Origin of the sequence: Arthrobacter sp. MYb23 (assembly GCF_002979775.1) — a bacterium.
Lineage (GTDB): Bacteria > Actinomycetota > Actinomycetes > Actinomycetales > Micrococcaceae > Arthrobacter.
Genome location: NZ_PCPR01000032.1, coordinates 1 through 47,408 on the forward strand (window position 1 = coordinate 1; position 47,408 = coordinate 47,408).

General features: G+C 63.3%; 28 protein-coding genes. 21 read left to right on the top strand and 7 right to left on the bottom strand.

The genetic code is table 11. The features are described from left to right. From CQ020_RS21895 to CQ020_RS21915, 5 genes are all read right to left on the bottom strand, one after another. The coding region (locus CQ020_RS21895; protein WP_258142157.1) for a YbjQ family protein at positions 1-490 on the bottom strand (490 nt) is incomplete at its 3' end. 92 nt (positions 491-582) lie between these two features. Then, entirely contained in the window at positions 583-2,016 is a 1,434-nt protein-coding gene (locus CQ020_RS21900; protein ID WP_105693980.1) for a dicarboxylate/amino acid:cation symporter, read from the bottom strand. 610 nt (positions 2,017-2,626) lie between these two features. Next, the gene (locus CQ020_RS21905) at positions 2,627-4,309 is read right to left on the bottom strand and encodes a DUF885 domain-containing protein (protein WP_105693981.1); all 1,683 of its coding nucleotides are present in this window, start codon (positions 4,307-4,309) and stop codon (positions 2,627-2,629) included. A gap of 66 nt (positions 4,310-4,375) precedes the next feature. Beyond that, entirely contained in the window at positions 4,376-4,621 is a 246-nt protein-coding gene (locus tag CQ020_RS21910) for an acyl-CoA carboxylase epsilon subunit (RefSeq protein WP_105693982.1), read from the bottom strand. Beyond that, positions 4,618-6,201: an acyl-CoA carboxylase subunit beta gene (locus CQ020_RS21915; RefSeq protein ID WP_105693983.1), complete on the bottom strand. Its 1,584-nt coding sequence runs from the start codon at positions 6,199-6,201 to the stop codon at positions 4,618-4,620. Before CQ020_RS21915 ends, CQ020_RS21910 begins: the two co-directional genes overlap by 4 nt. Positions 6,202-6,418: 217 nt before the next feature. Between CQ020_RS21915 and CQ020_RS21920 the strand changes: the two genes are divergently transcribed. From CQ020_RS21920 to CQ020_RS21990, 15 genes are all read left to right on the top strand, one after another. Next, the gene (locus CQ020_RS21920) at positions 6,419-7,309 is read left to right on the top strand and encodes an NAD(P)-dependent oxidoreductase (RefSeq protein WP_105693984.1); all 891 of its coding nucleotides are present in this window, start codon (positions 6,419-6,421) and stop codon (positions 7,307-7,309) included. 80 nt (positions 7,310-7,389) lie between these two features. After that, a complete protein-coding gene (locus CQ020_RS21925; RefSeq protein ID WP_105693985.1) occupies positions 7,390-8,328 on the top strand; it encodes a biotin--[acetyl-CoA-carboxylase] ligase in 939 nt (312 codons plus the stop codon). Then, entirely contained in the window at positions 8,321-8,914 is a 594-nt protein-coding gene (locus CQ020_RS21930) for a PH domain-containing protein (protein ID WP_105693986.1), read from the top strand. Before CQ020_RS21925 ends, CQ020_RS21930 begins: the two co-directional genes overlap by 8 nt. Next, positions 8,904-10,082 carry an adenylate/guanylate cyclase domain-containing protein gene (locus CQ020_RS21935; protein ID WP_105693987.1) on the top strand — a complete coding sequence of 393 codons (1,179 nt, stop codon included), beginning with the start codon at positions 8,904-8,906 and terminating at the stop codon, positions 10,080-10,082. Before CQ020_RS21930 ends, CQ020_RS21935 begins: the two co-directional genes overlap by 11 nt. A gap of 286 nt (positions 10,083-10,368) precedes the next feature. Further along, positions 10,369-16,503, top strand: coding sequence for an Ig-like domain-containing protein (locus CQ020_RS21940; protein WP_105694000.1), 6,135 nt, complete (start codon positions 10,369-10,371; stop codon positions 16,501-16,503). Between the two features lie 250 nt (positions 16,504-16,753). Next, positions 16,754-22,840, top strand: a complete 6,087-nt coding sequence (locus CQ020_RS21945) for an Ig-like domain-containing protein (protein ID WP_105693988.1) — start codon at positions 16,754-16,756, stop codon at positions 22,838-22,840. A 67-nt stretch (positions 22,841-22,907) separates the two neighbouring features. Next, entirely contained in the window at positions 22,908-23,879 is a 972-nt protein-coding gene (locus tag CQ020_RS21950) for a MoxR family ATPase (protein WP_024820204.1), read from the top strand. Positions 23,880-23,965: 86 nt separating this feature from the next. Next, positions 23,966-25,387 (top strand): DUF58 domain-containing protein, encoded by a 1,422-nt coding sequence (locus CQ020_RS21955; protein ID WP_105693989.1) that lies wholly within the window; start codon positions 23,966-23,968, stop codon positions 25,385-25,387. After that, complete coding sequence (locus CQ020_RS21960) at positions 25,384-27,897, top strand: transglutaminase domain-containing protein (protein WP_105693990.1); 2,514 nt, start codon at positions 25,384-25,386, stop codon at positions 27,895-27,897. Before CQ020_RS21955 ends, CQ020_RS21960 begins: the two co-directional genes overlap by 4 nt. Beyond that, on the top strand, positions 27,887-29,530 hold the full coding sequence (locus CQ020_RS21965) for an RDD family protein (protein ID WP_105568085.1): 1,644 nt from the start codon (positions 27,887-27,889) through the stop codon (positions 29,528-29,530). The genes CQ020_RS21960 and CQ020_RS21965 overlap by 11 nt, the downstream gene beginning before the upstream one ends. After that, positions 29,527-30,471, top strand: a complete 945-nt coding sequence (locus tag CQ020_RS21970; protein WP_105693991.1) for a PP2C family serine/threonine-protein phosphatase — start codon at positions 29,527-29,529, stop codon at positions 30,469-30,471. Before CQ020_RS21965 ends, CQ020_RS21970 begins: the two co-directional genes overlap by 4 nt. Then, positions 30,458-32,521 (top strand): FHA domain-containing protein, encoded by a 2,064-nt coding sequence (locus tag CQ020_RS21975; RefSeq protein WP_105693992.1) that lies wholly within the window; start codon positions 30,458-30,460, stop codon positions 32,519-32,521. The genes CQ020_RS21970 and CQ020_RS21975 overlap by 14 nt, the downstream gene beginning before the upstream one ends. Continuing rightward, on the top strand, positions 32,518-34,344 hold the full coding sequence (locus CQ020_RS21980; RefSeq protein WP_105693993.1) for a serine/threonine-protein kinase: 1,827 nt from the start codon (positions 32,518-32,520) through the stop codon (positions 34,342-34,344). The genes CQ020_RS21975 and CQ020_RS21980 overlap by 4 nt, the downstream gene beginning before the upstream one ends. Positions 34,345-34,389: 45 nt before the next feature. After that, the gene (locus tag CQ020_RS21985; RefSeq protein WP_024820211.1) at positions 34,390-35,094 is read left to right on the top strand and encodes a hypothetical protein; all 705 of its coding nucleotides are present in this window, start codon (positions 34,390-34,392) and stop codon (positions 35,092-35,094) included. After that, complete coding sequence (locus CQ020_RS21990) at positions 35,091-39,545, top strand: FtsK/SpoIIIE domain-containing protein (RefSeq protein ID WP_105693994.1); 4,455 nt, start codon at positions 35,091-35,093, stop codon at positions 39,543-39,545. The genes CQ020_RS21985 and CQ020_RS21990 overlap by 4 nt, the downstream gene beginning before the upstream one ends. Positions 39,546-39,820: 275 nt before the next feature. Here CQ020_RS21990 and CQ020_RS21995 read toward each other — a convergent pair whose 3' ends face one another. Continuing rightward, positions 39,821-40,027, bottom strand: coding sequence for a hypothetical protein (locus CQ020_RS21995; RefSeq protein WP_146116678.1), 207 nt, complete (start codon positions 40,025-40,027; stop codon positions 39,821-39,823). Between the two features lie 4 nt (positions 40,028-40,031). Between CQ020_RS21995 and CQ020_RS24275 the strand changes: the two genes are divergently transcribed. The 4 genes from CQ020_RS24275 to CQ020_RS22010 are packed head-to-tail and all read left to right on the top strand — an operon-like array spanning position 40,032 to position 44,624. Next, complete coding sequence (locus tag CQ020_RS24275) at positions 40,032-40,193, top strand: hypothetical protein (protein ID WP_181151993.1); 162 nt, start codon at positions 40,032-40,034, stop codon at positions 40,191-40,193. A 39-nt stretch (positions 40,194-40,232) separates the two neighbouring features. Continuing rightward, the gene (gene ligA, locus CQ020_RS22000) at positions 40,233-42,569 is read left to right on the top strand and encodes an NAD-dependent DNA ligase LigA (RefSeq protein WP_105693996.1); all 2,337 of its coding nucleotides are present in this window, start codon (positions 40,233-40,235) and stop codon (positions 42,567-42,569) included. Further along, complete coding sequence (locus tag CQ020_RS22005; RefSeq protein ID WP_105693997.1) at positions 42,566-43,390, top strand: inositol monophosphatase family protein; 825 nt, start codon at positions 42,566-42,568, stop codon at positions 43,388-43,390. The genes ligA and CQ020_RS22005 overlap by 4 nt, the downstream gene beginning before the upstream one ends. A gap of 25 nt (positions 43,391-43,415) precedes the next feature. Next, on the top strand, positions 43,416-44,624 hold the full coding sequence (locus tag CQ020_RS22010) for an AAA family ATPase (protein WP_105693998.1): 1,209 nt from the start codon (positions 43,416-43,418) through the stop codon (positions 44,622-44,624). 51 nt (positions 44,625-44,675) lie between these two features. On the opposite strand, the gene CQ020_RS22015 is transcribed toward CQ020_RS22010, so the two are convergent. Then, a complete protein-coding gene (locus CQ020_RS22015; protein ID WP_105694001.1) occupies positions 44,676-46,043 on the bottom strand; it encodes an LLM class flavin-dependent oxidoreductase in 1,368 nt (455 codons plus the stop codon). A 298-nt stretch (positions 46,044-46,341) separates the two neighbouring features. On the opposite strand from CQ020_RS22015, the gene CQ020_RS22020 reads away from it, so the two are divergent. Continuing rightward, positions 46,342-46,854 (top strand): GNAT family N-acetyltransferase, encoded by a 513-nt coding sequence (locus CQ020_RS22020; protein WP_105693999.1) that lies wholly within the window; start codon positions 46,342-46,344, stop codon positions 46,852-46,854. Positions 46,855-46,912: 58 nt separating this feature from the next. Next, entirely contained in the window at positions 46,913-47,293 is a 381-nt protein-coding gene (locus CQ020_RS22025) for a RidA family protein (protein WP_024820219.1), read from the top strand. Positions 47,294-47,408: the final 115 nt, after the last annotated feature.

Here is a 47,408-nt window from a genome sequence, read left to right on the forward strand (position 1 = left end):
GTGGGGAGAACTGCTGCGGCTGCTCGGGCTGCTGTGGCTGTGCCGGCTGCTGCGGTTGGGCCGGCTGCGCGGGCTGCTGCGGTTGGGCCGGCTGTTGTGGTTGCGCCGGCTGCTGAGCGGCCGTCTTGGTCAGGTAAACCGACTGTCCCGTCGCTCCGTGCTCGCCCTCACCCAGCGGCAAGACGTACACGGCGGTGCCGTAGGCGCACACTTCGGTCCAGTTGGTGCCCATTTCAGAGGTGTCGAAGCGCATGGCCACAATGGCGTTCGCTCCACGCTGCTGCGCTTCGTTGACCATGCGGGCCATGACTTCCTGGCGGCTTTCATACAGTGCCTTGGTCATTTCGGGCAGCTCGCCGCCGCCCAGGGAGCGGAAGCCGGCCAGCATCTGGGAGCCGATATCGCGTGAACGGACAGTGAGGCCCATGACTTCGCCGAAGACGGCGTCGATCCGGTGGCCAGGGATTTCGTTGGAGGTGACGATCAACATGGTCAGAGCCTATCCAGAGTTGGCCCCTTAATCGGGGAAATCCCCCGGGGAGAACTCCCCGGGGGATTTGCGCCTGTTCACAAGAGCGGGCCTCAGGCCTTTGAATCAGCCAGTTCGCGCTCGTTGCTTTCTGCTGCTGCCTTGTCGGCTGCGAACTCATCCGCGAACGCGGCACCGTTGCGGGGTGCGTTGTAGAGGGACTCGTCCAGGATGCCCTGACGCTTGGCCACGATGGCCGGGACGAGCGCTTGGCCCGCCACGTTGACGGCGGTGCGGCCCATGTCCAGGATGGGGTCGATGGCCAGCAGGAGGCCGACGCCGGCAAGCGGCAGTCCCAGCGTGGACAGCGTCAGCGTGAGCATGACGACGGCGCCGGTGGTACCTGCTGTGGCAGCGGAACCGAGGACGGAGACCAGAACGATCAGCAGGTACTGGCTGAAGTCCAGGTTGATGCCGAAGAACTGTGCCACGAAGATCGCTGCGATGGCCGGGTAGATTGCTGCGCAACCGTCCATTTTGGTGGTGGCGCCCAGGGGCACGGCGAAGGAAGCGTAGCCGGAGGGGACGCCCAGGTTCCGTTCAGTGACGCGCTGCGTGAGCGGCAGCGTGCCGATTGAGGAACGGGACACGAACGCCAGCTGCACGGCCGGCCAGACACCGGAGAAGTACTGCTTGACGGACAAACCGTGGACGCGGACCAGGATCGGGTACAGGACGAAGAGGACCAGTGCCAGGCCAAGGTAGATGGCGGCAGTGAACTTGCCCAGGGAGCCGATGGTGTCCCAGCCGTAGATAGCCACAGCATTACCGATGAGGCCGATGGTGCCCAGCGGTGCGATGCGGATGATCCACCACAGGACCTTCTGGATGACTGCCAGTGCTGAAGCGTTGAACGTCAGGAAGGCTTCGGCCTGCTTGCCCACTTTGAGGGCTGCAACGCCGATTGCGATGGCGATCACCAGGATCTGCAGCACATTGAAGTTGACGGCGGTGCTGACGGTGGTGGCAGCGTTGGCGCTTTCAGTGACGGTGGAGCTGGCGCCAAGACCCAGGAAGTTCTTGGGGAACAGGCCGATCAGGAAAGCCCACCAGTCGCCGGTCTTGCCCGCGTACTTCGCTTCTTCCGTGATGCCGGTTGCTGCACCGGGCTGCAGGAGCACGCCCAGGCCGATGCCGATCAGCACCGAGACCAGAGAAGTGATGGCGAACCACAGCAGGGTGTTCCATGCCAGGCGCGCGGCGTTGGAGACCTGACGCAGGTTCGCGATGGAGCTCACCACGGCGGTGAAAATCAAAGGAACGACGGCGGTCTGCAGCAACGAGACGTAGCTGGAGCCAATCGTCTGGAGCGTAGCGCCTAGGCCGTTAGGGGCAGACTTGGTGCTGCCCGTGTACTTGGCGATGAGGCCGAGGACCAGGCCGATGATGAGGGCTGCGATGATCTGGACGCCGAAGGAACCGGCCCACTTGGGGAGCCGGAAGCCGGACTTGCCAGCTGCTGGGGAAGTGTTGGTTGAGGTGCTCACCGGAACACGTTAGGTGCATCGCAAATAACATAGCGAACGAACGTTGAGAAATGTTACGTCGCCCCCTGTGCTGCTCTCGATCGTGAGCCGCTCATTTGCGGGCCCGGCGCGGTTTTTTGTGAAGTTATTCCCGGAAACAGTGTGGCGATGATCTCTGGCCAAGGTGCTGACCCCCGCGCCCTTTTCCGCCGATCGCGCCCGTAACCTCTGGTGCGGAATGGGGAAACGGGTGCGATCCCGGGGCAGAAGGGGTGCGGAATGGGGGAACGGGTGCGAACCTGGCGCTGAAGGGGTGCGCGCGGCGGGAGCGGGTGCGGTCGTGCGTTGTGAGTGTGTGGGCAGGTTTTGCCCTGACAACCCGTGGCGGCGCCGTCGTCGTTTTGGGCAGCGCGCCCCTTTCCGCCGATCGCGCCCGTAACCTCTGGTGCGGAATGGGGGAAGGGGTGCGATCCCGGCGCCGAAGGGTTGCGCGCGGCGGGAGCGGGTGCGCACCCCGCAGGGCAGAGATTGTTAAAGGGGCCAAAGGCCGGGCATTTCGGCAGTGTGCGTCAAAGCGACGAAGGAGCAGCACGCCGAGGATGCCCGGCCTCTGGCCGGCAGCACAGGAAAACTAGCCCAGCAACGCCCGGCGCAGCACATCCAGACCTACGGAACCGATGTTCAACGCCTTGCTGTGGAACGACTTCAAATCGAAGCCTTCACGGGATTCCAGCTCTGCACGGATCTGCTCCCACAAACGCTGCCCCACCTTGTAGGACGGTGCTTGCCCCGGCCAGCCAAGGTAGCGGGTGAATTCGAATTGGAGCTGGCCTTCGCTGATGTCGAGGTTGGCCTTGAGGAAGTCGAAGCCCTTCTCCGGTGTCCAGGTGCCAGTGCCCCAGCGTTCGGGGACGGGCAGTTCAAGGTGGACGCCGATGTCGAACACGACGCGGGCTGCCCGCATGCGCTGGCCGTCCAGCATGCCCATGTGGTCACCCGGGTCCCTAAGGTAGCCCAGTTCCAGCATGAGCTGCTCGGCGTAGAGCGCCCAGCCTTCGCCGTGGCCGGATACCCAGCAGACGTTCCGGCGCCAGTTGTTGAGGAGTTCGCGCCGGTACGTTGCCGTGGCTACTTGGAGGTGGTGGCCGGGGACGCCTTCATGGAAGACCGTGGTGGTTTCTGACCAGGTGGTGAAGGTGTCTTCGCCTGCCGGGACGGACCACCACATGCGGCCGGGACGGGAGAAATCGTCAGAGGGGCCGGTGTAGTAGATGCCGCCCTCGTCGGTGGGGGCGATCATGCACTCAAGGGTCTTCATGACATCCGGGATGTCGAAGTGGACGTCTGCCAGCTCAGAGACGGCGCGGTCGGAGAGTTCCTGCATCCAGGCCTTGAGGGCGTCGGTGCCGTTGATCTGGCGCGCGGGATCGTTATTGAGGATGCTCTTGGCTTCCTCGATCGATGCTCCGGGCTTGATCTGGCCGGCAACCTTCTCTTGCTCGCTAATGAGCCGCTCGAGCTCCTGAACGCCCCAGGCATAGGTTTCTTCCAGATCGACTTCGGCGCCGATAAAGGAGCGGGAAGCCAGGGCATAGCGTTCGCGGCCCACGGCGTCCTTTTCCGGGGCTGCGGGGAGGAGTTCGTCCCGAAGGAAGTCTCCCAGGATGCTGTACGCCGAACGTGCGGCCGCAGTCCCGGCGTCGAGCTTTGACTGAACCTCAACCGGCAACGGCGAGCCGCCCACGGCCGCCGTCGATGCCATTTTGGCGAAGAAGCCGTCCTCGGCGGCGTACCGGCCGGTCTGTTCGATGACGATCCGTACCTGGCGCGCGGCGGCTACTTTGCCGGCCGCGGCAGCCGATCGAAGTGACACAATGTAGCCCTCAATCGCGCCCGGAACGTTGGCAGCACGGCCTGCGATGTGCTCCCAGTGTTCAACCGTGTCCGTGGGCATGAGGTCGAAGATGGCGCGGATGTCCTGCGCCGGGGAGGCAATGTTGTTGAGGTCGGCCGCATCCCAGCCTGACTCGTGGATCTCCAGGTCCAGCCCGAGCCGCTCGCGCATGGCGTCCAAGGTGACGGCGTCCACGTCATCGGAAGGCTCAAGTCCCGCCAAAGCGTCCAAGGCCAGTTTGGTTGCCTCCGCATGGGAATCAAGACCGGCAGGCGAGTAGTCCTGGTATTCGGTTTCGTGTCCCGGCAAGCCCAGCGTGGTGGCGAAGCCGGGATCGAGTTCGATCAGCTTTTCTGTGTATGCGTCAGCGACGGCATCGATGGCGGACTTCGGGCGTACGGGGGTGTTTGCAGTAGTCACCCACAGAGCCTAGCCGCGACACCGCCTACGTGAAAGGGTTGTTGAACTTTTCTACGAAGGTGGGAATTAACCCCGGCTGCGCTTCCAAGCACCAGGACCCGGCGTGGGGTCAAGGCGCAGTTGCTGGCGGCGCACCCAGTGCCGGACGTTTGGCTTGGACGGCACCGCTTCCTGCTGGCCGCCGAGGGAAACCACGACGGCGGCAAGCGCCGCGAGCTCTTCGGCCGTCGGTTCGCCCTTGACCACCGAGAACAGGGGGGCGGCCGGTTCCTGGTCAGGCGCCGCGTCGGCGCGATGCTTGGGTGCGCTCACAGCGGGATGTTTCCGTGCTTCTTGGTGGGCAAGCTCGCACGCTTGTCGCGGAGGGCGCGGAGCCCGCGGATGATCTGCAGGCGGGTATCCGACGGTGCAATGACAGCGTCAACATAACCCAGCTGGGCTGCCTGGTACGGGTTGAGGAGCTCTTCCTCGTAGCCCTGGATGATCTCGGCGCGCTTGGCTTCGACGTCACCTCCGGCTTCGGCGACGGCAGCGAGATCGCGACGGTACAGGATATTGACGGCGCCCTGGGCACCCATGACGCCAATCTGGGCGGTGGGCCACGCGAGGTTCAAGTCTGCGCCCAACTTTTTGGAGCCCATCACGATGTACGCGCCACCATAGGCCTTGCGGGTGATGACCGTGAGCTTAGGGACTGTTGCTTCGGCGTAGGCGTAGAGGAGCTTGGCGCCGCGGCGGATGATCCCTTGGAACTCCTGGTCCTTGCCCGGCAGGAAGCCGGGGACGTCCACCAGCGTGATGATCGGAACGTTGAAAGCGTCGCAATGACGGACGAAGCGGGCGGCCTTCTCGGAGGCCGAGATGTCCAGTGTTCCCGCGAACTGCATGGGCTGGTTGGCCACGATACCCACGGTGTGTCCCTCAACGCGGCCGTAGCCGATCATCACGTTGGGGGCGTACAAAGACTGCATTTCGAGGAAGTGTGCGTCGTCCACAATCTGCTCGATGACCTTGCGCATGTCGTACGGCTGGTTAGCGGAATCGGGGATCAACCCGTCCAGGGCGAGGTCGTCGTCGTTAAGCTCAAGCTCCTGGTCGTGCTCCACCACCGGGGCCTCGGACAGGTTGTTGGAGGGGAGGAAGTCCAGGAGTTCGCGGACGAATTCGATCGCGTCGGCTTCGTCGGAAGCGAGGTAGGTGGAGGTTCCGGTGGTGGCATTGTGCTGCCGGGCGCCACCGAGGGTTTCCATGTCCACGTCTTCGCCGGTGACGGTCTTGATGACGTCAGGCCCGGTGATGAACATGTGGGAGGTCTTGTCCACCATGACCACGTAGTCGGTCAGGGCGGGGGAGTAGGCGGCGCCACCGGCGCACGGGCCCATGATGAGGGAGATCTGGGGGACCACGCCTGATGCGTGGACGTTGTTGCGGAAGATGTCCGCGAACATGGCCAACGAGGCCACGCCTTCCTGGATTCGTGCGCCGCCGCCGTCGTTGATGCCCACAACCGGGCAACCGTTGCGCAGGGCGAATTCCTGGACCTTGACGATCTTTTCGCCGTTGACCTGGCTCAGCGAGCCACCATAGACGCTGAAGTCCTGGCTGTAGATGGCGATCAGGCGGCCATCCACTGTGCCGTATCCGGAGACAACACCGTCGCCGAGCGGCTTCTTCTTCTCCATGCCGAAGGCCGTGGAGCGGTGGACTGCAAGGGCGTCGAACTCCACGAAGGACCCCGGGTCAACCAGGAGGTCGATGCGTTCGCGGGCTGTGTTCTTGCCGCGCGCGTGCTGCTTCTCAATCGCTTCCGGGCCGGAAGGCTGCTCTGCACGGGCCTGGCGGTCGCGGAAGTCGGCAATCTTTCCCGCTGTCGTTGTCAGATCGTGGCTCATCAAGTGTCTCCGGCTCTGTAGCTGATATTCGCTGGCGCAATCCCGGGTACGGACAAGAAGCTGACTTAAGTAGCTTCCGTACAAAGAACAGGCCCCGCAGGCCAGTCTAGTGACGCCTTTGCCGCGAACCGCTGTAGAAACCCTACAATTTTCCGCGTCCAAGCCAAAGCCATCACTATGTTACCCGCCAGTAACATAGTTGGGTTAGAGTGTCTGCATGACTTCAAGCAACGGCGCTTCCTCCGCCTCCACAGAGGGTCAAACGCAACGCACCAGCCCCTACGTGGCCACAGCTTCGCTCAAGGGCAGGACCATCCTCATGTCCGGCGGCAGCCGGGGGATCGGCCTGGCCATCGCCACCCGGGCAGCCCGCGATGGCGCCAATATTGTGATCATGGCGAAGACCGGCGATCCTCATCCCAAACTCGAGGGCACCGTTTTTACTGCCGCGGAACAGCTGGTGGAAGCAGGGGGTCAGGCGCTGCCGCTCGTGGGGGACGTCCGCAATGATGACGACGTCGCCGCAGCAGTCGCCGCCGCCGTCGAGCGTTTCGGGGGAATTGACGTAGTTGTCAACAACGCCTCTGCGATCGATCTGTCCCGCACCGACGCAGTGGATATGAAGCGCTACGACCTCATGCAGGACATCAACGTCCGCGGTACTTTCCTGCTCTCCAAGCTGGCCCTGCCAGCACTGCGGGAATCAAGCCATGGCCACATCCTTACCCTGTCCCCGCCCCTGAACCTGGACCCCAAATGGGCCGGGATGCACCTTGCCTACACCATGGCCAAGTACGGCATGAGCCTCACCACCCTGGGACTCGCCGAAGAGCTGAAGAACGACGGCGTCTCCGTCAACTCACTCTGGCCCTGCACCCTGATCGACACCGCCGCGATCCGCAACATGCCCGGTGGGCAGCAGATAGTGCAGGCGGCACGCGGACCGGAAATCATGGCCGATGCCGCCCACGCCGTGCTGACGGGTGCGGGCTCCACCGGGAACTTCTACACGGACGAGGAAGTGCTGAGCGCTGCCGGAGTGCAGGACTTCACTCCCTATAGCCTCGGCGCGCCCGAAGACCGTTTGGTGCCGGACATCTTCCTCTGAGTAAATTCTCTGGGCGGATTCCCAGACGCATTTCAGTGCAGCCATCATCCGGGGACGCTGCAACTGGATAGGATTCAGCTATGGACGCCCAACAGCCAGACAGCAGCGAACCCCAGCTCCACACCGCCGGTCAGGAGCAGCAAACTCCGGGCCGCGAAGCTCTGGACCGTGAAGCCTTGCTGCAACCGGAGTTCCTGTCGGCCACGGGCATCTCCCAGTTGAACATTGTCCAGTCCACGGGCTCCACCAACCAGGACCTCGTGCGCGCTGTGACGGTAGAGCCCAAAAAGTGGGCTGACCTTTCCGTCTTGACCGCCGAACATCAGACAGCCGCGCGTGGACGGCTTGACCGCCATTGGGAATCACCCGAGAAGTCGGCGGTGTCGGTCTCCATGGTGCTGCGGCCGGTCACGGCTGAGGGCATGCCGGTCCCGACGCAGAGCTACTCCTGGCTTTCGCTGCTTGCAGCTGTGGCGCTGCGGGAGGCCCTGCAGGAAACGGCAGGCATCACCGCTGAGATCAAGTGGCCCAATGACGTCCTGGTCAACGGGCGGAAGGTTGCGGGCATCCTGGCGCAGATGACTCCTTTGGGCGATGGCTCCGTTCCAGCGGTCATCTTGGGCGTTGGACTCAACGTGTCCTTGGCCGAGGAGGAACTTCCGGTTCCCACAGCCACGTCGCTTGCCTTGGAAGGGGCAACGACGACGGACCGCACCGCGCTGCTGAAGAGCTACCTGTCACGCTTTGCACGGCTGTACCGCAGCTTCTGCAACTCCGAAGGGGACCCTGCCGCCGGTTTGGTGGGTGGTCCCTCACTGCATAAGCGCGTTGAGTCGGCCATGGTGACGTTGGGCCGCGAGGTGCGGGCGCACTTGCCAGGGGATCACGAACTGGTGGGGCATGCCTCGCGCTTGGACGAGCACGGCTCGTTGCTGGTGGTGGACCACGGTGGCAGGGAACACGTTGTGACAGCCGGCGATGTGGTGCATTTGCGCGCCACAGAGAGCGGTTATGCGTAAAGAGTTACTCCCGGGGGAGCAGGTCATCACGATCACGCGCCAACAGGCCCGCTCACTCTTCTTTCCGGTGCTGGCCTTCATCGCGGTTCCTGCCGCTGCAGGCTTTGCGTGTGCTTGGATCGTCAGGGAAAACCCGCAGCGGCTCGCACCATTCATCACGGCGGAATGGACGCCCTGGCTCATGGGTGCAGTGCTTGTCCTCGCGGCATGGTTCCTTGCCGGGTACAGCCTGAAGCGGGTGGTGCGGTGGCGTTCGGTCAAGTACATCCTGACCAGCAGGCGTGTACTTGCCAGAAACGGAATGTTTCGGCGCAATGATTGGCAGGTATCGCTGATGGCCATCCGGCATGTGGGCGTCCATCAGAGCATGCTCCAACGGACATTGCACTCAGGGAATATATCCTTGGATACCGGGCACTCCGGGACAGCGGTCCTGAGCGATGTTCCTGAAGTGGGAAAGTTCCGTGGTTTCATTCTTGACGCCATGGACGAACTCCCGCAAGGTGAAGTTTTTGAGGGTGAAGTACTGAAGGATTTTGAAGAATTGCCGTGGGAGTTGAGAGAAGGTGGAAGAGATGAGCGTTGAGGATCAGCCGTCCGGCGAGGACCTGGACCAGGAGTTCGACGCCGTACCGGAGCCTTCCGTGGACGAGGACACTGAGGCCGGGCCTGCTCCGGCATCGGTGCCCACTGGTCCGCCCACTGGTGTGATGTCCGCGGAGCGCCTGGCTATCAAGGCGCTCGAGGCGAAGCTCCTTGGCGGAGAACGCAAGCTCCGGCGTCGTGAAGTTGCGGCTGGTGCGGGCGTCTCCATCCTGTCCGCACGGAAAATCTGGCGCGCGCTGGGATTCCCGAACTTTGGGGACGAGGATGTTGCGTTCACTGAACGCGACCAAGATGCTTTGTCCAGCATTCTGGATCTGGTCCGGGCAGGGCTCCTGACTGAGGAAGCGGCTATTTCCGTGACCCGGTCCATCGGGCAAATGACGGACCGCATGGTGGTCTGGCAGATCGAGGCTTTGGTTGAGGACATGGTGTCCGAGCAGGGCATCCCTGATGCCGTGGCCCGCAAGCAACTGGTGGGACAGCTCCCTGCGCTGGTGGATTCCCTCGAAGAAATCCTGGTGTACTCCTACCGCCGCCAGCTCAACGCAGGCGTCCAACGCCTTGCAGTTCGGGCCGAAGCCGGGTTGCAGGCCAGCGAGGAAGGCCGGGAGGGTGACGAAGACGATTCGCCGTTGCCTTTGGCCCGGGCCGTGGGCTTCGCTGACCTTGTCTCCTACACCAGCCTGTCCCGGCGTATGAACGAGAAAACGCTCGCCCAACTGGTGCAGCGTTTTGAAAACAAGTGCGCCGAAATCATTTCAGTGGGCGGCGGTCGGCTGGTCAAAACCGTGGGCGACGAAGTCCTGTACATCGCTGAAACCCCGGCAGCCGGAGCCGAAATTTCCTTGGCCTTGGCACAGGCCTTCACTGAAGACGAGATCCTCCCGCAATGCCGTGTCTCCATGGTGTGGGGACGCATCCTGTCCCGGCTTGGCGATATCTACGGACCTACAGTCAACCTTGCTGCACGGCTCACCACGCTGGCGCAGCCCGGAACGGTCCTCGTGGACGCTATGACCGCCGCTGCCTTGGGCCAGGACGATCGCTTCGTCCTGGTTCCCCAGAAGTCGGAGAACGTCCGTGGCTTCGGTGAGATCCATCCCGTGATGCTTGCCCGCGGCCGGGGCAGGGGACTGGTGCTGGACTAGGCAAGCTGCTGACCTGCTGACAGCCCGTCCGGGCCGCACGCTCTCTCACGTCCCTCGGGCTTCAGCCGATCGCTCTCTCACTTTCTTCACGAAAGTGAGAGAGCGATCGGCCTTAATGGCTGTTATATGAGAGAGCGTTGGGAATATCTGCGGGTCCTGAGAACTGCGTCACGACTTAGCAAAACGTTGGATTAACCCGGTAGTCTTAGCGTTGTTTGTGTCGTGAACTGCCGTGGGGTGCGGCGTCGGCGGCTTGGTGCTGCCTGAATTTTGTGGGGGAATGTGGATGGCTCTGCCTGACGGGTCCGGAAACCGCCGTGCCAGGAATCGCCGGCGGAAGGTCATGGCGGCAACCGCATTTTCTGTTGCTGCCGCGGTCCTGGTGACTGGTGCCATCCTCTACCCGGGGTTCAAGACCACCGAAGTGGACCTCAATGATGGCGGCGTTTGGGTCGTCAGCAAATCCAAGAATGCCGCCGGAAGGCTCAACTACCCCTCCAAGTCCTTGGACGGTGCGGTGACCCCGGCGAGCAAGGATTTTGACGTCCTCCAGCAGGCCGGCGACGTCTTCATTGATGACCCCGAGGGCGCCACCATCAACCCCGTCAGCGCTGCGAACATGCGTTTGGGCGGAGACCAAAAGTTACCGGGCTCGGCGGATGTGAGTTTCGGCCACAAAGTGCTGGCAGTCACGGACCCCTCCAAAGGCAAGGTCTGGGCATTGTCCGCCGGATCCGTGGGCGGGTTCAGCGATGAGTCCGAACCACTGTTCGAGCAATCTCCCGGAATTGTTTCTGTTGTAGGCGTGGACGACACCATTCACACCGTTGACCCCGAGTCCGGCAGCGTCACCGCAACGAAGGTGGACGCCAACGGCAAATCAGTGGATTCGCAGGTCCGCACGGACGAGGCGCTTAAGGGCGCAGGGGACCTGCAGTTGACGACGGTGGGCGACAAAGCAGTGGTCCTCAACGAGGCCACGGGAAATATCGTTCTCCCGGGCGGCGCAACCGTTCACCTGGACGACGCCCGCGACGCCAAGCTGCAGCAAGCGGGGCCGGCCGCGGACTTCGTGGCCATCGCCACTACCAAGGCACTCCTCCTTCAGCCGTTGGACGGTGGAACAGCAAAGACCGTCCGAGCCGACGGGGAAGGCGTTCCCGCAGCGCCCGTGCAGTTGGGAACATGCACTTACGCTGCGTGGTCCGGTGCCAACAAGTACATCCGCGAATGCAGCAATGAGGCTGACAACCGCCGCGCCGACGTTCCCAAGGCGAGTGCATCGCCGTCGTACGTTTTCCGGGTCAACCGCGATCTTGTGGTTCTGAACGACGTCAATTCCGGCAACGTCTGGATGGTCAACCAGAACATGCAGTTGGTCAACAACTGGGATGACGTCATCCCGCCCCAGCAAACATCGGACGACGCCGACAAGGACTCTGCGGACGAAGTCCAGCAGACGGTCCTCCCGGACCGAAGCAAACCAAATACGCCTCCGGTGGCCAAGCCCGACGCCTTTGGAGTGCGTGCCGGAAAGACGACCCTCCTGCCGGTCTTGGACAACGACGCCGATTCCGACGGCGATGTCCTGACGGTTGCCGCCGACCAAACCGTGAAATCCGGTGCCTTGGCTCCTGTTTACGGCGGGACGGGTTTTCAGATTTCCGTCCCAGCGGAGCAAACCGGGGCGGAGACGTTCAAATACTCTGTGGATGACGGCCGTGGCGGAACCGCAGCGGCGAACGTAGACCTCCGGATTGTCCCGCCCGGTGAAAACAACGCTCCCCAGCAGAAGCCCAACAGAAACAACGCCCTGGTGGTGCAAGCGGGGAAGATCGCCAACCAGTACATCCTCAATGACTGGCTTGATCCCGACGGAGACGACATCTTCGCGGTTGCCGCCATCAGCAGCGATCCCGCCGATCAAGTGCGCATCAGGCCGGACGGGCTGCTGACATTCCAGGACTCCGGAGCCGGGCCAGGAAAGAAGACCATTGCCGTGACGGTCTCCGACGGCACTCTCACCACTGAGGGGCGAATCAGCGTGGACGTTCGCGCACCCGGGGCCTTGCCGCCCATTGCGAACGCCGATCACGTGGTTGCCGTGGCGGGCCAGGATACGGTAATCGCCCCACTTAAGAACGACACTGATCCACAAGGCGGCACGCTCCGGCTGGCACAGGCCCAGCCGGATGAACAGTCCACGGCTGTGATCGGTCCGGACCAGCAAACGTTCACTTTCAACTCGACGTCCACCGGCCCCCACTACGTCACTTATATGGTCACCAATGGCCCGGCCAGTGCGCAGCAGCTGGTGCGCGTCGACGTCGTGTCCGGCAACAATGACGGCGCTCCCGTTGCAGTTAGGGACATTGCGCTTCTGCCCAGCGGTGGCAGCACCGTGGTGGATGTGCTTGGCAATGATTCGGACCCGGCCGGAGGCGTGCTGGTTGTCCAGTCCGTCACTGCCGAGGACGGCCTGCCGGTCACGGTAGCGGTTTTGGACCATTCGGTGGTCAAGGTCACGGACATTCGCGCCACCGGCCAACTGTCTCTGAAATACACCATTTCCAATGGCAAAGCGTCCGCCACCGGAGATATCTCGGTACAGGTAGTACCGGCGCCCAGCAAGCTGCAGGCACCGCAGGCCAAGCCGGACGAAGTGTCGGTCCGCGTCGGAGACGTGGTCACCATACCTGTCCTGGACAACGATTCGGACCCCAATGGCGGAGAGCTGACCCTCGACCCCGAGCTGGCGCAACAGCCCGACGCCGCTGACGGCAGGATGTTCATCGCGGGCAATACCCTGCGCTTCATCGCCGGCGAGATTCCCAAGACCGTCTATGCCATCTACAAGGTCAGCAACGCATCCGGCCAGACCGACTCTCAACAAGTCACCATCCGCATTCGGGCACGGGACGACGCAACTAATACCCGCCCGGAGCCCCGGAACCTCACGGCACGGGTGGTAGCCGGAATGACCGTCAAGATCCCCGTTCCCCTGGATGGCATTGACGCTGACGGCGACTCGGTCCAACTCATCGGAGTGGACAAAGCGCCTGCCCTCGGTACTGCCGTGGTGCGGGACGGCTACATGGAGTTCACCGCTGCCGCCACCTCCGCAGGCACTGACACGTTCAGTTACAGGGTGCGGGATCGGATCGGAGCCGAGAACACCGGCACGGTCATTGTGGGCATTGCACCCGCAGAGGCCAATAACCAAAAGCCGATTGCCGTTGACGATGCCATTGAGGTCCGTCCAGGGCGCCGGATCGCCGTGGATGCCCTGAAGAACGACTCGGACCCGGATGGCGATCCCCTTGCTTTGGTGAATTCCTTCGAAGCAAACCCGGAACTGCAGGTTGAAGCGTCCTCCGGAAAAATCCTCCTGACCGCGCCGGGCGTCACTGGAAATGAAAGCATCAGCTATCGGATCCAGGACGATAAAAAGGCTGAAGCCAGCGCTGTGGTCAGGGTTCAAACGAGCCCGACGGCGGCCCTCCACGTTCCCATTGCGGTAGATGATCGCATCACGCTGGCTGAGACGCTGGGCAAGACCGCCGTCGACGTTCCGGTGTTGAAGAACGACTCCGACCCCGACGGCGTAGCCGAAGATCTGACCATCACCTTGCCCGATGCGAATCCGAACGCACGGGTGGGGACCGCTGGAAACGTTGTGGTGACTCTAACTCCCCAGGACCAGTTGATCCCTTACACCGTGACGGACATGGACGGGCAGTCGGCCACCGCAGTGATGTGGATACCCGGCCAAGGCCTGCAGTACCCCACCCTTGCCAAGACCGATCCCGTGGAAGTCATGTCCGGCAAGGAAATCACGCTTTCGCTCCAGGAATATGTCCGTGTGCGGGAAGGCCGCCAACCCCGGCTCACCGTGGCGGACAAGATCCGCGTCCAGGGAGCCGATCCCAACAACGTCATTGCCGGCGACGGAAATGCCCTGAGATATGCGGCGCAGACAGACTATGTTGGTCCGGGATCCGTCACCTTCGAGGTGACTGATGGGTCCGGTCCGGACGATTCCCAAGGCTTGAAGTCCACGTTGACCATCATTACCAAGGTGATCCCGGACCCCAACGCCAACCACATCCCCACCTTCAGCGGCGCTTCCATCGAAGCGCCCAAGGGTGAAACAACCGAGCTGGAACTGGCGAATCTCGCCAAGGACGTGGACGAGCGGGACCAGGGAAACCTGAAGTTCGAGCTCGATGGACAGCAGGCCGCAGGCTTCCAAGCCAAGGTGGAAGGAACGGTCCTCAAAGTCACCCCGGACCTCTCTGTCACCCCGGGTGCCGTGGGTACCTTCCCGTTGAAGGTTACAGACGGCAGGTCTGACGCTGTCCGGGCAACGGTCACGGCCACCGTGGTCTCGTCCAACAGGCCCAAACCTGCCGCCAACGACGACTCGGTGGAGAAAGCGAACGCCGGACGCTCCGAGACCATCAACGTGCTGGCAAACGACTTCAACCCGTTCAATGACTCGCCGCTGACCATCGAGAGCGCGGCAGTGGAGACGGGTTCCGCCGCTGGCCAGCCGACGGTCTCGGGTGACTCGATCACGGTCACTCCGGCGGACGGATTCAAGGGCGTCATGGTGGTTCGGTACACGGTGCTGGACAAGACCAAAGACCCCTCCCGGCAGGCAGTAGGGCGTGTCCGGATCACTGTCCGGGACAAGCCCGACGCCCCGTCCGCACCTGTAGCAACCGATGTCCGCAGCCGCACCGCTGTGCTCAAGTGGGCGCCGCCGTCGGACAATGGCGCAGCCATCACCAAATACACAGTCAAGGCCGCCGGCTTTGAACAGGTGTGTCCCACAACCACCTGCACGTTGTCCGGGCTGACCAACAATGTGAAGTACGTTTTCACCGTGTTCGCCACCAACGAGGTAGGGGACTCTCCGGCGTCCATCGCCTCCAACGAGATCCGGCCGGATGAGAAGCCGTCGCCGCCGGACGCCCCCGCGGTTAAAGCCGGTGACAAGAACATGGCCATCACCTGGACCCCAGCCAAGACCGAGGGCTCTCCGGTAAAGCACTACAACTTGGAGATTTCTCCGCCGCCGGCCAACGGCATTGCCGTCAAGAACGAGGTCACCGGCCTGAGCTATACCTGGCCGGGACTGACTAATGGCGTGAAGTACAAGGTCCGTGCCCAGGCCGTCAACGAGCTCGGCCCGTCCGACTGGGGCATGTACTCCCTGGAGGACAACCCTGCTGGACTTCCCGCAGCTCCGGCCGCACCAACTACCGCTGTGGTGGATTCCGTGGGAAAAAGCAATCAAATCCGTGCGGACTGGAGCGAGCCGGATATCAACGGTGACCCCATCAAGATGTACTACGTCACCATGAGTGGCGGAAACGGCGTCCCTCAGACCCAAACAATCGCGGGGAACGTGCGCTCTGCGGTCTTCACGGCCCAGAACGACGAAACCGCCTACACTTTTACGGTTCAGGCGGAGAACAAAGCAGGCAAGGGAGGCGTTAGTGCCCCCTCCGCACCTCGACGCGCTACGGGAACCCTGATGATGGTCCAAAACGTTTCGGCCACCCCCGCCAACACCGGGGGAGCGGGCAGGGCCGTCACCATCAACTTCTCGGTTCTGGACCAGACACAACGCAACGGATCTACCCAAAGCGAAGTCAGTTATCGCTACATCGCCAGTACCGGGCAGTCGGGTCCCATCACGCCTGGTCAGACGGTCAGCGGCTTTACCAACGGGCAGGCAACCTCCATCACTGTCACCGCAGTGTCTTCGGTGGCGCCAAGTTCCAGTGCCAGTGCACCGGCAACCGCCACTCCGTATGGTGCGCCCGGTACGCCGTCGGCTTCAGGCTCAAACGGCGGGCAAAACCAGACCACGTTGACGCTGAATTGGTCCTCGCCGTCCACAAGCAGCAATGACGTGGCGGTCACCAAGATCAGGATCACCGGCGGCGGAACAGATACCGGGTGGATCAACGAATCCGCGTCCGGCAGCCGCGTGGTCAACACCGGGGGCTACAACCAGCCGCGCACCATCGAGGTCCAGACGTTCAATTCCGTTGGCACAGGCGGTGGCGTTGCTTCAGCGAGTGCACAGAGCGGGCCCCAGAAGACGTCGTGGGACGCGACCCTGCCTCCAGGCAGCTACCGTACCTGCACGGATACCGCACCCTCAGGCCAAACTTCGTGGGATCCAAATACCCCGGGCCACCGCTGCGACGGAAAGGTCAATGGTGCGCCATGGCAATATGAATTCAACGGCGGATTCACGGTCAACTGCTACGTCAACCGCAGCACCCCGTATTTGAACTACGCTGCCTGGTACCGCCTGACCAGCGGCCCCAACGCGGGCCGCTTCATCGCCCAGGGCAACACCACCCTGGGTGACCCCGGACCCCACCAAATCCCCCAATGTTGAGGCATGTGAAGCCGGGGCGCCGGGCAGTTGTCCCCATCGCGCCCCGGGCCACGGAGACAGTACGCTGTCAAAGCCAATGGATAGCCCGATCTCGGGTTTCCTTGGTTGACCGCAGGTCGCGTGGGATAGTCTTAGGGACTGAAAATTCCGCCGCCGTACGGGGGAACTGCGGAATGTACGGCTGCCGGCATCTGCCGGTTGGCCTGGAAGCCACTGGGGAGCGGCTGGACACAAAGGGAATTTTGGGGCTGTGAGAAATTTCTTCGGCAAGCTGGGGCTGAAAAAGCGTCACAACAAGAAACTAATAGCGGGAACTGCTGTCACCGCAGCGGGCGCGCTGCTGATTACCGGGGCGATTCTGTACCCGGGATTCAAGACCACCGAGGTGGACTTGAACGACGGCGGCGTATGGGTGGTGAGCAAAACCAAGAATGCCGTGGGCCGGTTGAACTATCCGTCCCGCGTCCTTGATGGTGCCGTGACCCCGGCGACCACTACCTTCGATGTGCTGCAGCATGACGGCAACGTCTTTGTGGACGATGAGTCCGGCTCCACCATCAACCAAGTCTCGGCCGCGAACCTGAAGCTGGGCGGCGACAAGCAGCTCCCGTCGTCGTCGCAAGTCAGCTATGGCTCCACCGTGCTCTCCGTGACCGATCCCGCCCGCGGCAAAGTCTGGGCGTTGTCTCCCTCCACCGTTAACGGCTTCGACGAAGAAGGAACCGAGCCGATTCTTACCGGCTCCCCGGGGATGGTGTCGGCAGTGGGATCCGACAACCGGATCTACACGGCCGACCCCGGCAAGGGCGAAATCACTGTCACCACCGTGGATGCCAACGGTGAACGGACCGATTCCCAGATCACCAAGGTGGACGAACTCAAGGGTGCCGGTGATCTTCAACTGGCAGTGGTGGGCGATAAGCCGGTGGTTTTGGACGCCGCTTCCGGTAACCTCTTCCTCCCGGGCGGCCGGAAGCTCCAACTGGCGGATGCCCGCGAAGCAAAGCTGCAGCAGAACAGCGAAGAGAGCAATTACGTTGCCATTGCCACTCAGAAGGCCCTGCTGAAACAGCCCCTTGACGGGTCCACGGCAGCAACTGTCAGTGCTGACGGCGAAGGCGTCCCCGCCGCGCCAGTTCAGGTCAGCAAATGTGTGCACTCGGCCTGGTCCGGCGCCAACAAGTACGTCCGCGACTGCGACAACGACGCCGACGACAAGAAGAATGACGTCCCCAAAGCAAGCGCCTCGCCCAGCTACGTTTTCCGGGTGAACCGGGACCTGGTGGTCCTCAACGACGTCAACTCCGGCAGCGTGTGGCTGGTCAACCAGAACATGCAGCTGGTGAACAACTGGGACGAGGTTGTCCCGCCCAAAAACCAGTCCGATGACCAGGACCAGGAGTCCGCGGACAACAACACCATCAACGTCCTCCCGGACCGCACCAAGCCCAACCGTCCGCCGGAAACCAAACCGGACGAGTTCGGTGTCCGCCCCGGCCGCACCTCCATTCTGAGCGTGCTGGATAACGACTCAGACCCCGACGGCGATGTCCTCACCGCGTCCGTGGGCGCTAATGGTCCGAAGATGGGCGCGCTGGAAAACATCTACGGAGGCTCTGCCTTCCAGATCAAGGTCCCGGCTGATGCCAAACCGGGAACGGAAGTCTTTGACTATAACGCCGCCGATGGCCGTGACTTGTCCGCAGGCGGGAAGGTCACCCTGCGGGTTGTAGCTCCTGAAGAGAACAAACCGCCGTTCTTCAAACGAGGCGAGCCCACCACCATGCTGGTGGAACAGGGCAAGTCCGTCAGCCAGAACATTCTGACTGACTGGATGGACCCTGACGGCGATGACCTCGTCCTGCTGGACGCGAAGTCTGACAACGACCAAGACCAGGTGAAGGTTCGCCGCGACGGCCTGCTGACGTACCAGGATTCCGGTGCAGCACCGGGCAAGAAGAACGTCACCATCACCGTGTGGGACGGCCGGGCCACCACCACCGGCCGCATCGTGGTGAACGTGCAGCCACCGGGTGCCCTCGCGCCTGTGGTCAACGCTGACCACGTCACTGCCGTGGTGGGCCAGGATCTGGTCATCGCGCCGTTGAAAAACGATGTGGACCCCAATGGTGGAGCCCTTCGTGTGGCTCACGTTGAGGCCGCCGGCCCCGCTGAGCTGGGCCCGGTTACCGACGGCGGAACCTTTACCTTCCGGAGCGCCACCCCTGGCCCGATCTACCTGACATACATCGCCAGCAACGGTCCCCAGAGCAGCCAGGGACTGATCCGCGTGGACGTGGAGTCCGGGAAGGATCCCGGAGCCCCCGTTGCGGTCCATGACGTGGCACTGCTCCCCGTGGGCGGCAGCGTTCTGGTTGATCCGTTGGCCAACGACTCCGATCCTTCCGGCGGCGTGCTGGTCCTTCAGTCCGTCACCGTGCCCGACGGCTCGTCCGCCTCGGTGAGCGTGATCGACCACAGTGTCCTTCGCGTCACGGACGTCCTCGGCGCCAAAGAACCCTTCGTCTTCAGCTACACCATGTCCAACGGCCGCGCCTCGGCCACAGGGACAGTGGGCGTGGTCCCGGTGCCGGCTCCCGCCGTCGTCGAGGCTCCCCAGCCCAAACCCGACGAAGTCAACGTCCGCGTGAACGACGTCGTGACCATCCCGGTCCTGGACAATGACACCCACCCGCAGGGTGAAGAACTGTCCGTTGACCCGGTACTGGCGCAGAGCATTCCGGAAGAGGACGGCAAAGCGTTCATTTCCGAGAAGACCCTTCGCTTCATCGCTGGCCCCACGCCAAAAACCGTGCGCGCCATTTACAACGCGGTGGATCCGCAGGGCCAGAAGAGCGCCGCAGCGGTCACCATCCACATCCTTCCGCTGGAAGGAACCCAGAACTCGCGTCCGCAGCCGCAGAACCTCACGGCACGCGTCGTGGCCGGCGGCACCGTCCGGATTCCGGTCCCGTTGGACGGCATAGACCCCGACGGCGACTCGGTGCAGCTCACCGGCATCGACAGCACACCCACCATGGGTACTGCGACGACGGGCAGCAGCTTCATCGACTTCGTCGCCGCCGGTGATGGCGCGGGCACGGATTCTTTCCGGTACAAGGTGATCGACCGCCAGGGTGCGGTCAACACCGGAACGGTGACGGTGGGCGTTGCGCCGCGCGGCGAGGACAATCAGAAACCCGCTCCCGTGGATGACGAGGTCAAGGTCCGTCCGGGCCGCCAGATCGCCATCGACGCGATTGCCAACGACACCGACCCCGATGGCGACCTCATCCGTATCCTGACGGACAGCATCGAGGCTGATGCCGGACTTGATGCCAAGGTCAGCCAGACCAGCGGCCGGATCCTGGTGACAGCTCCGGCAGCGGAGGGCACCGTCAACGTCCGTTACTCGGTGGCTGATGACCGCGATGCGGTGGGTCAGGCCAGTATCCGCGTGGTGGTCCAGAATGACCTGCCCTTGCAGGCGCCGATTGCCCGCGACGACCGCGTGACTTCGGCGCAGACACTCGGCAAGACGGCTGTGGACGTTCCTGTTCTGAAGAACGATGAGGATCCGGACGGCGTGGGGGAGAACCTCAAGGTCGCTACCGGTTTGGACACCGCACGTCCCGGCCCTGAAGGCAACGTCATTGTTGACCTCACCGAGCAGCCGCAACTGGTGCCCTACACCGTGGAGGACGTGGATGGCCAGAAGTCCACGGCCATCATCTGGGTTCCCGGGATTGGCCAGCAGGTTCCCACGCTCGCCAAGGACGAGGTGGTGGAACTGGTCTCAGGCCAGTCCGTCACGGTGAACCTCTCCGAGTGGGTCAAGGTCCGGGAAGGACGCTCACCGCGCCTTACCCAGACTGACCGCATCAAGCTCATTGGTTCTGACGGCAGCGATCCCATAGCCAACGGTGGTACTGCGTTGAAGTACACCGCCGGAGCGGAATACGTGGGCCCCGGCTCCATCAGCTTTGAAGTCACTGACGGAACAGGTCCGGATGACCCCAACGGCCTCAAATCGACGCTGAGCATCCGCACTAAAGTGCTGCCCGACCCCAACAAGAACAACCCTCCCGTCCTCCTGGGCAGTGACGTGGAAGTTCCCAAGGGTGACTCTGCCAGCCTGGATCTGGAGAAGCTGACGTCGGATCCGGACTCGGATGACGTGCAGAACATGAGCTACGAGCTGGTGGGCGATGCCCAGGGCGGCTTCAGGGTGAATGTGGACGGCAAGACGCTCAAGGTCTCCGCGGACGATTCCGTGCAGATCGGGCAAACCGGCACCGTCCAGGTGAAGGCAAAGGACCGGCGCGGACTCGAAGCCGTGGCCACCTACAAGCTGTCATTGTCGGCCTCCAACAGGCCCAAACCCGTGGCCAACGACGACGCTGAGCCGGATGCCCAATCCGGCAAGCCAGTGACCGTCAACGTGTTGGCAAATGATTCCAATCCGTTCCCGGACACTGCGCTGAAGATCGTCTCAGCCATCACCGAAACGGGCCAGGGAACGGCTGACGTCGGGGGAGACAGTGTCACCGTCACCCCTGCCGGCGGATTCACAGGAACCATGGTGGTGGCCTACACGGTGCAGGATAAGACCGGCGAGATTTCCCGGTACGCTACTGCCCGCATCCGTCTGACCGTCAAGGACAAGCCGGCCGCGCCCACCACGCCTTTGGCCCAAAGCGTGGGGGACCAGACCGCGTTGCTGACGTGGAACGCGCCACCTGATCGCGGCTCACCCATCACCAAGTACACGGTGTACGGGGAGAATGGCTTCACGCAGGACTGCCCCGCAAATACGTGTACATTGACCGGGCTGACCAACAACGTGAAGTACCACTTCGCCGTCACGGCAACCAACGCGATCGACGAGTCCGAGCGCTCTCCGGTGTCCGCCGAGGTCCGTCCGGACGTCAAGCCGGACACCCCGGTGGCCCCGACGCTGAAGTTCGGCGACAAGCAGCTCTCCGTAGCGTGGGTTCCGCCCGCGAGCAAGGGCTCGCCCATCAAGTCCTACGATCTTGAGATCTCGCCTGCTCCTGCCGGCCAGAACCCGCAGATCCAGAACCTCACAGGCAACAGCCATGTGTGGACCGGTCTGACCAACGGCGTGGCCTACAAGGTGCGCGTCCTGGCACGGAACGACGCCAAGGAACCGTCCGAATGGAGCACGTACTCCGCAGCCGAGGTTCCTGCTGGCGTGCCGGCAACTCCTGCGGCTCCTTCAGTCGCGGGTGCCGGATCCGTGGGTACGCAGAGCCAGTTGCAGGTCAGCTGGGCAGCACCGAACAACAACGGTGACGCTGTGTCCGCCTACACGTTGACCACCTACATGGGCGGCGCTGTTGTAGGTACCCAATCCGTGGCGGCGACCTCGCAGAATGTCACCGTGGCGAACTCCGAAGCGGACTATACGTTTACGGTCTCGGCTACCAACAAGGCCGGCGTCAGTGGTGTCAGCCAACAGTCGGCCCCCATCCGTGCTGCCGGTAAGCCCGGGATGGTGGGAAGTGGTTCCGTGACGGCAACGGGAGCGAGCGGGCAGCTGCAAGTCGCCTTTACTCCGCTGACCGCCGCGGAGCGTAACGGTTCACAGGACAACGAAATCACCTACCGTTGGCAGACCGCCTACGGCTCGGGCGCGATTGCCCGCGGAGGTGGAACCATCGGTGGGCAGCCAAACGGAACAGACGTGGTGGTCAACATCATCGCCACGTCGGTGAAGAACGGCGTGGCCGGCGACGCGAAAGCAATCGGCACGGGCAATCCGTATGCTCCGCCTAACGCACCGAATCTCTCTGGCGGAAAGTCAGCCAAGGGCGACGGCCAGGTGCACTGGAACTGGAACCCACCGAACATGAACGGCCGCGCCCTTGACCACTACGAGGTCAATCTCGACGGCGGTGGCTGGACCAGCGTGGGCAAGGCAACAAGCTTCGACGCCGCAGGTGGCGGGTGGGACAAGACGAGGAAACTCAACGTCCGGGCCTTCACCATAGTGGCTGGTGCACCGAGCGGCCAGGTCAACGCGACAAGCGGCGACGACCCCACGCCGCCACCTCCGCCGGCGCCATCGCAGATCCAGGCTCACAACAGCACTTGCCCGGGTAAGCCCGGTCAAACGGACTCGTACAACCCGAGCGGGCCCACATGTGGAGTCGGCTGGGTGGAAAACAGCTGGGGCTGGATTGATGTCACCTGCAGGGATGACATCTACAACAACGGGACGCCCTGGTACAAGCTCAACGGCTCACCCAAGAGCGGTTGGTTCGTGAAGTCAACCACGGTAAACATCCGCAACGGCGTGCCGCCACCCTGCTGAGCCATCGCCGGATTACAAGCAACAACGTCAACCCAACACCTCCATACCCAAGGAACAGGATCTACCGATGACCATGACAAACGAGCAGGCCGCCTGGTTTGCAGAGACGTTCGAGAAGCTCGTTGCCAACGTGGGCAAGGCCGTGTTGGGCAAGGAACACGTCATCCGGCTGACCTTCACCGCGATGATGGCCGAAGGTCACGTCTTGTTTGAAGACGCGCCTGGCACGGGTAAGACCTCCCTGGCCAGAGCCTTGGCTGCCACGGTCCAGGGTTCGCATAACCGTATTCAGTTCACGCCTGACCTTCTGCCTTCTGACGTGACGGGTGTGACCATTTACGATCAGAAGACCCAGAAGTTCGAGTTCCACAAGGGCCCGGTGTTCAACAACATCGTCCTGGCTGACGAAATCAACCGTGCCTCTCCGAAGACGCAGTCCGCGTTGCTGGAGGTCATGGAGGAATCCCGCGTGACCGTGGACGGCACCACGTACGAGGCAGGCCGCCCGTTCATGGTCCTGGCCACCCAGAACCCCATTGAGCAGGCAGGCACCTACCGCCTGCCCGAGGCCCAGCTGGACCGCTTCCTCATCAAGACCTCCATTGGCTATCCGGACCACGCTTCCACCGTCCGGCTGCTGGGCGGGGCCAACCTGAAGGATCGCTCGAAGGACCTTACGCCGTTGATCACCACCCAGGCCGTGGCTGATATGGCGGACCTGGCAGCCACAACCCACGTGGACACTGCGGTGCTGGAGTACATTTCGCGCCTTTGCGAAGAGACCCGCAGCGCCGGCGAAACCCGTCTGGGTGTTTCCGTCCGTGGCGCTCTGGCCATGGTCCGGGCTGCGAAGGTGTGGGCAGCCAGCCAGGGCCGCAACTTCGTGCTGCCGGATGACATCAAGGAACTCGCTCCCGTGGTGTGGACGCACCGTCTGGTGATGGACCCTGAAGCGGAATTCTCCGGGGCAACGCCCGAGGTGGTGCTCAGCCGCGTCCTGGCCGACGTCGCCGCACCGCAGCAACGCGCCAGCGCGTAAGTCGGCTCCGGCACACCATAAGCGCTTAGCGCCGCGTCTCCCCACTCCCCGCTCCATCGCACCCCAGCTCAAGCAAAGGCCCCCATATGTCCTCCAGCACACCCCTGAACAGGGCTGCTGATTCGCTCAAACGCGCTACGTCTGCGCTTGGCGATAAGATGCGTTCCCTGCGCGGCTCTGGCAGCGAGCCGGGGAAGCGTCCCGGCCAGTCGAACAAGCGTGGCCAGTCGCGCAAGCCCGGCCAGCCCAGCAAGCTCCATCCGGCCGCTGTCTGGGCCGAAGCTGCCGGAACCGCAGGTGATTTCCTCTCGCCAGCGTGGAGCAGAGTCCGGGCTGTGTGGCTGAAGTTCGTCTGGCCCGTCCTCGCTGTGGTGAGCCTGCTGGGCTGGGTAGTGTTGGCTGCCTCAATCGGGCTCTGGTGGGCGGGGCAGGCGTGGGGTTGGCAGGAAGCCAAGTCGGCCGCGATGGTGGCATTCCTGTTGTTCCTCCTGGCCATCGGCTTCATTGTGGGACGCTCGGCGTATGGTGTGGTCCTGGACCTTGCCCGCACCCGGGTAGCGGTGGGGGACGATGCTGTGGGCAGCATTGCCGTGTCCAATGTTTCCACCAGGCCGTTGTTGCCTGCAGCGTTGGAGCTCCCGGTGGGCTCGAATACTGCTGTGTTCCATTTGCCCCGTATGAAGCCTGCGCAGGTTCATGAGGATCTTTTCACCATTCCCACGGCCCGGCGTGCAGTGATCGTGGTGGGTCCGGTCCGGTCTGTGCGCGCCGACCCCCTTCACTTGCTGCGCCGTCGCGTCATGTGGACTGATCCGGTGGACCTGTTCGTGCATCCTCGCACCGTTTCCTTGGGTAGTTCCGCGGCAGGTTTTATCCGCGACCTTGAGGGCATGCCTACTACGGAACTCTCCAGTGCGGATGTGTCCTTCCACGCCTTGCGCGATTACGTCCCGGGCGACGATCGACGCCACATCCACTGGAAGACCACTGCCCGCACCAACAAACTCATGGTCCGCCAGTTCGAGGAAACCCGACGCGCGCACCTTGCCATCTCTTTGTCCATCAACACAGATGAGTACGACTCCGAGGCGGAGTTCGAGATGGCCATCTCCGTGGCCGCATCAATCGGACGCCAAGCGATCAGTGAACAACGTGACCTGGACGTCCTGACCCAGAAGGGGCCGCTCCGCTGCGAGACGGGCCGTAACATGCTGGACGACATGACCCGGGTTGTCGGGGCACCCATGCGGAAGACCGCCGTAGACCTCGCACGGAACCTGTCAGACGCCGTCCCGAATGCCTCCGTGGTGTTCTTCGTCGTAGGCAGCCACGTGACGGCAACCCAGCTGCGCACCTGCGCTGCCTCCGTTCCTCCCGGCGTGCGGAGCCTGGCCGTGCGGGTTCAACCCGGCGCGGCGCCGTCGAGGGCTAACATCGCGGACTTGACAGTCCTGACCGTCGGTGACTTGGACGATCTCGCCATTGTTCTTCGAAAGGCGGCAGCATGAGCACCGCGCCCAATCTTCGTCCCCGCGCAAAAGAAACCCGGGCAACCAAGGGCGCCCGCATCGCCCAAGGGTCCAGGTCCGCGACCAGGGCCAAGGGCGGATCCATCTTCAGCGACGGCCGGCCGTTGTGGCATTTTGCCGTTGACTGCGGTGCGCTGCTGGTGCTGCTGTTCCTTGGCGTCCTCGGGTTCACGCTGAGCTTCGGGGGAGACGCCCATTACCTCATTGCAGGTCTGGGCGGCGTGCTGCTGGGGTTGGGGATCGCAGTCCTCAACGCGCACCTCCGCTTGGGGCTGCTGATCACCACTGCGGTGACGTTCGGTGCCTACATGGTCTTCGGATCGGCGCTTGCAGTGCCGGACTCGGCAGTTTTGGGATTCCTGCCCAGCCTTGACTCCTTGCGCACGTTGCTGCTGGGCATCGTCTTTGCCTGGAAGGACATGCTGACTGTCGGCGTTCCCGTGGGGACCGCGAACGGCATGCTCATTGTGCCGTTCCTGAGCTCGCTGGTGACGGCGCTGGCCGCGGGTCTGCTCACCTGGCGTCTGAAGAGCCCGTACTGGCCGTTGCTTCCTGTGTTGGTCTTGTTCGTCACCGGCATCGCCTTCAGTACCAGCGCGGGCTTCCTCAACGTGGAGCGCGGCGTCTCTCTGACCATTGTGTCAATTGTGTGGGCGACCTTCCGCCGCGACGTACTCCGCCGGAACAGCACCAAAGCCGTTTCGGCCAACAGGCCAAATTCCGACGCCGCCACAGCCCGGCGCGGACAGCTCCGTCGCCTGGGTACTGCTGCAGCCGTGATCGCCGTTGCGGTGGGCGTCACCGCCATCGCCTCGCCCTTGGTCACGGCCAGCGATGACCGCAAGGTTCTCCGCAACACGATCGTTCCGCCTTTCGACCCCCGGGATTACATCACCCCGCTGGCGAGTTTCCGCAGCTTCGTCAAGGACGAGAAGGACAGCACGCTCTTCACGGTCAAGGGCTTGCCGAAGGATGCCCGCGTCCGGCTGGCTGCGCTGGATGCCTTCAACGGCCTGAACTACACCATGGACCCCAACAGTTCCGGCAACTTCAGCAAGGTGGGGGACGCCCGTTCGCTGAACACGCTGGCAGACTCCGGGAGCCCGGTGCAGGGCACCAACTACACGCTGGACATCACCGTGGAGGACTATCAGGGCTACTTTGTACCGGGTGGCCGGCACACCACAGGTATGAGTTTTGCAGACACGTCCGGCGCAGCTTCGGGGCTCTACTTCAACGCCGGCACGGACACTGCCGTCACCACCAAGGGTCTGTCCAAGGGCGAGAACTACACCGTGCAGGTATCGGACCCCGGGACGCTGGAGCACGGACAGCTCACACAGTACGACTTCGCGAAGCTCACACTGCCCGAGGCGGAGGAAGTGCCGCCGATCGTGGCATCACAGGCGAACCAGCTTTCGGAGGATGCACCCACGGCCATCGACCGCGTGCGGCAGATCGAGGCGCACTTCCAGAAAAGCGGTGCTTTCAGCAACGGCCTGGTAGCTGAGGGACAGCTTCCCAGCCTTCCCGGCCACAGCGCGGCGCGCGTCCGCAACATGCTTTCAGCCAAGCAAATGCTTGGCGACGACGAACAATACGCCGTGTCCATGTCCCTCATGCTCCGCCATCTTGGCATTCCGTCCCGCGTGGTCATGGGGTTCTATCCGGACCCCAAGAGCCCCGAGAACGGCGCCGGCGACATCAAGATCACGGGCAAGGACGTCCACGCCTGGGTTGAAGTGGCGTTCGACCGCGTGGGATGGGTTGCCTTTGATCCCACCCCGCCCAAGGACAATGTGCCCATCCCGCCGGACCCGGAAAACAAGTCCAAACCCAAGCCGCAGGTGCTGCAGCCGCCGCCCCCGCCGCAGGAGCCCGCGGACCTGCCGCCGGACTCCACCCCGGATGCCCTGGATGCAGACGAGAAGAAGAACAACCCGTGGCTTTTCTGGGGTCCGCTGCTCGCGGCCATTGGCATGGCACTGATTCCCTTGGGGATCCTCGCCTTGCCGCTGCTGCTGATTCTCCTGCTGAAATCACGACGCCGGAAGGCCCGTTTCCGTGATGGCCACCCGGCCCAGCGGGTTGGCGCTGGTTGGAACGAAGTGTTGAGCCTGGTCACCGATATGGGTGCCTCGATCGACACCAAGTCCACCAGGCGCGAATCGGCCTCGGTCATTGCTGACGCGTTTCCCACTACCGGGACCACCACCACCCTGCTGGCCCACCGGGCCGACGCCGCTGTGTTCGGCGCGGGCCAGCCCAGTGAGGACCAGGTCAAGGAGTACTGGGAGATCGTTGATACATCGTTGACGGACATCACGGGAAGCGTCGGTTTCTGGAAACGGCAGCAGGCACGGTTCTCGCCGCGCTCGTTGCTCTCAGATGGCCGCGCGGCCCTGCGTCGCCGGCAACAGCGCACCACTGAACCTGCGAAGCGCCGCTTCACGTTGCCGTTCAAGAAGGACACCACCGATGAGCAATGAGACAGAACTTTGCTCGGCTTGCCGGCATCCGGTTCGCCCGGGCGCGACGTTCTGCACGCAGTGCGGTTCACCCCTGAATAACCGTGGTGCCCGCAAGGAAGGCAACATCAACCATGCCCAGAAGGCGGCGTTGGAGTTCGCCAACCGGCATGGTTTCTCCGATCCCGGTAGTATCTCGGTAGTGTCGGCTCCGGCGTCGCCGATGCAGCACGGAGCAAAGACCACGCCGGACCGTATGCCTGGGCCAGGGGGAGGGACCACAATGACCACCAAGCTCGAATTGGCGCCCGCTTCTGCCGGAAAACGCCTGGGCGCAGCTGTGCTGGACTGGCTGGGACCCTTTGCCGTGCTTGCCACCACCTTCGCTATTGGTATTGCCGGCATCACGCAGACCCGCAGGAACGGCTTCATCGTCTATGACACGGGCCTGCTGGTTCTCCTGGGAAGCATCGGTCTTGGCGTGACAGTGGTGTACACCTTTGTCATTCTTGGGCTGGAGGCGAAGTCCGGTAACACCATCGGAAACCAGCTCATGGGCATCCGCAGCGCGGATTCTGATGGTTATGCGCCGGGCGCTGGTGTTGTTTTTATTCGTGGAATTCTCACCGGCGGCCTCTTGCTGCTGGGGTCCATTGTTGCCGTCATCTTGTCGGCACTCGGATTGATCGGCCTGGTCCTCTGGATCGCCTTGCCGCTGATGTTCCTTGGTGTTGTGTGGGCTGTCCTTGTGGTCATCTCCAACGCCTGGGACAAGAACGGCAAGCTGCGGGGCTGGCAGGACAAAGCGGCAAAGTCGTTGGTCTTTGATGTCAATGCGGGCCGCAATCCGGTGACCACCGGAGGCATTCAAGGTCCGTACAGTTTCGCCCCCATGGATCTCCCGCCGGTTCAACCCGTAGCTTCCCCGGTCCCGTCAGGACCGGCGTCGGGTCCCCGGCCCAACGGCAGCGCGCCGACTGCCCCTGCCCAGGCCGCCCCGGCCCACACCGCGCCGGCCACTGCAGCACAGGCACCTCCAGCACAGGCATCTCCCATGCACACCACTCCTGCGACGCCGGCCGTGCAGCCCTCCCATGATCCGAACCAATGGCGCCCGCCGTCGATGCCCTTCCCACCGGCACCGCACACAGCGGCAGCGCCGCAAGCGCCGGCACCGCAACCCCCTGCGGCGCAAGCACCCGCACCGTATGCCCCGGCGCCGCAGGCAGTGACCATCACGCCCCAAGACACTCTTGCGGTCACCGCTCACCCGGACGACGACGTGGAGCGCACCCAGATGCGCCCGGGCGCTGCCCGTGCCCAGGCCGTCCTGCGGATCCGGGTAGACGACGGACAGGACATCCAACTGGGCGGGTCAGTACTCCTCGGCCGTAATCCGGCACCACAGGCCGGGGAATCGGTGGAGCAACTGCTGCCCGTGACGGATCCTGGCCGGTCCATCTCCAAAACGCATCTGCATCTGCGTGTCGATGGCGACGGTGTCTGGGTCACAGACCGTCATTCCACCAACGGCAGCGCCGTCACCACGCCGGACGGTTTGCAAACCAGGCTCAACCCGGGCGAAGCAAGTTTTGTCCGTCCCGGTTCCACCGTTCACTTTGGGGACCGTTCCTTCCACCTAGGACAAGCATGAACTCACAGCCGGCTACCCCCGTCAACGCCGAAGCGGGCCCCGCTGAAGGCGGATCGGCGTTTCGACTCAGCTATGGGTACGGTACGGACCGCGGGCTGCGGCGCGAACTGAACGAGGACTCGTTCATCGCCTCAGACCCAGTGTTTGCCGTTGCCGACGGCATGGGCGGGCACGAAGCGGGAGAAATCGCCAGTGGCATGTGTGTCCGGGCCTTGGGCAGTGCCCCTGAATTGTCCACTGGCGTGCGCACCGCAACAGCAGCCGATCTTCAGTCCTGCCTGTTGAAGGCCGACGCCGCAATCCGCGACGCGACGGGCGCCCGTGCAGGGACCACGCTGTCCGGAGTGGTAGTGGTGGAACAGATGGGCCTGCCTTACTGGCTGGTGATGAATATTGGCGATTCCAGGACGTACCGTCTCAGCCAAGGGGAATTCACACAGGTAAGTGTTGACCATTCCGAGGTCCAGGAACTGGTGGACTCCGGGGATATTACCGCCGAGCAGGCAACGGTTCACCCCCGCCGACACGTTGTTACCCGTGCTTTGGGAACCGGTGATGAGACCGAGGCCGATTTCTGGCTTCTTCCTATTCAGGAAGGAGATCGGATCATGATCTGCTCGGATGGCCTCAACGGCGAACTGGGCGATGACCACATGTTCCGCATCCTCAGCACCGTCGCCCATCCGCAGGACGCGGTGGACGCACTGATTCAGGCCGCCTTGAGAAGCGGTGGCAGGGACAACGTCACCGTCATTGTGGTGGACGCCAAAAACGTCTTGAACGATGCCGGGATCGCAATCACTGCGCCCCGCCCTGAGGTAGCGTCCGAGGTTGAAGAGGACACCCTTCCCCGGGCTTGGGTGAATGGCACGGACGAGGCCGCCGGGTCTGACCAGGCCGCCGGGTCTGACCAGGAGGAAGGCGTTGATGGGAAGCAGTAGCCACCTTTCGCTGACCCGCTACCAGCAGGGTGAGTGGTTTGGCGTTGTGCGGAACGGAACCGTGGTGCTGCTTGGCCCGGACACTCCGCACGCACTGATCGACACCGTCTGGGAGTTGCTGGCATCCGCGCCCGAGGCCCACGAAGTCCTCCACGAGGTGACGGAGGCCTTTGGCGTTTCCCTCAGCCGCATCCCGCCCTTCGGGATCATTGATGCAAAAGACGCTCTCCGGGTCTTCCTTCGGGGAGAGCTTGAACTGGTGGTGCAGTTGGGCGGAGGGTTACAGCTCGGCGGGGGCGAGGAACGCCTTTCGGGGCGTGACGTCACCACGTGGACCGAACGCCGGCTCCCGGATGCCACGGCCTACAGCGTCCGGATCGGGAACGGCACTGCCGGGTCCGCAGGAACCCCGACGGCGGGTGGACGCCTCCCGGTGTACGCCTCGCCACTGAACAGCGCGCCACTGAACAGTCTCCCTTTGGGAGAAGGCGTGGTTCTTCTCGCATCACTCGACGCCTCGGCCGAAGCAGCCGGACACACTGAGAGTGAGCCCGAACCATCTGATGCCGGAAGAGCAGTACGGCCCGCAACGGTATCCGATGAGACCATGATCGGCTACACGGAGGCAGACCTCGGCCTGACGATCGCGCCCGGCCACATGATCAGCTCCACCGGTTCTTCCACCACTGCGGAAGATGCCGTTGCCGCGGAACCGGGGGCCGCTGAGGTTCATGGCATCGGCCGCGTGGCTGCTCCTGAGGAACCGGAGGTGCCTTCGGCAGCGCCGGTGGATCAGGTAGCCGAAGACGCCCACGCTGAAGAGGAACCGGCGATGCCGAAAGGACCTGCAGAGCCTAAAGAGGCGACGGTGTCCGAAGAACCCGCAGAGCCTGAAGAGTCCGCCGTGTCTGAAGACGCGATGTCGTTCGAAGAACCCGCTGTGTCTGATGACCCGACGGCGCCTGAAGACCGGGCCGCGGAGCAGGATCCTGCCTCCGAACCGGATTCGGATGTATCCAGCGTCCCTGTCCACACGAGTACCACCGACCCCATGCTTCCTTCGCTGGAAAACACCACGAGCTATGACCACCTCTGGGACAAAACCGTGATGCGGAACATTGAGGATGCCGCTGTCCGTTCGGACGACGGCGCTGAAGACCACGGCTCGCCTGCTTCGCCCGCGCCGGACTCACCAACACCTCAGGCGCCGGCAGCTTCTTCCACGGCAGCTCCGGCCACGCCACCTCCTTTCACTGCACCTCCTTCCACCGCACCTGTTTCGGCGCCGCAGGGTCACGAGGAAAATGTGCCTGCAGCAGCACCGTCCACGGGACTGATTGACTCGGTTCCGTGGCTGCGCAGCGGTTCCTCCAACCCTGAAACCGGTGGTGACCAGCAAGCTGCTCCGCCTAGGCCTGCTGCTGTTCCTTCGCCCCAGATACCGGCGGCTTGGCTATCGGTTCCCCAGGACAGCCCGGTGGACGAGGATTCGGATCATGATGGCCAGACCATCATGAAGAGCAGTCTTCCCACTGCTGACGGCGGAGGCGCAAAGGCTGCTGTGGATGCCCCTGAAACCCCAGCCGTAGCAGGACCAAGTGTTTTGGCACGCATGTGCTCCCAAGGACACGCCAACCCGCCCACGTATCCGCAATGCTCGGTCTGCGGGGTTTCTGTAACAGGAGACGCAGTCCATGTGCCGCGCCCGCGCCTGGGCAGGATGCGGCTTTCCACGGGTGAGCTGATTGATCTTGACCAGTCGCTCATCATTGGCCGGCAGCCGTCTGTCTCCCGTGTTCAAGGCGGCACCATGCCCCGGCTGGTCCAGGTGGACAGCCCCGGAGGGGACATTTCCCGCTCTCACGTGGAAGTCCGGCTGGAGGGTTGGCACGTCATGCTGTGCGACCTGAAGGCGACCAACGGAACCGTGCTCATTCGGGAGGGCCAGGCACCGCGCCGGCTTGCCCAAAACGAAATGGCTATCCTGCTGGACGGCGATATTGCCGAGCTGGGTGACAACATTTCATTGCGTTTCGAGGAGATTCTTTGAGTTCCAAGAGGCCCCCTGCGCCGCCTCCACCCATTCCGGGTTTCAAGTACATCAGCCTGCTAGGTTCTGGTGGCTTTTCGGATGTGTACCTCTATGAGCAGGACCGCCCGCGCCGAAAAGTAGCGGTCAAGGTGCTGTTGTCCGATCTGAAGACCGAAGGCGCACGTCGCCGCTTCGAGTCCGAAGCGAACCTCATGGCTCAGTTGTCGTCGCACCCTTACATCGTGACGATCTTCGAAGCCGAGATCACCGAAAACGGACACTCGTACCTGGCCATGGAGTACTGCTCCAGGCCGAGCCTGGATGTCCGCTACCGTCGCCAGCGATTCAGCGTGGACGAAGTACTCGCCGTGGGTATCCAGGTGGCTTCCGCCGTCGAAACCGCCCACCGGGCCGGCATTGTGCACCGGGACATCAAGCCTGCCAACATCCTGGTTACGGATTACAACAGGCCCGCCCTGACGGACTTTGGTATCTCAGGCACCATCGGCGCCGACACCGAGGACGACGCCGGAATGTCCATCCCGTGGTCTCCGCCCGAGCAGTTTCGCGGCGGCGCCGTGGACGGTGTTCCCGTGGATATCTGGGCTCTGGGAGCAACGCTGTACACCCTTCTGGCGGGTCGCTCTCCATTTGTCCTTCCGGGCCAGGACAACTCCCAGCGGGAACTGATCTCCCGCATCACCAATTCGCCGCTGCCCCGCCTGGGCCGTGCCGACGTTCCGGAGTCCCTGGAGCTTGTGCTGGCCACGTCCATGGCCAAGTCGCCGGAATCGCGGTATTCCTCAGCCCACGCTTTCGCATTGGCCCTTCAGCGGATCCAGGCTGAACTGAACCTGTCCGTGACGCCGTTTGAGGTGCTGGAAGAACCCGGGCACGGCGACGATCAGCATCCGGACGACAACTTCGAGGAAACCCGGGTCCGGAGCATCGCTTCGATCGATCCCGACGCTTCCGGAACAGCCACTACGGGGTCGGCACCCACGTTCCCGGCACGAACCTTCCCGTCCACAGTTCCGGGCGGTACCCAGCGGCCGGCACCGCCCTTCACACGGCCGGCCAGCGATCCGCGACCCACCGACACACCGCAGCCGACCAATCCTTCGCAACCCGCCAGTCCTTCGCAACCCGCCAGTCCTTCGCAACCCGCCAGTCCTTCGCAACCTGTCCAGTCGCAGGCCGGTCCGACGGCGCCGCCTCAGTTCCAGGCCCCGGCGGCCGGATACACGGCGCCGGGCGCACAGTACGCTCCTGCCGAGCCTGACACGGCAGAGTCCACGGTCCTGCGGGGCTGGCAGCCCTCGCAACCACAGGACGATCTTGGGGCAACGGTCAGCCGTTCGACCGCCGGCACCTCGCCGGTAGCCCAGGAAGAAGCTCCACCGGCCGATCACAGCAAGCGAAACCTTTGGCTTGCGGTAACGGGTGCGGCGGTGCTGGTAGTAGCCATTGTGGTTGGCGTGGTCCTTGGGGCTCAAGCGCAGCCCAAGGTGGCGCCAACGGAAACGTCCAGTAAGCCCCCAGCCGACGCTTTGAGCGACGGCAGCGTTCCGGAGGTAGCGGGGTTGGCTGCAACGCGCGATACCAAGGACCGGAATATCATCATCTTTTCCTGGACCAACCCTCAGCCGATGGCCGGGGACACTTTCAAATGGCGCGTTAAGTCGGCCAAATCTGAAGGCGTCTACGAGAACACCACCATTGGGAAAGCGTTCCTCTCCGCGTTTGATGAACCACCCATCTGCGTGCAGGCCATCATTGTGCGCGCCGACGGCTCCGCTTCACCCGGCGGGCCGGATTCCATCGCCTGCCTGAACGAGTAGCCGGCACATGCGATTTACTTACCGCCGACCAAGGAGGCACAGATCATGGGGGATCTAGCAATAGATTTCTGTGGTGAATGGTACGAACCGTCCGACGAGGACATCTTCGATATTGGACGCGAAGGTGACTTGGAAGTCGATGACAACCCGTACCTGCACCGACGCTTCCTGCAGATAGCCCGTTACGACGGCATGTGGTGGCTCAGTAACGTGGGCAGCATGCTGTCCGCCACTGTGGCTGACGGTTCCGGCGGCATGCAGGCCTGGCTGGCGCCCGGCGCTCGGATCCCGTTGGTGTTCAGCCACACCAACGTGATTTTCACTGCCGGACCTACCACCTACGAGTTTGCCGTGCACTTGAAGACGCCGTCCTTCAGGCATGAAGCCCGCGAAGATGACCAGGCGGGGGACACCACCATCGGTCCCGTGGTTTTCACTGATTCGCAAAAGGCGCTCATTGTTGCCTTGGCCGAGCCCATGTTGCGGCGCGACGGTACTGGTTTCAGCGCCATTCCTTCATCTGCCGAGGCCGCGAAGCGATTGGGCTGGGCATTGACCCGTTTCAACCGCAAGCTGGACAACGTCTGCGACAAACTGGACCGGGTAGGCGTAGTTGGCCTGCGCGGCGGGGTTGGAAAGCTTGCCACCAACCGCCGGGCGCGTTTGGTGGAACACGCCGTGACCTCGCACCTTGTGACACCGGCTGACCTGCATCTTCTTGAAAAAATGAGTGGAGTCGACGAAGGATGAAGTTCCGCCTGACCTTGCGGCGTGACCCTGCGGAAGCTAAGGACCTCGCCGTAACGGTGGATGGTCGTGCCACCGTAGCTGATATTGCCACCGAGCTGTGGGCGGCAGACCCCGCACGAAAGGGGACCGAACCGCCGTCGAACCTGTCCATCAGCGTGGACGAGGCTTTCGTCGGCGGCGGGCTCTCCGGGCATGTGCTGCGGCCTACGGACAACCTGCTGGAGTCCGGGCTGCGGCCCGGGTCCAAGGTATCCCTCGCGCAGGTCAGCGAGCAGTTCGCGTCCAACGGCCACGCGAACGGCAATAGCCGGGGACCCGCAGCGGCGACGTTGCGCGTGATGTCAGGGCCCGACGTCGGACGCGAATTTTCGCTGCCCTTCGGCACCAGCTACATCGGCCGGGACCGGGACGCCGACATCCGGTTGTCGGACCCGCTGACCTCCAAGCGCCATGCGCGCATCACGGTGGGCGAGACCGTGGAAATCGTGGATACGAACTCCGCCAACGGCCTCCTCATGGACGGGTTGCCGGTGACCCGCGCGACGCTCGAGTCCTCGGACACCGTCACGTTGGGCGACACGTCCGTGGGCGTTGTTGCCCTGTCCCGAAACCACGGCGGTGGTCCGTCGTCGCCGCTGGTGGATTTCAACCGATCCCCGCGGGTACTGCCCAGGTTTGAGTCGCCCAAGCGCGTACCACCGGCCGGCCCCAAGCGCCCGGAACACCAACCTTTCCCGTACATCATGCTGGTGGCACCGCTCCTGATGGGTGGAGTGCTCTTCGCCGTCACCCAGAACCTGCTGTCCGTGCTCTTCATGGCCATGATGCCGCTGTTCATTGTGGGGCACTATGTGGACCACAAGATGCAGAGCAAACGGCAGGCCAAGGAAGGCCACAAGCAGTTCAAAGCCGCGATGCTGGCCTTCCGCGAGGACATCGACAAGCAGCAGAATATTGAGCGCGCTGTCAGGCTCCAGGAAGCGTCGTCCGTCAGCGATACTGTTGACGCCATTTACAAACTTGGGCCCCTGCTCTGGACCCACAGGCCCGAACACCAGCACTTCCTGGGGGTTCGCTTCGGGCTGGGCTCGGCGCCGTCGCGCATCCAGTTCGATGAACCAAGCGCCAATGAAACGGAACCGCAGTACATGCGGGAAATCCAGGAGTGCCTGCAGCAGGTCCGCGTCATAGAAGGGGTTCCGATCGTGTCGCAGCTGCGCACCTCGGGCTCCTTTGGCGTGGCAGGGGACCGCAGCGTGGTGGATGATGTGGCCCGCGGCATGGTGCTCCAGCTGGTGGGGCTCCATTCGCCGGCCGAAGTTGTCCTCACATCACTGACTTCGGCACGTTCGCGTGAGCGCTGGGACTGGCTGCAGTGGCTCCCGCACGTTGGTTCGGGCCATAGCCCCATATCCGGCGATCATCTGGCTGCCGGCCCCGGCGCCGGTGCCGCGTTGTTGTCCAAACTCGAAAGCCTCGTGGAAGAGCGCGAGTCCATGGCCAAGGAGCCTGGACCGCAACCCCGTCCCGGACTCAAGAATGAGCACGAGGAAATTCCGGGTCCGGTGGTTCCGGCCGTCCTGGTAATCGTTGAGGACGACGCCCCTGTGGACCGCGGACGCCTCACACGCCTGGTGGAACGCGGCCCCGACTACGGGGTGCACATCATGTGGGTGGCCGCCAACGTGCAGTCCCTTCCGGCCGCCTGCCGTGACTTCCTCTCCGTTGACGGTGACCACGGCACCACCACCGGCCAGGTCCGCTTGGGCCGCCACACCTACCCGGTAAGCTGCGAAAGCCTCGACGCGGACCTCGCAACCCAACTGGCGCGCATGATGTCGCCGCTGGTGGATGTCGGAAACCCGCTCGACGACGACTCCGACCTCCCGCGCGCCGTCTCCTACGCCACGTTGATCGGCAAGGAACTGATGGACAACCCACAGGCTGTGGCCGAGCGCTGGCAGGAGAACAACTCCGTCCACGCCACAGCCGTGCCCAACCGTAAGGACAACGGCAGCCTCCGCGCGCTGGTTGGTTCCAAAGGTGTGGAGCCGTTCTACCTGGACCTCAAGAACGAGGGTCCGCACGCACTGGTGGGCGGAACCACAGGCGCCGGTAAGTCCGAGTTCCTGCAGTCCTGGGTGATGGGCATGGCAGCCGCCTACAGCCCGGACCGTGTCAGCTTCTTGTTCGTGGACTACAAGGGCGGTGCTGCCTTTGCCGACTGCCTGCACTTGCCGCACACCGTGGGACTGGTGACAGACCTGTCTCCGCACCTTGTGCGCCGTGCACTGACATCGCTCCGCGCGGAGCTTCACTACCGCGAGCGGCTCTTGAACCGGAAGAAAGCCAAGGACCTTCTGGCCCTGCAACGCGAAGCCGATCCTGAGGCGCCCCCTTACCTCATCATCATCGTGGACGAATTCGCCGCTCTGGCAACTGAAGTTCCCGAGTTCGTTGATGGCGTGGTGGATGTGGCCGCCCGTGGCCGGTCCTTGGGCCTGCACCTGATCCTGGCCACACAACGGCCCGCCGGCGTTATCAAAGACAACCTGCGTGCCAACACCAACCTTCGCGTCGCCTTGCGCATGGCCGACGAAGTGGACGCAACAGACATCCTGGGCGTTCCCACCGCGGCCTACTTTGATCCGTCCATTCCGGGCCGTGGTGCTGCGAAGACCGGTCCAGGCCGGATCCAGGGCTTCCAAACCGGCTATGCAGGTGGCTGGACCACCGAAAAGCCGCAGCGTCCCAGGATTGACATTGTGGAGATGGCGTTCGGCTCCGGCCCCACCTGGGAACCGCCCCTGGTGTCGCAGGTGGAAGAAGAACCTGCCGGGCCCAACGACATTGCAAGGATGACCGGAAACATCATCCGGGCAGCTGACGTCCTGTCCATCGAACCTCCCCGGAAGCCGTGGCTCAACGAGCTCGCCACCACCTACGATTTCTCCAAGCTTCCCAACCCGAGGACTGACGAACGGCTCCTGCTGGGTGTGGCAGATGACCCCGCACACCAGGACCAGCCCACCGTGTTCTACGAGCCGGATAAGGATGGCAACATGGCCGTCTACGGCACGGGTGGATCCGGTAAGTCGGCGGCGCTGCGAGGGATTGCCATCGCAGCGGCTGTCACGCCGCGTGGTGGTCCCGTGCATGTCTACGGCGTGGACTGTGGTTCCTCAGGGCTCAAGATGCTTGATGGCCTTCCCCATGTTGGTGAAATCATCAACGGGGATGACGTAGAGCGCGTTGGGCGACTGCTGCGCTGGCTCAAGGAAGTGGCGGACGACCGGGCTGCACGGTTTGCCGAGGTCCGGGCCTCCACCATCGTCGAATACCGGCAGCTGGCCAACCGGCCCGAAGAGAAGCGCATCTTCATCCTGGTGGACGGCATGTCCTCCTTCCGTGAATCCTATGAGTACAGCAACCTGTCCGCGCTGTGGGACATCTTCCTGACGCTGGCAACGGACGGACGTCCCCTGGGCATCCACCTGGTAGTCAGCGGTGACCGCACCAACTCCGTTCCGGCGTCGCTCCTGGCTTCCATCCAGAAGAGGCTGGTCCTGCGTCTGAGTTCCGAAGACGACTACATGACCCTCGACGTTCCCAAGGACGTCCTCAACGCAGCCTCGCCTCCGGGACGAGGCTTGTTGGACGGGCTCGAAGTCCAACTCGCCGTGCTGGGCGGCAACTCGAACCTCGCGCTCCAAGCCCGCGAAGTGGCGAAACTCAGCCAGGCGATGCTGCGTCAGGGCCTCGAGCAGGCGCCTCAGATCCAACGGCTCCCGGAGCTGGTGGACCTGGACATCCTGCCCACGGGCGCTCCGGACAACCCCGTTATTGGTGTGGACGACGAAACGCTGGGTTCGGCGGCCATCGCGGCCAAGGGATCACTGCTGCTCGCCGGACCACCAGGTGCTGGACGAACCGTTGCGCTGGTCACCTTGGCCTACGCCTTGCGCCGTTCGAACCCGCGAACCGACCTGATCTACATTGGGTCCCGGCGTTCCGCCGTGGCGTCACTGAACATCTGGAGCAGGTCGCTGGTGGGGCCGGACGAAGTCTCGGACGTAGTTGATGACCTGATCGACAAAGCCACGGACAACCCTGGCACCATGGCCATCTTCATCGAGGGCCTCACAGAGTTCACTGACACGTTGGCGGAGTCTGGAGTGGGCCGGTTGGTGACGGCTGCCATCAAGGCCGATCAATGGGTGGTGGGCGAGTCCGAGACGTCCACTTGGTCCCAGGCCTGGTCCCTTGCCCAGCCGTTCAAGTCCGGACGCCGCGGGCTGTTGCTCAACCCTGGGGACGTGGAAGGCGATACCCTCCTCAATACCTCCCTGGGCCGGATCAGCAAGGACTTCATCCCGGGGCGCGGGTACATTGTGGGACGTGGAAAGGTACGCAAGCTCCAAATCGCCATGCCGCCTGAAAACCGTAGCTAGGAGGCTACCTACATGCGTCACCCCCTCATCCCGGCAGCCCTGCTTGCTGTGGGATTGCTGATCGCACCCGTTGCCGCCGCTCAAGCTGCGCCGTGCGACGGAAAATTCTCCTGCGCACCCACTGAGGGTTCCGATGAACCGTCGCCCACGCAGCCCGGGATCGCTCCGGAGGAGGACAAGAAACCGTTGCCACAACCGGAGCCAAGCAGGGACCGGGAAACGCATCAAGCTCCGGCGCCTGGCGTGCAAGCGCCCCCAGTGCAGGTGCCACCTGTTCAGTTGCCTCCTGTCCAGGTTCCGCAGCAACCCGCGGTGCCCCAGGTTGTCACCGTGGCACCCCAGGTGAGTGAGCCGGCGTCGAACTCTGCTGTTCCCACGGCAAGCGCCGGGGCTGCCTCCGCGTCAGCGACGCCGTCGGCAACGTCCTCGGCCAGTACGGGGTCTGCAAGTGCAAGCCCGAGTGCTTCCTCCAACTGGAACACGCCCGTGGATAAGGATAAGGAGACGCAGGCGGCCGCGCTGGCATCGAGCTCTGTTTCGGGGCCCAACATGCTGGGCCTGTTCGGGCTTCTGGGGGCTGTCCTGTTGGTTGGCTTGGGAGGGCTCGCGTTCGCACTGTGGAGCAAGAACCGGCTCTCGTCGCACTAGCGGCTCTTTAATGTCCGTGCGTTACGGCAAGATAGACCTGTGAGCACACCAGAGAATCCGGATCCGGTCGACACCACAAGCCAGGAAGCCGCCGCGGCGATCGTTGCTGAGGAGGGGACTCCGCCGTCGGAGACCCTGCGGGACGAGTACGAGCAATTGGCGGACCTCGTCCGCAAGTACCGTTACGCCTATTATCAGGAAGACTCGCCAACGGTTTCTGATGCTGAGTTCGATGAACTCTACCGCCGGCTGGAAGAACTGGAAGCACTTCACCCGGAACTTGTTTCCAATGACTCGCCCACCCAGGAGGTCGGCGGCGAAGTGTCGTCCGCTTTCGCAGCGGTGGAGCACCTGCAACGGATGTACAGTCTCGACGACGTCTTCTCCTTGGACGAGCTCGAAGCCTGGGTCCGCAAGGCCCAAGCGTCAGTGGCGAAGCTCGGTGATTCAGTCCCTCCCATCGCGTGGCTGACTGAACTGAAGATCGATGGCCTGGCCGTCAACCTCCTGTACCGGGACGGGAAACTGGTCCGGGCCGCAACACGCGGCGACGGCACCACAGGTGAGGACATCACCCACAACGTCCTGACCATCAAGGAAATCCCGCGGGAACTCAGCGGCTCCGGGTACCCTTCCGAGGTGGAAATCCGGGGTGAGGTTTTCATCCCCTCCAAAGCCTTCCTTGAGTTCAACGAAACCTTGGTGGCTGCCGGCAAGGCGCCCCTGGCCAACCCCCGCAACGCCGCCGCCGGCTCGCTCCGTCAGAAGGACCCCGCAGAAACGGCAAAGCGGCCCCTCAGCATGTTCGTACACGGCATTGGGGCCCGTGAAGGACTGGACGCCAAGAGCCAGTCCGAAACCTACAAGCTGCTGGAAGCATGGGGGCTTCCGGTCAGCCCTTACCTCCGGGTGTTGGACTCGTTCGATGACGTCCTGAAGTACATTGCCGATTACGGTGAGCGCCGGCACAAGCTGCTGCACGAGATTGATGGCATCGTGGTCAAGATTGACGACTTCGCCACCCAGCGCGCTCTGGGTTACACGTCCCGCGTCCCACGGTGGGCTGCCGCCTACAAGTATCCGCCCGAAGAAGTCCATACCAAGCTCCTGGATATTGCCGTCAACGTGGGCCGCACCGGGCGTGTAACTCCCTTCGGCTTGATGGAGCCCGTGAAGGTTGCAGGCTCCACGGTGGGAATGGCCACCCTGCACAATCAGGACGTGGTCAAGGCCAAGGGCGTCATGATCGGTGACATCGTGATTCTCCGCAAGGCCGGCGATGTCATACCGGAAATTGTTGGTCCGGTGCTGGCCCTGCGCGACAAGCAGGATCCGCCGGTCCGCGAATTCGTGATGCCCACCGAGTGCCCGTCCTGTGGCACGCCGCTGGCGCCGTCGAAGGAAGGCGATGTGGACATTCGATGCCCCAACGCCAAGTCCTGCCCCTCACAGTTACGGGAGCGGGTGTTCCACCTCGCGGGCCGTGGAGCCTTCGACATCGAAGCCCTCGGCTGGGAAGCCGCAGTAGCCCTGACCCAGCCCGCAGAGCCGGAAACGCCGCCGCTCACCAGCGAGGCCCGCCTGTTCAGCCTGAGCCGCGAGGACCTGGCTGATGTCCTGATCCGCAGGGAGAAGCGCTCCAAGGGCGTGGGTACAGGTGAGTACGAGCTGGTGCCGTACTTCTACACCAAGGGAACGGCCAAGTCCCCGTCCAAGCCCACAGCAACCACGGAGAAGCTCTTTGTTGAGCTGGAGAAAGCCAAGAAGCAACCCTTGTGGCGTGTGCTCGTGGCCTTGTCCATCCGGCACGTGGGCCCGACGGCCTCACGGGCGCTGGCCACCGCGTTCGGCAGCATGGATGCCATCCGCAATGCCACGGAAGAGCAAATGGCCCACGTTGATGGTGTGGGTCCCACCATTGCTGTGGCCCTCAAGGAATGGTTCGCCGTGGACTGGCACAACGAGATCGTGGACACGTGGGCCGCGGCCGGTGTCCGTATGGAGGACGAGCGGGACACCTCAATGCCCCGCACCCTTGAAGGGCTCACCGTGGTGGTAACCGGCACGTTGCCCAACTTCAGCCGCGACGAAGCCAAAGAAGCCATCATCATCCGTGGCGGCAAGGCCTCCGGATCCGTCTCCAAGAACACCAGTTATTTGGTGGCTGGTGAAAGCGCCGGAACCAAGCTGGACAAGGCCGAGCAACTCGGCGTTCCGGTGCTGGACGAGGATGGTTTCCGTGAGCTCCTGGCCAACGGGCCGGCGCAACCCGCGACGGACCTCGAAGAGGCACCGAGTGAAAGCGACAAGGAAGAAGCAACCGTGGTGGATGAAGCAGCGCAGGACCAAGCATCAGTGGAAGCGGCTTCGGAATGACGGACGCCAAGGAGCTGCTTGAGGTAGCCAAACGCGCCGCGGCTGCGGGCGCGGCTGTACTCGCTCAGCGCTCTGCCACTGGTACGGGCGGGGACGGTCTGGAGACCAGCAACAAGGGCGAGGCCGGAGACTGGGTCACGGCGTTCGACGTCGCGGCGGAGAACGCGGTCCGCGAAGCAATCATTGCCGAGCGGCCCAACGACACCATCACAGGGGAGGAACACGGGACCACCCGGCCCCAGCAACCCTCGGGATACCGCTGGTCCATAGATCCCCTTGACGGGACCACCAACTTCATCCGCAACATCGTCTACTACGCCACCTCTGTTGCGGTGGCGGACTCCGACGGCGTCTGGCAGGCCGGCGTCGTTCACGCACCGGCACTGGGCCGCATCTATTCCGCTTCCCGCGGGCTTGGCGCGTGGATGGAAGCAGGGGGAGAGACCACCACACTGGCGGGTCCCGTCCCAGGGCGAACAGGACTCATTTTGGCCACGGGCTTCAGCTACGATCCCGCTACAAGGGCCAGTCAATCCGAAGGCCTCGCAGGGCTCATGGAGGGATTTGCCGATGTCCGGCGCCTCGGGTCGGCTGCCTTGGACCTCTGCCTCGTAGCTGATGGCACCTTTGACGCCTACGGGGAACGCGGCCTCAACGAGCACGACTTCGCTGCGGGGGCCTTGATTGCGGAAGAAGCAGGCTGCTGGGTTCGCCGTCCGCGTTTGGAAAGCCCGCTTGATGGCGGTCCCAGCACGGAGGACCGTTTGGCGGCGTGGATGTGCGCGGGGGCCTTGGAACTGTCCGGCAAATTCCCCCTATGACCATCAGACCTGTGACCATCAGCCGGTGATCAGCACACTCGCCATCGCCAACTACCGGTCCATCCGGGATCTTGCCATGGAGCTGCATGGCCTGGACGTCGTGACGGGGGCCAACGGCAGCGGTAAGTCCTCGCTGTACCGTGCCCTGCGTCTTTTGGCCGAGTGCGCCGGCGGCGACTCCGGAAACGTGGTGGGTTCGCTGGCCAGGGACGGTGGCTTGTCGTCCACTCTCTGGGCCGGGCCGGAGTCCATCAGCGAAGCAATGCGCCGAGGTGACGTACCCATTCAGGGCACGGTTCGGCGGGAATCCGTGAACTTGAAACTGGGCTACTCCGGTGATGAGTTCGGCTACCTGGTGGATCTGGGCATGCCGGTGCCCAGCGGCTCGGGTTTTGATGAAGAGACCGGAAGGCCGAGGCCGTCCGCTTTCAGCTTGGACCCTGAGATCAAGCGGGAGCAGATTTTCTCCGGACCGGTGGCAAGGCCGGGTTCATTGCTGGTTGACCGCAAAGGGAGCCTCGCAAAGTTGCGTGGACTCGATGGCGAATGGGCCGAGCTCTCCCGGCGCCTGGATACCTTTCAGAGCATGCTGACCGAGGTTTCGGACCAGGACCGGGCGCCGGAAGTGCTGCGCGTACGGGATTCAGTGCGTTCCTGGCGGTTTTACGATCATTTCCGCACAGATGCCGAGGCTCCGGCCCGGCAGGCTCAAATCGGCACCCGCACCCCTGTGCTGCACCACAGCGGCAGGGACTTGGCGGCCGCCCTCCAGACATTGCGGGAGGTGGGCTTCGAGCGGCAGCTGGATGCCGCCGTCGATCATGCCTTTCCTGGAAGCCGGCTGGAGATCGCGGTCAACGACGGCCGCTTCAGCGTTGAGCTGCGGCAACCCGGCATGCTGAGGACCATGAAAGCGGCAGAACTGTCCGATGGGACCTTACGGTTCCTTCTGCTGACAGCTGCATTACTGACACCGCGACCGCCGGAATTGATGGTCCTCAACGAACCGGAGACCAGCCTCCACGTTGACCTGATGCCGGCACTGGCTGGACTGATTGTCCAGGCCAGCGCCAGCAGCCAGATGATCGTAGTGACCCACTCCGAGGCTCTGCTCAAGGCGCTGCGGGAGAGCGGTGCCGCCCATGAGCACGAGCTCTATAAGGACCTGGGCGAAACCAGGATCAAGGGCCTGGGCTCGCTGGAAGGTCCGTTGTGGAGTTGGCCCAAGCGCTGAAAAGGAGCCGCGTTGCAGTGAACCGGCCAAGCATTCGGCCTTCGGGGCAGCTTAGAACGCGGAACCGATGGACGTGAGCTCCCGGGGTGCGTTCCCGGCGTAGCGGTTCTCCGGACGCGCAAGCCCGTAGTGCCCACGAAGGGTGGACGCGGTGTATTCAGTGCGGAACAGGCCGCGCTCCTGGAGGATCGGCACCACCTGATCCACGAAAATCTCCAAACCGGACGGAAGCACCGGCGGCATGATGTTGAAGCCGTCGGCTGCCCCCGCGAAGAACCACTCCTGAAGGGCATCGGCAACCTGTTCGGGCGTCCCCGAGAAGGTCCGGTGACCTCGGCCGCCACCCAAGCGTCCGATCAGCTGCCGGACCGTGAGCTGTTCGCGCCTGGCCAACTCCACAATCAGCGTGTAGCGGCTCTTGGCACCCTCGATCTCATCCTCTGAGGGCAGGTCCGCAGGCAGTTGGCGGTCCAAGGGGAGGTCATCAGGGGACAAACGAAGCGTCTTGGCCAGTTGCTCACGGGCGTACTCGGGCTTGATGAGCTGGTCGAGTTCACGCTCGAGTTTGAGGGCTTCAGCTTCTGTTGAACCGATCACGGGGACGATTCCAGGCAGGATCTTGATGCCTTCCGGGTCACGGCCCACGGCTGCGGTGCGTGCCTTCAGATCTGAGTAGAATGCCTGCGCGTCGGCCAAGGTCTGGTGTGCGGTGAAGACGGCTTCTGCGTACTGTGCTGCCAGGTTTTTGCCGTTCTCGGATGAACCGGCCTGCACGATCAGCGGATGGCCCTGCGGGGACCGGGGAACGTTCAGCGGACCACGGACCCGGAAGTGCTTCCCTTCGTGGTCCACGGTGCGGATCTTTGTGTCGTCACCCCACACGCCGTCGGCTTTGTCAGCCAGGATGGCGTCGTCTTCCCAGCTATCCCAGAGCTTTTGAGCAACGTCAATGAATTCGGCGGCGCGTTCGTACCGGACTGCGTGTGCCGGCTGGTCATCCACACCGAAATTCCGGGCGGCATCGGGACCGGCGGTGGTAACAACGTTCCAGCCGGCGCGGCCTCCGCTGACCCAGTCAACGGATGCGAAGCGGCGGGCAAGATTGAAGGGGTCGTTGTAGGTGGTGGACGCGGTGGCGATCAAGCCAATCTTTTGGGTTGCTGCGGCGAGGGCCGTCAGCAGCACCGTAGGCTCCAACTTCCCGGCAGGGCGCCGCCCCACTTCACCGAACAGGACGGGGGAGTCGGCGAAGAAGATGGAGTCCAGCTTTCCCCGTTCGGCTGTGCGGGCGAGGTGCTGATAGTGCTCCACCTTGGTAGGGGCAAGGGGGTCGCTCTCAGGTAGACGCCACGATGCTTCGTGATGTCCGGTGCTCATCAGGAACGCGTTCAGGTGGAGTTGGCGGTCTGGCGGGGTCATGGTTTCTCCTCGGGGTGACGGCGGTTTGGCGGCGGTGTGTGGCAACTCAAGCACGTGTCCGAAGACCTCCGCCAGCAGCCCGACATGTCCGCGCAACAGCGCGAAACCGGGGTTCACCGCACGCAACGCAGCTCAATTCGACGCCACGGGAGGCAATACAAAAGCAGCCCCGCGGCCAGTGGCTGACGCATCGCAACCCGGCCACCCGGCGTCGTACGGTCCCAACGTGACTGATAGTTCCATCACGGAAAGGGCCGTTTGGCACCTTTGGCGCGCGAAGCCCTACTACCATTGGTAGGTGCTTTCGCCGATTACCGTCCTTCCCGCCCTGCCCGACGACTACGACGCCGTTGCCCGCATTACCCAGGAGTCCTACGTCACCGCGGGGTACTACGGCGACGCTGATCACCCGTACCTGAAGAAGCTCCAGGACGTGGCTGGTCGCGCGGAGCACGCGGAGATCCTCGTAGCTGAGCGCAACGGCGAGGTCATTGGCTCGGTAACGGCGGCCCCGGCAGGCGGCGGCTTCTCTGACATCGGCCTTCAGGACGAACTGGAACTCCGCACCCTCGTGGTGGATCCGGCAGTTCAGCGTTCCGGGGCGGGCCGTGCCTTGGTGCAGGCGGTGGTCAATCAAGCTCAGTCCATGGACGGAATCAACGCCGTCTCCCTGACCACGGGCGCCACGTGGGAAAGTGCCAACGCCCTCTACGCCCGCACAGGTTTTAGCCGTGCCCCGCACCGCGATTGGTTTGTTCCCGGTACCGACATAAAGCTGTTCGTTTACCGGCTGGACCTCCCGCAGTCATAAAGTTTCCTTCGTAAACGCCGGTCAACGGGCCGTGCGAAAACGACAGGAAAGGCGCGGCATGCGCAAGACATTCGGCACGGGCTCGGTTTGGGAACAGACACTGGGTTACTCCCGCGCAGTCCAGGTGGACAACACGCTCTTCATTTCCGCCACGGCTGCTTCCGGGCCTGAGGGGATTGTGGGAAATGACTTCTACTCCCAGACCAAGTACATCCTGGAGAAGCTCGGTGCTGTCCTTGAAGACGCCGGCTTCTCCTACGAGGACGTTGTGCAGTCCAAGCTGTACCTGACGGACATCAGCAAGTGGGAGGACGCCGGCCGCGCACACGGCGAGGTCTTCGGTGAGATCCGCCCGACGCTGGCCCTGGTACACGTGCTGCCGTTCCTCGATCCCGAAATGCTCGTGGAGATCGAGCTCGTGGCCCAAAAGTCCGCGTAGCGCACCCAACTAAGTCGCATTTGTGCGCGTTTTGAGCCGGCGGTTTCTAGCGGTTATCGCAACAGGAAGGTTCTGATCATCTCATTGGGGGTGCAGAAGTCGAATCGCTGGCGGG

Excerpts from the sequence above, each read along its gene's own strand:
- CQ020_RS21915 (WP_105693983.1), bottom strand. The coding sequence starts at position 6,201 with ATGAGCCACGATCTGACAACGACAGCGGGAAAGATTGCCGACTTCCGC.
- CQ020_RS21920 (WP_105693984.1), top strand. The coding sequence starts at position 6,419 with ATGACTTCAAGCAACGGCGCTTCCTCCGCCTCCACAGAGGGTCAAACG.
- CQ020_RS21925 (WP_105693985.1), top strand. The coding sequence starts at position 7,390 with ATGGACGCCCAACAGCCAGACAGCAGCGAACCCCAGCTCCACACCGCC.
- CQ020_RS21930 (WP_105693986.1), top strand. The coding sequence starts at position 8,321 with ATGCGTAAAGAGTTACTCCCGGGGGAGCAGGTCATCACGATCACGCGC.
- CQ020_RS21935 (WP_105693987.1), top strand. The coding sequence starts at position 8,904 with ATGAGCGTTGAGGATCAGCCGTCCGGCGAGGACCTGGACCAGGAGTTC.
- CQ020_RS21940 (WP_105694000.1), top strand. The coding sequence starts at position 10,369 with ATGGCTCTGCCTGACGGGTCCGGAAACCGCCGTGCCAGGAATCGCCGG.
- CQ020_RS21950 (WP_024820204.1), top strand. The coding sequence starts at position 22,908 with ATGACCATGACAAACGAGCAGGCCGCCTGGTTTGCAGAGACGTTCGAG.
- CQ020_RS21955 (WP_105693989.1), top strand. The coding sequence starts at position 23,966 with ATGTCCTCCAGCACACCCCTGAACAGGGCTGCTGATTCGCTCAAACGC.
- CQ020_RS21960 (WP_105693990.1), top strand. The coding sequence starts at position 25,384 with ATGAGCACCGCGCCCAATCTTCGTCCCCGCGCAAAAGAAACCCGGGCA.
- CQ020_RS21965 (WP_105568085.1), top strand. The coding sequence starts at position 27,887 with ATGAGCAATGAGACAGAACTTTGCTCGGCTTGCCGGCATCCGGTTCGC.
- CQ020_RS21970 (WP_105693991.1), top strand. The coding sequence starts at position 29,527 with ATGAACTCACAGCCGGCTACCCCCGTCAACGCCGAAGCGGGCCCCGCT.
- CQ020_RS21975 (WP_105693992.1), top strand. The coding sequence starts at position 30,458 with ATGGGAAGCAGTAGCCACCTTTCGCTGACCCGCTACCAGCAGGGTGAG.
- CQ020_RS21985 (WP_024820211.1), top strand. The coding sequence starts at position 34,390 with ATGGGGGATCTAGCAATAGATTTCTGTGGTGAATGGTACGAACCGTCC.
- CQ020_RS21990 (WP_105693994.1), top strand. The coding sequence starts at position 35,091 with ATGAAGTTCCGCCTGACCTTGCGGCGTGACCCTGCGGAAGCTAAGGAC.
- CQ020_RS22005 (WP_105693997.1), top strand. The coding sequence starts at position 42,566 with ATGACGGACGCCAAGGAGCTGCTTGAGGTAGCCAAACGCGCCGCGGCT.
- CQ020_RS22015 (WP_105694001.1), bottom strand. The coding sequence starts at position 46,043 with ATGACCCCGCCAGACCGCCAACTCCACCTGAACGCGTTCCTGATGAGC.
- CQ020_RS22025 (WP_024820219.1), top strand. The coding sequence starts at position 46,913 with ATGCGCAAGACATTCGGCACGGGCTCGGTTTGGGAACAGACACTGGGT.